The 55749-nt window shown below is 72.9% G+C and carries 53 protein-coding genes and 1 pseudogene (2 of these 54 only partly in view); 19 read left to right on the plus strand and 35 right to left on the minus strand.

The window, feature by feature from the left end:
• The 5 genes from gcvP to AC54T2_RS18830 all read left to right on the plus strand — a co-directional run.
• Positions 1-1550: the 3' portion of an aminomethyl-transferring glycine dehydrogenase gene (gene gcvP, locus AC54T2_RS18810; protein ID WP_496666964.1), read on the plus strand. 1216 nt of this gene lie to the left of the window's left edge; the window shows 1550 of its 2766 coding nt (coding positions 1217-2766); its start codon lies off the left edge, out of view; its stop codon occupies positions 1548-1550.
• Between the two features lie 80 nt (positions 1551-1630).
• Positions 1631-2923, plus strand: coding sequence for a serine hydrolase domain-containing protein (locus tag AC54T2_RS18815; RefSeq protein ID WP_496666937.1), 1293 nt, complete (start codon positions 1631-1633; stop codon positions 2921-2923).
• Between the two features lie 136 nt (positions 2924-3059).
• The gene (locus AC54T2_RS18820; RefSeq protein WP_186342226.1) at positions 3060-4241 is read left to right on the plus strand and encodes an SPFH domain-containing protein; all 1182 of its coding nucleotides are present in this window, start codon (positions 3060-3062) and stop codon (positions 4239-4241) included.
• A gap of 13 nt (positions 4242-4254) precedes the next feature.
• A complete protein-coding gene (locus tag AC54T2_RS18825) occupies positions 4255-5520 on the plus strand; it encodes a TFIIB-type zinc ribbon-containing protein (protein WP_496666938.1) in 1266 nt (421 codons plus the stop codon).
• Positions 5517-5795 (plus strand): hypothetical protein, encoded by a 279-nt coding sequence (locus AC54T2_RS18830; protein ID WP_206054356.1) that lies wholly within the window; start codon positions 5517-5519, stop codon positions 5793-5795. The genes AC54T2_RS18825 and AC54T2_RS18830 overlap by 4 nt, the downstream gene beginning before the upstream one ends.
• Before the next feature lie 6 nt (positions 5796-5801).
• Here AC54T2_RS18830 and AC54T2_RS18835 read toward each other — a convergent pair whose 3' ends face one another.
• The 8 genes and pseudogenes from AC54T2_RS18835 to AC54T2_RS18870 form a co-directional block, all read right to left on the minus strand.
• Positions 5802-7214: a metallopeptidase TldD-related protein gene (locus AC54T2_RS18835; RefSeq protein ID WP_496666939.1), complete on the minus strand. Its 1413-nt coding sequence runs from the start codon at positions 7212-7214 to the stop codon at positions 5802-5804.
• Positions 7214-7357 carry a hypothetical protein gene (locus AC54T2_RS18840; protein ID WP_489976892.1) on the minus strand — a complete coding sequence of 48 codons (144 nt, stop codon included), beginning with the start codon at positions 7355-7357 and terminating at the stop codon, positions 7214-7216. The genes AC54T2_RS18835 and AC54T2_RS18840 overlap by 1 nt, the downstream gene beginning before the upstream one ends.
• A gap of 273 nt (positions 7358-7630) precedes the next feature.
• Positions 7631-8326, minus strand: a complete 696-nt coding sequence (locus tag AC54T2_RS18845) for a GAF and ANTAR domain-containing protein (RefSeq protein ID WP_186342223.1) — start codon at positions 8324-8326, stop codon at positions 7631-7633.
• A gap of 221 nt (positions 8327-8547) precedes the next feature.
• Entirely contained in the window at positions 8548-10068 is a 1521-nt protein-coding gene (locus AC54T2_RS18850) for a TldD/PmbA family protein (RefSeq protein WP_496666940.1), read from the minus strand.
• Between the two features lie 22 nt (positions 10069-10090).
• The gene (locus tag AC54T2_RS18855) at positions 10091-11578 is read right to left on the minus strand and encodes an SbcC/MukB-like Walker B domain-containing protein (RefSeq protein ID WP_496666965.1); all 1488 of its coding nucleotides are present in this window, start codon (positions 11576-11578) and stop codon (positions 10091-10093) included.
• Positions 11579-12547: 969 nt separating this feature from the next.
• A pseudogene (locus tag AC54T2_RS18860) lies at positions 12548-13156 on the minus strand (AAA family ATPase); the annotation flags it as partial.
• Positions 13078-14271 (minus strand): exonuclease SbcCD subunit D, encoded by a 1194-nt coding sequence (locus AC54T2_RS18865; protein ID WP_496666941.1) that lies wholly within the window; start codon positions 14269-14271, stop codon positions 13078-13080. The gene AC54T2_RS18865 and the pseudogene AC54T2_RS18860, both read right to left, overlap by 79 nt.
• Positions 14272-14340: 69 nt before the next feature.
• Positions 14341-15165, minus strand: coding sequence for a formate dehydrogenase accessory sulfurtransferase FdhD (locus AC54T2_RS18870; protein ID WP_489976894.1), 825 nt, complete (start codon positions 15163-15165; stop codon positions 14341-14343).
• Positions 15166-15339: 174 nt separating this feature from the next.
• Here AC54T2_RS18870 and AC54T2_RS18875 point away from each other — a divergent pair, with 174 nt between their 5' ends.
• Both AC54T2_RS18875 and AC54T2_RS18880 read left to right on the plus strand, forming a co-directional pair.
• Positions 15340-15483, plus strand: a complete 144-nt coding sequence (locus AC54T2_RS18875; RefSeq protein WP_186342219.1) for a hypothetical protein — start codon at positions 15340-15342, stop codon at positions 15481-15483.
• A gap of 82 nt (positions 15484-15565) precedes the next feature.
• Positions 15566-16000, plus strand: coding sequence for an OsmC family protein (locus tag AC54T2_RS18880; protein WP_489976895.1), 435 nt, complete (start codon positions 15566-15568; stop codon positions 15998-16000).
• On the opposite strand, the gene AC54T2_RS18885 is transcribed toward AC54T2_RS18880, so the two are convergent.
• The 9 genes from AC54T2_RS18885 to AC54T2_RS18925 all read right to left on the minus strand — a co-directional run bounded on the left by AC54T2_RS18885 (position 15987) and on the right by AC54T2_RS18925 (position 24837).
• On the minus strand, positions 15987-16715 hold the full coding sequence (locus AC54T2_RS18885) for a peptidylprolyl isomerase (protein ID WP_186342217.1): 729 nt from the start codon (positions 16713-16715) through the stop codon (positions 15987-15989). The genes AC54T2_RS18880 and AC54T2_RS18885 overlap by 14 nt on opposite strands.
• 25 nt (positions 16716-16740) lie before the next feature.
• On the minus strand, positions 16741-17580 hold the full coding sequence (locus AC54T2_RS18890; RefSeq protein ID WP_496666942.1) for an aldo/keto reductase: 840 nt from the start codon (positions 17578-17580) through the stop codon (positions 16741-16743).
• 77 nt (positions 17581-17657) lie between these two features.
• Positions 17658-18023, minus strand: a complete 366-nt coding sequence (gene mnhG, locus AC54T2_RS18895) for a monovalent cation/H(+) antiporter subunit G (RefSeq protein ID WP_186342215.1) — start codon at positions 18021-18023, stop codon at positions 17658-17660.
• On the minus strand, positions 18020-18325 hold the full coding sequence (locus tag AC54T2_RS18900) for an MrpF/PhaF family protein (protein WP_186342214.1): 306 nt from the start codon (positions 18323-18325) through the stop codon (positions 18020-18022). The genes mnhG and AC54T2_RS18900 overlap by 4 nt, the downstream gene beginning before the upstream one ends.
• Positions 18322-18897: a Na+/H+ antiporter subunit E gene (locus tag AC54T2_RS18905; protein WP_186342213.1), complete on the minus strand. Its 576-nt coding sequence runs from the start codon at positions 18895-18897 to the stop codon at positions 18322-18324. The genes AC54T2_RS18900 and AC54T2_RS18905 overlap by 4 nt, the downstream gene beginning before the upstream one ends.
• The gene (locus tag AC54T2_RS18910; RefSeq protein ID WP_186342212.1) at positions 18894-20588 is read right to left on the minus strand and encodes a Na+/H+ antiporter subunit D; all 1695 of its coding nucleotides are present in this window, start codon (positions 20586-20588) and stop codon (positions 18894-18896) included. The genes AC54T2_RS18905 and AC54T2_RS18910 overlap by 4 nt, the downstream gene beginning before the upstream one ends.
• On the minus strand, positions 20585-21076 hold the full coding sequence (locus AC54T2_RS18915; RefSeq protein ID WP_186342211.1) for a Na(+)/H(+) antiporter subunit C: 492 nt from the start codon (positions 21074-21076) through the stop codon (positions 20585-20587). Before AC54T2_RS18915 ends, AC54T2_RS18910 begins: the two co-directional genes overlap by 4 nt.
• On the minus strand, positions 21073-23943 hold the full coding sequence (locus AC54T2_RS18920; RefSeq protein ID WP_496666966.1) for a Na+/H+ antiporter subunit A: 2871 nt from the start codon (positions 23941-23943) through the stop codon (positions 21073-21075). Before AC54T2_RS18920 ends, AC54T2_RS18915 begins: the two co-directional genes overlap by 4 nt.
• Before the next feature lie 297 nt (positions 23944-24240).
• Complete coding sequence (locus tag AC54T2_RS18925) at positions 24241-24837, minus strand: hypothetical protein (protein ID WP_206054355.1); 597 nt, start codon at positions 24835-24837, stop codon at positions 24241-24243.
• A 94-nt stretch (positions 24838-24931) separates the two neighbouring features.
• Here AC54T2_RS18925 and AC54T2_RS18930 point away from each other — a divergent pair, with 94 nt between their 5' ends.
• Complete coding sequence (locus AC54T2_RS18930) at positions 24932-25270, plus strand: winged helix-turn-helix transcriptional regulator (protein ID WP_206054354.1); 339 nt, start codon at positions 24932-24934, stop codon at positions 25268-25270.
• Positions 25271-25325: 55 nt separating this feature from the next.
• Here the strand turns inward: AC54T2_RS18930 and AC54T2_RS18935 are convergent, their stop codons facing one another.
• Positions 25326-26165 carry an alpha/beta hydrolase gene (locus AC54T2_RS18935; RefSeq protein WP_496666943.1) on the minus strand — a complete coding sequence of 280 codons (840 nt, stop codon included), beginning with the start codon at positions 26163-26165 and terminating at the stop codon, positions 25326-25328.
• 47 nt (positions 26166-26212) lie between these two features.
• Here AC54T2_RS18935 and AC54T2_RS18940 point away from each other — a divergent pair, with 47 nt between their 5' ends.
• Positions 26213-26686, plus strand: a complete 474-nt coding sequence (locus AC54T2_RS18940; RefSeq protein WP_496666944.1) for a MarR family winged helix-turn-helix transcriptional regulator — start codon at positions 26213-26215, stop codon at positions 26684-26686.
• Positions 26687-27026: 340 nt separating this feature from the next.
• Here the strand turns inward: AC54T2_RS18940 and AC54T2_RS18945 are convergent, their stop codons facing one another.
• The gene (locus AC54T2_RS18945; RefSeq protein WP_186342207.1) at positions 27027-27416 is read right to left on the minus strand and encodes a MerR family transcriptional regulator; all 390 of its coding nucleotides are present in this window, start codon (positions 27414-27416) and stop codon (positions 27027-27029) included.
• A 51-nt stretch (positions 27417-27467) separates the two neighbouring features.
• Here AC54T2_RS18945 and AC54T2_RS18950 point away from each other — a divergent pair, with 51 nt between their 5' ends.
• Positions 27468-28667, plus strand: a complete 1200-nt coding sequence (locus AC54T2_RS18950) for an MFS transporter (RefSeq protein ID WP_496666945.1) — start codon at positions 27468-27470, stop codon at positions 28665-28667.
• 201 nt (positions 28668-28868) lie between these two features.
• Here the strand turns inward: AC54T2_RS18950 and AC54T2_RS18955 are convergent, their stop codons facing one another.
• On the minus strand, positions 28869-30167 hold the full coding sequence (locus tag AC54T2_RS18955; RefSeq protein ID WP_496666946.1) for a FlgD immunoglobulin-like domain containing protein: 1299 nt from the start codon (positions 30165-30167) through the stop codon (positions 28869-28871).
• A gap of 110 nt (positions 30168-30277) precedes the next feature.
• Between AC54T2_RS18955 and AC54T2_RS18960 the strand changes: the two genes are divergently transcribed.
• Together AC54T2_RS18960 and AC54T2_RS18965 are read left to right on the plus strand one after the other, a co-directional pair.
• The gene (locus AC54T2_RS18960; protein WP_496666947.1) at positions 30278-30724 is read left to right on the plus strand and encodes a MarR family winged helix-turn-helix transcriptional regulator; all 447 of its coding nucleotides are present in this window, start codon (positions 30278-30280) and stop codon (positions 30722-30724) included.
• Entirely contained in the window at positions 30721-31374 is a 654-nt protein-coding gene (locus AC54T2_RS18965; RefSeq protein WP_186342202.1) for a maleylpyruvate isomerase family mycothiol-dependent enzyme, read from the plus strand. The genes AC54T2_RS18960 and AC54T2_RS18965 overlap by 4 nt, the downstream gene beginning before the upstream one ends.
• 8 nt (positions 31375-31382) lie before the next feature.
• Here the strand turns inward: AC54T2_RS18965 and AC54T2_RS18970 are convergent, their stop codons facing one another.
• From AC54T2_RS18970 to AC54T2_RS19015, 10 genes are all read right to left on the minus strand, one after another.
• Complete coding sequence (locus tag AC54T2_RS18970; RefSeq protein ID WP_489976905.1) at positions 31383-32105, minus strand: DUF1275 family protein; 723 nt, start codon at positions 32103-32105, stop codon at positions 31383-31385.
• Positions 32102-32755: a GntR family transcriptional regulator gene (locus AC54T2_RS18975; protein WP_186342200.1), complete on the minus strand. Its 654-nt coding sequence runs from the start codon at positions 32753-32755 to the stop codon at positions 32102-32104. The genes AC54T2_RS18970 and AC54T2_RS18975 overlap by 4 nt, the downstream gene beginning before the upstream one ends.
• Positions 32756-32762: 7 nt before the next feature.
• Entirely contained in the window at positions 32763-34457 is a 1695-nt protein-coding gene (locus AC54T2_RS18980; protein ID WP_496666948.1) for a dipeptide ABC transporter ATP-binding protein, read from the minus strand.
• Positions 34441-36261, minus strand: coding sequence for a gamma-glutamyltransferase family protein (locus AC54T2_RS18985; RefSeq protein ID WP_496666949.1), 1821 nt, complete (start codon positions 36259-36261; stop codon positions 34441-34443). The genes AC54T2_RS18980 and AC54T2_RS18985 overlap by 17 nt, the downstream gene beginning before the upstream one ends.
• Positions 36261-37148: an ABC transporter permease gene (locus tag AC54T2_RS18990; protein ID WP_496666950.1), complete on the minus strand. Its 888-nt coding sequence runs from the start codon at positions 37146-37148 to the stop codon at positions 36261-36263. The genes AC54T2_RS18985 and AC54T2_RS18990 overlap by 1 nt, the downstream gene beginning before the upstream one ends.
• Positions 37145-38101 (minus strand): ABC transporter permease, encoded by a 957-nt coding sequence (locus AC54T2_RS18995; protein ID WP_496666951.1) that lies wholly within the window; start codon positions 38099-38101, stop codon positions 37145-37147. Before AC54T2_RS18995 ends, AC54T2_RS18990 begins: the two co-directional genes overlap by 4 nt.
• On the minus strand, positions 38101-39789 hold the full coding sequence (locus tag AC54T2_RS19000; RefSeq protein WP_496666952.1) for an ABC transporter substrate-binding protein: 1689 nt from the start codon (positions 39787-39789) through the stop codon (positions 38101-38103). Before AC54T2_RS19000 ends, AC54T2_RS18995 begins: the two co-directional genes overlap by 1 nt.
• 139 nt (positions 39790-39928) lie before the next feature.
• Positions 39929-40138 (minus strand): sigma factor-like helix-turn-helix DNA-binding protein, encoded by a 210-nt coding sequence (locus tag AC54T2_RS19005; RefSeq protein WP_186342194.1) that lies wholly within the window; start codon positions 40136-40138, stop codon positions 39929-39931.
• Positions 40139-40169: 31 nt separating this feature from the next.
• Positions 40170-40526, minus strand: a complete 357-nt coding sequence (locus AC54T2_RS19010; protein ID WP_206054573.1) for a DNA polymerase ligase N-terminal domain-containing protein — start codon at positions 40524-40526, stop codon at positions 40170-40172.
• A gap of 4 nt (positions 40527-40530) precedes the next feature.
• The gene (locus AC54T2_RS19015) at positions 40531-40971 is read right to left on the minus strand and encodes a YiiD C-terminal domain-containing protein (protein WP_489976912.1); all 441 of its coding nucleotides are present in this window, start codon (positions 40969-40971) and stop codon (positions 40531-40533) included.
• 67 nt (positions 40972-41038) lie between these two features.
• Between AC54T2_RS19015 and helR the strand changes: the two genes are divergently transcribed.
• Both helR and AC54T2_RS19025 read left to right on the plus strand, forming a co-directional pair.
• Positions 41039-43240: an RNA polymerase recycling motor ATPase HelR gene (gene helR / locus AC54T2_RS19020; RefSeq protein WP_496666967.1), complete on the plus strand. Its 2202-nt coding sequence runs from the start codon at positions 41039-41041 to the stop codon at positions 43238-43240.
• A 59-nt stretch (positions 43241-43299) separates the two neighbouring features.
• A complete protein-coding gene (locus tag AC54T2_RS19025; protein WP_186342192.1) occupies positions 43300-43929 on the plus strand; it encodes a sensor domain-containing protein in 630 nt (209 codons plus the stop codon).
• Between the two features lie 13 nt (positions 43930-43942).
• On the opposite strand, the gene AC54T2_RS19030 is transcribed toward AC54T2_RS19025, so the two are convergent.
• A complete protein-coding gene (locus tag AC54T2_RS19030) occupies positions 43943-46306 on the minus strand; it encodes an ATP-binding cassette domain-containing protein (protein ID WP_496666953.1) in 2364 nt (787 codons plus the stop codon).
• A gap of 163 nt (positions 46307-46469) precedes the next feature.
• Between AC54T2_RS19030 and AC54T2_RS19035 the strand changes: the two genes are divergently transcribed.
• From AC54T2_RS19035 to AC54T2_RS19045, 3 genes are all read left to right on the plus strand, one after another.
• Positions 46470-46952, plus strand: a complete 483-nt coding sequence (locus tag AC54T2_RS19035; protein WP_496666954.1) for a pyridoxamine 5'-phosphate oxidase family protein — start codon at positions 46470-46472, stop codon at positions 46950-46952.
• 10 nt (positions 46953-46962) lie between these two features.
• Positions 46963-47763, plus strand: coding sequence for an SRPBCC family protein (locus tag AC54T2_RS19040; protein ID WP_496666955.1), 801 nt, complete (start codon positions 46963-46965; stop codon positions 47761-47763).
• Between the two features lie 240 nt (positions 47764-48003).
• Complete coding sequence (locus tag AC54T2_RS19045; protein ID WP_489976916.1) at positions 48004-49680, plus strand: alpha/beta-hydrolase family protein; 1677 nt, start codon at positions 48004-48006, stop codon at positions 49678-49680.
• Between the two features lie 28 nt (positions 49681-49708).
• Here AC54T2_RS19045 and AC54T2_RS19050 read toward each other — a convergent pair whose 3' ends face one another.
• On the minus strand, positions 49709-50824 hold the full coding sequence (locus AC54T2_RS19050) for a DNA glycosylase AlkZ-like family protein (RefSeq protein WP_496666956.1): 1116 nt from the start codon (positions 50822-50824) through the stop codon (positions 49709-49711).
• Between the two features lie 135 nt (positions 50825-50959).
• Between AC54T2_RS19050 and AC54T2_RS19055 the strand changes: the two genes are divergently transcribed.
• On the plus strand, positions 50960-51106 hold the full coding sequence (locus AC54T2_RS19055; protein ID WP_489976918.1) for a hypothetical protein: 147 nt from the start codon (positions 50960-50962) through the stop codon (positions 51104-51106).
• A 7-nt stretch (positions 51107-51113) separates the two neighbouring features.
• On the opposite strand, the gene AC54T2_RS19060 is transcribed toward AC54T2_RS19055, so the two are convergent.
• Positions 51114-52910, minus strand: coding sequence for an alkaline phosphatase D family protein (locus tag AC54T2_RS19060; protein WP_496666957.1), 1797 nt, complete (start codon positions 52908-52910; stop codon positions 51114-51116).
• Positions 52907-53923 (minus strand): zinc-dependent alcohol dehydrogenase family protein, encoded by a 1017-nt coding sequence (locus tag AC54T2_RS19065; protein WP_496666958.1) that lies wholly within the window; start codon positions 53921-53923, stop codon positions 52907-52909. The genes AC54T2_RS19060 and AC54T2_RS19065 overlap by 4 nt, the downstream gene beginning before the upstream one ends.
• A 103-nt stretch (positions 53924-54026) precedes the next feature.
• Between AC54T2_RS19065 and AC54T2_RS19070 the strand changes: the two genes are divergently transcribed.
• Positions 54027-55550, plus strand: a complete 1524-nt coding sequence (locus AC54T2_RS19070) for a helix-turn-helix domain-containing protein (protein WP_186342183.1) — start codon at positions 54027-54029, stop codon at positions 55548-55550.
• A 24-nt stretch (positions 55551-55574) separates the two neighbouring features.
• On the opposite strand, the gene AC54T2_RS19075 is transcribed toward AC54T2_RS19070, so the two are convergent.
• Positions 55575-55749, minus strand: the 3' portion of a protein-coding gene (locus AC54T2_RS19075; protein ID WP_186342182.1) for a TFIIB-type zinc ribbon-containing protein. The gene runs 86 nt beyond the window's last position; 175 of the gene's 261 nt are visible here — the last part of the coding sequence; its start codon lies beyond the right edge, outside the window; the stop codon is at positions 55575-55577.

Genomic DNA, 55749 nt, shown 5'->3' on the forward strand with positions numbered 1-55749 from the left:
CCGCCGTGCTGCGCGCGTTCGGCGTCGCGCCCGCCGACGACGACGCGTCCGGGCTGCCCGAGGACCTGGCGCGCACCACCGACCTCCTCACCCACGAGGTCTTCAACTCCCACCACAGCGAGACGCAGATGCTGCGCTACCTGCACAGGCTCTCCTCGCGTGACTACGCCCTCGACCGAGGCATGATCCCCCTCGGCTCGTGCACGATGAAGCTCAACGCCACCACCGAGATGGAGCCGGTGAGCCTGCCGGGCTTCGCCGACCTGCACCCCTTCGCCCCCGCCGAGGACGCCGCCGGCTACCGCGAGCTCGTCGACGACCTGGAGCGCTGGCTCGCCGAGGTCACCGGCTACGACAAGGTCTCCGTCCAGCCCAACGCCGGCTCGCAGGGCGAGCTCGCCGGGCTGCTGGCGATCCGTGGCTACCACCTCGCCAACGGCGACGCCGGGCGCAACGTGTGCCTGATCCCGTCGTCGGCGCACGGCACCAACGCAGCGTCGGCGGTGATGGCCGGGATGAAGGTCGTGGTCGTCAAGGCCTCCGACGACGGGTCGGTGGACCTCGACGACCTCCTCGCCAAGTGCGCCCAGCACGCCGAGACCCTCGCCGCGATCATGGTGACCTACCCCTCCACCCACGGGGCCTACGAGGACACCATCACCGACCTGTGCAAGATCGTGCACGACCACGGTGGGCAGGTCTACGTCGACGGAGCCAACCTCAACGCGCTGCTCGGCTGGGCGCGACCGGGGGAGTTCGGCGGCGACGTCTCCCACCTCAACCTGCACAAGACCTTCTGCATCCCGCACGGCGGCGGAGGCCCCGGGGTCGGTCCGGTCGCCGTCCGCGCCCACCTCGCGCCCTACCTCCCCTCCCACGGCTCGCACCCCGAGCCGGAGAAGCGGCAGGGCATCGGGCCGATCAGCGCCGCGCCCTACGGCTCCGCCGGGATCCTGCCGATCACGTGGGCCTACATCCGGATGATGGGAGCGCTGGGGCTCACCCGGGCGACCGCGGTCGCCGTGCTGTCGGCCAACTACATCGCCCACCGCCTGGAGGAGCACTTCCCGGTCCTCTACCGCGGCCACGGCGACCTGGTCGCCCACGAGTGCATCCTCGACCTCCGCGGCATCACCAAGGCGAGCGGCGTGAGCGTCGACGACGTCGCGAAGCGGCTGGTCGACCACGGCTTCCACGCCCCGACGATGTCGTTCCCGGTGGCCGGCACGCTGATGGTCGAGCCCACCGAGTCCGAGGACCTCGCCGAGATCGACCGGTTCTGCGACGCCATGATCGCGATCCGCGCCGAGATCGCCCAGGTGGAGGCGGGGGAGTGGAGCCCCGAGGACTCGCCGCTGCGCCACGCGCCCCACACGGCCCGCGCGCTCGTCGGCGACTGGGACCGCCCCTACTCGCGCGAGGTCGGGGTGTTCCCGGGAGGGATCGACTCCGACAAGTACTGGCCGCCGGTCGCGCGCATCGACCAGGCCTACGGCGACCGCAACCTGGTCTGCGCGTGCCCCCCTCCGGAGGCGTTCGCCCAGGACTGACCGCTGGGACTGACGGCCGGGACCGACGCCTGGGCGCGGGTTCCCCGACCGCCGGCGGCCACCTGGCCTAGGGTCGTGTCGTGAGCGACCAGCGTCAGCGACTGCTCGACGTCGCGCAGGCCGAGGGCCGGCTGACGTCCGTGGTCGGCGCGGTCTTCGACCGCTACGGCGCGGTGTGGGCGGGCGGCGCCGGCCAGGCCCCCGGCCTCGACGGGCAGTACCGGATCGGGTCGATCACCAAGACGATGACCGCCGTGCTCGTCGTCCAGGCCCGCGACGCCGGCCTGCTCGACCTCGACGACCCGCTCGCCGACCACCTCGGCGACGTCGGCTACGGCGAGGTGACCCTGCGCGAGGCGCTGGCCCACAGCTCGGGGATGCAGAGCGAGCCGCGCGGACCGTGGTGGGAGCGCACCCGCGGCGGCGACTTCGCGGCGCTCGTGGCCGCCAACGACGGCAGCGGCCGGGTGGCGCCCGCCGGCGCCTGGTTCCACTACTCCAACCTCGGCTTCGCCCTGCTGGGCGAGGTCGTGGCCCGCCGCTTCGGCGCGACCTGGCGCGAGCTCGTCACGGATCGCCTGCTGCGGCCGCTGGGCCTGCGTGCCACGTCCTACCTGCCCCGCCCCGGCGCCCAGCCGGGCTGGAGCGTCGACCACTTCACCGGCATCCGGGTGCACGAGCCGCTGACCGACACCGGCGCGATGGCCCCCGCCGGGCAGCTGTGGTCGACGCTGGCCGACCTCGTCACGTGGGGACAGGTGCTGGGCGGTGCGCGGCCCGACCTGCTGTCGGCGTCGTCGCTGGCCGAGATGCAGCGGCCGGTGACCCCCGACTACGGACTGGGCCTGATGCTGGGCGTCCATCCCGGCGGACGCCTGGTCGGTCACAACGGCTCGATGCCGGGCTTCCTGGCGGCGCTGCACGTCGACCCGGGCAGCGGCATCGGTGCCGCGGTCCTGGCCAACGCGACCACGGGCATCGACCCGCGCGAGCTCGCCGTCGCGCTCATCGAGGGCGACCCGGACGCCGACGACACCCGCCCGGCGCCGTGGCGTCCCACCGTGGTGGTGCCCGACGACGTGTCAGGTGTGCCCGGACTGTGGTTCTGGGGCAACACGGCCTACGACGTGCGGTGGCACAACGACGGGCTCGAGCTGCGGGCGATGGCCCGCGGCAACGTCGTCACCGACCGGTTCGAGCTCGTCCACGGCGTGCTCATCGGCGTGCTCGGCTACCACCGCGGCGAGCAGCTGGCGCTCGTGCGCCGACCCGACGGGACGATCCACCACCTGGAGTGCGCGACGTTCGTCTACACGCGCACGCCCTACGACCCCGACGTGGAGATCCCGGGCGGCCACCCGCGACGACCCTGACCGGCCTGACCCGGCCCGGCCCCGACGTCCCGCGCAAGGACGCGCCGCACGGCTGATCGCCTGCCTCCGGGGCGCCGGGCCGATACTGTGTCCGCCGGGCGGATCCGCCCGCACTGCAGGCATCGGAGGCATGGGCATGGGACTCTTCCAGGCGGTGAGCGGCGCCATCGGCGGCACGCTCGCGGACCAGTGGCTCGACTTCTTCGGCGTCCCCGAGGGGATCTCCGCGACCGCGGCGGTGTTCCCGGCGGTCCGCAAGGACCAGAACGCCGGACGCGGCGCCAACCCCGGTGCGTCCGACGGCATCATCACCGACGGGTCGAAGATCGTCGTCCCGGAGGGCTACGGCCTGGTGCTGATGGAGGACGGCGCGTTCACCGGGTTCGCCGCCCAGCCGGGCGGCTACATCTGGGACTCCGGGGAGCCCTCGTCGCAGTCGGTCTTCTCCGGCGGCGGGCTCGTCGAGTCGATCGTCAAGCAGAGCTGGGAGCGCTTCAAGTTCGGCGGTCGTCCCGGCGCGCAGCAGACGGCGCTGTTCGTCGCGCTCAAGGAGCTTCCCAACAACAAGTTCGGCACCCAGTCCGAGATCTACTGGGACGACGCCTTCCTCAACACCCAGGTCGGTGCCGTCACCCGCGGCACCTACACGCTCAAGATCACCGACCCGCTGACCTTCATCCGCAACTTCGTCCCGGCGGGGGTGATCGAGGGTCGCGCCGTCTTCGACTTCACCGACCTCGACAACCCCGCGGGCGAGCAGCTCTTCAACGAGGTCGTCGGCTCGCTCGCCCCCGCCTTCTCGATGTACACCAACGATCCGGCGAAGGGCAACCGGATCGCCCGGCTCCAGCAGGACTCCGTCGGCTTCGCGCAGTCGCTGTCGGCCGCCGTCGAGGACAACTACCGCTGGCGCACCGACCGCGGGCTCGAGATCGTCAAGACGGCGATCATCTCCATCGAGTACGACGCCACCACCCGCGAGCTGCTCGCCAACGTCCAGCGGGCCGACGCCCTCTCCGGTGCGCGCGGCAACGCCAACCTCCAGGCGTCCGTCGCTGCGGGCATCGAGGCCGCCGGTGAGAACGCCGGTCCCGGGGGCGTCATCGGGATGGGCATGGCAGCCGGGGGGATGGGCCTGGGCGGCCTGCAGCAGCCCACCGAGCAGGCGCCCGCCGCACCCACTCCCGCCGACGCTCCAGCGGCTCCCGCCGCCGAGGACCCGGTCGCGATGCTCACGAGGGCCAAGCAGATGCTCGACGCCGGCCTGATCACCCAGGAGGACTACGACGCGGCGAAGGCCAAGGCGCTCGGACTCTGAGACGGGACGTGAGATGACGCAGGACGCCCCACCGCCGCGGGACCCCGACGCCCCGGTGTTCGACGGACCGCCGCTGCCGCTCGAGGAGGAGCTGGCCGCGGCACGTGCCGACCCGGAGCCGGGACCGGACATCCAGACCGTCAACGACTCGCTCGCCGACGGGATCAACCGCTGCCCCAAGTGCGGCTCGACCGACGTGCAGCTGCGGGCGTCGACCGGCATGCTCGTGTGCCTGTTCTGCCGCCACCAGTGGGAGGAGTCGCGGGTCGAGGAGGCGCTCGGCCTCGGCGCGGGCATCGACGAGCTCGAGGGCACCGTCATCGCCGGCGGCGCCGGGCACATCGCCGCCGACGCCGCGGCGCAGGTGACGTTGAAGTGCGGCGGCTGCGGCGCCGAGGTCGTCGTCGACACCGCGCACACGATGAACGCCCGCTGCCACTGGTGCCGGCACACGCTCAACGTCAACCAGCAGACCCCCAACGGGGCCGTGCCCGACGCGGTGCTGCCGTTCCGGCTGACGCACGCCGAGGCCGTCGAGAAGATCCGCGAGTTCGCCGGCAAGCGGCGCCTGTTCGCGCACCCGCGGTTCAAGGCCGAGTTCGTGCCCGAGAACGTCCTCGGTGTCTACCTGCCCTACCTGGTCATCGACGCACGCGCCGACACGGCCTACGTCGGAGAGGGCGAGGTGCAGACACGGCGGTGGACCGAGAAGAGCGGCGACAACGACGTCACCTACTACGCCGCCGACGTCTACCGCGTGCGGCGGTCGGTGTCGTTCACCGTCGACGACCTCACCGTCGAGGGCGCTGCCGCGCGGGCGAGCTCGGACTCCTCCACGACCAACAACATCATCAACACGATCCTGCCGTTCGACACCAAGAACGCCGTGAGGTGGAACGCCAGCTATCTCGTCGGCTACACCAGCGAGAAGCGCGACCTCGACGTGGACGACCTCCGCCCGGTCCTGGAGGACCAGCTGCTCTCCATCGGCCGCGCCCAGGTGCACGACTCGCTGTCGAAGTTCGACCGCGGGGTGCGGTGGGAGCAGGAGAAGGTGGACGTCGGCGGGTCACGGTGGATCTCGATGTACCTGCCGGTCTGGCTCTACTCCTACTACCAGGAGAACACCAAGGTGCTCCACTACATCGCGGTCAACGGGCGCACCGGCGAGACCATGGGCAGCGTGCCGGTGTCGCAGTGGCGACTGATCGCCGCGGCGCTCACCGTCGGCACGGTCCTCGAGGGCGCCGCCGGCGCGCTGCTGGTGGCGATGTCATGAGCACGTGGCTGCTCGACGTCGTCATGTCCGGCGACTCGTCGCCGCTGTGGATCCTCGCCGCGGGGCCGGCGGGGGCGGTCGCGACCTACTGGGCGCTCTACCGCTACTACCGCAACACCGACAAGTCGCACGCCTACGAGCGCGACACCCTCATCACGGCGCAGCCGGTGCAGGGCGACGAGGAGAAGATCGACCACATCTCGCGCACCCGCGACTCCGACATCGACGGTGACAACAGCTCGCAGCACCGCCAGCGGGTGCAGCGGATGCGCTGAGGCGGCTCAGACGCCCTGCGACACGCTCGACATGTTGAAGTCGGGGATCCGCAGGGCCGGGGTGGCGGTGCGCGAGAAGTAGTCGTCGCCCCACTCGCGGCTGAAGCTCGGCACGGTGGCGGTGGCCGCGGTGAACCGGTTGAGCAGGTCGACGGGGCTCTCGTTCCAGCGGAAGTTGTTGGCCGCACCCACGATCTCGCCGTCCTCGACGACGTAGACGCCGTCGCGGGTCAGGCCGGTGAGCAGCATCGTCTGCGGGTCGACCTCGCGGATGTACCACAGGCAGGTCAGCAGCAGGCCGCGCTGCACGCCGGAGACCATGTCCTCGATCGTCCCCGCGCCGTCGCCGACCGCCAGCACCAGGTTGTCGATCATCGGCGTGACCGGCTGCCCGGTCATGCCGGCGGAGTGCCGGGTCTGCAGCAGCCCGGTGAGCAGCCCGTCGCGGATCCAGTCGGTGCGCTCGAGGGGGAGGCCGTTGTCGAACACCGAGTCGGTGTTGTCGGACGCCCCGGCGATCACGAAGGGCGCGCACTCGAGCCCGGGGTGGGCGGGGTCGGAGAACAGGCTCACGCCGGGGGCGGCGACCTTGTCGCCGATGCGGGTGCCACCGCCGCGGCGGCTGTAGACGGACTCGCCCTCGTGGGCCACCCGCGCGCCGGCGCCCCAGTAGGCGTCGATCATCAGGTCGGCGACCGACGACGGCGGCAGGATCGTGTCGTAGCGCCCGGCGGGCAGGTCGATGCGGCGCTCGGCCCACGCGAGCCGCTGGGCGACGGTGGCGGCCATGGCGGCCGCGTCGACGTCGCGGAAGTCGCGGGTGGCGCCCCCGGTCCAGGCACTGCGGGTGAGCGAGGTGTCCTTGCCGGTGCAGGCGTAGTGCCCGGTGGGCTGCACGTGGCGCAGTCGCAGGCCGCGGGTCGAGCCGAGGTAGGTGGTGGCGACGTCGTGGTTGACGAAGCCGTAGAGCAGCCGCTGCTCGGCGCCCGCCTGGGCGAACGCCTCGCCCAGCGACGGCGCGAACTGGCGGTAGACGCCGATGTCGGTGGTCTCCGGCTCGGTGTCCCAGTCGGGGGACGTGGCGTCGGCGACGAGCTCGGCCACGTCCTCGGCGGGGGAGCCGGCGCGGGCGGCCGCGTCGGCGGCCTGCACGAGCGCCGTGACCTGCTCGGGCGTCGAGGCACTGCCCGAGACCGACCCGGTCGCCACGCCCCCGCTGACGGCGGCGAAGCTGACGACCGTCACCGACACCTCGGTCATCACACCGTTGGTGGTGAGCGTGTTGTTGGCCCAGCGCAGGTTGGCGCTGGTCACGTCGCGGACGATCGCGACGCAGTCGTCGGCGGTGGAGGTGGCGAGCGCGTGCTCGACCAGCTGCTGCGGGGTGTGCAGGGAGGGGTGCAGAGCAGGGGACGTCATCAGTGGCCCGCCTCGTCGAGGGTGTTGAGGATGGTGACGCCGCGGAACAGTGCGGTGGGGCAGCCGTGGCTGACCGCCGCGACCTGCCCGGGCTGGGCCTTGCCGCAGCCGAAGGCCCCGCCGAGCACCCAGGTGTCACGCACGAGAGGCCCCACGGGGTCCGTCGTCCTCGTGGCGGGGGATCGTCTCGCCCGGCGTGGCATCGGTTCGACGGGTCCGGCGCCCAACATCGCTAGCTGCATGACTCGTTCCAGGGGTCGTGGTCGAGGAGTCTTCGCAGCATAGGGGCACCGCTTCGTCGTTCGAGTGGTGGGTGACGTCCCGTCGACCGGTGTCGTGCCACGGTCGGTGAGACCTGCGATGGAACTCACGGAATGGACCAGGTCTGCTGGAGGGATGGGGGACTTCCAGATCGGCTAGGACGAGGGTGACGGAAGACGGCGGGTGTTGATCAGCTCGATGGCGACCTGGCGCAGCTTGACGTTGTGCGTCGAGGAGAGCCGGGTCAGCAGGGCCATCGCGCGATCCGCATCGACGTCGTAGCGCTCCATCACCACACCGCACGCCTGACCGATCAGGGTGCGGGAGTCCAGAGCCGCCTCGTACTGGTCCAGCCTTTGCGCGGCCAGTACGGCGAGGGCGATGTGCGCCGCGAGAGCCATGCCCTCGGACTTGTCCTCAGCGCTGAACGCGTCGGCCTCGGTCGAGTACATGCTCAGAGCGCCGACGATGTCCTTGATCGTGAACAAGCGGAAGGTCAAGACGCTGCGCGCTCCCGTCGCCTCGTGAAGCGCCGCTCCCCACCTGCGCCAACGACCGTCGGCAGCAAGGTCGGGAACGTAGACCGTGTCCACGTGCCACAGCGTGTCGAGGGCAGGTCCTTCGCCGAGCTCGGCTTGCAGCCGGTCGCCCACCGCTGCTACCTCGTCACTGGCAGCCGGAGTCTCCACCCGCTGCTTGCCGTACACGAGCGAGATGCTCGCGGAGTGACATCCCTCCACATTCCGCACCAGCAGTTCGACGGCGCTCTTCACAGTGGCCGCGGGGTCACCTTGGTCCTGCATCTCTCGGGCAGCGGCCGCCATGCGGTCCGAGATCGATTCCTCACCCACGCCCCCAGCCTCTCACTCCAAGGTCTTGTTGGTCCACGCGAACCACGGTATCGGTCCACGGGGCCGTCTTCTCGACCCCGTGGACCTGGCAGAGCCCCAACGCGCGCTGGACGTGTTCCGCCTGGTACGGCTGTACCCACGTGACGTGGAACTACACTCGAGCGCTCAGCCTCGTGTGGGTGCGTCTCGGTCGTCCGCGCCTGCCGACAGAGAACACATGGTCATTGGCCCGCCTCGTCCATGGTGTTGAGGATGTTGACCCCGCGGAAGAGAGCGCTCGGACAGCCGTGGCTGACCGCCGCGACCTGGCCGGGCTGGGCCTTGCCGCAGTTGAAGGCGCCGCCGAGGACCCAGGTGTCGGGACCGCCGACGGCCTCCATCGAGCCCCAGAAGTCGGTGGTCGTCGCCTGGTAGGCGACGTCGCGGAGCATGCCGTCGAGCCGGCCGTCGGTGATCTTGTAGAACCGCTGGCCGGTGAACTGGAAGTTGAAGCGCTGCATGTCGATCGACCACGACTTGTCGCCGACCACGTAGATGCCCCGCTCCACGCGGGAGACGAGGTCGTCGGTGCCGAGATCGTCGGTGCCCGGCATCAGGGACACGTTGGCCATCCGCTGGATCGGGATGTGGCCGGGGGAGTCGGCGTAGGCGCAGCCGTTGGAGCGGCCGCCGTTGAGCTCGGGCTTGAGGTGGCCCATCGAGCGGTCCAGCTGGTAGCCCACCAGGACGCCGTCGCGGACGATGTCCCAGGCCTGGGTCTCCACGCCCTCGTCGTCGTAGCCGACGGTGGCCAGGCCGTGCTCCTGGGTGCGGTCGCCGCGCACGTTCATGACGGGCGAGCCGTAGCGCAGGGTGCCGAGCTTGTCGTAGGTCGCGAACGAGGTGCCGGCGTAGTTGGCCTCGTAGCCGAGCGCGCGGTCGAGCTCGGTGGCGTGACCGATCGACTCGTGGATCGTGAGCCACAGGTTGGACGGGTCGACGACCAGGTCGTAGGTGCCGGCCTCGACGGTGGGTGCCGTGAGCTTCTCCGCGAGCAGCTCGGGCACCTCGGCGAGCTCGGCGTCCCAGTCCCAGTGGCCGCCGGTGAGGTATTCCCAGCCGCGGCCGACCGGTGGGGCGATGGAGGCCATCGAGTCGAAGATCCCGGTCTGCGCGTCCTCGCCGGTCGCCTCGAAGCCCGGCTGGAGGCGCACCCGCTGCTGGGTGGTGCGGGTGCCGGACAGGTCGGCGTAGTACTTGTTCTCCTGGACCTGCTGCAGGAAGGCGGTCGCGTGCGCGACGGCCGCCCCGGCGCGCAGCCGCTCGGTCCAGTCGACCAGCAGCGCTCCCTTGTCCCGCGTGGGCACCTCGAGCGGGTTGAGGTCGTAGCCGGAGACCCAGGTGACGTCGTCGTGCACCGGCTCGGGGGCGAGCTCGACCGGGGTCGTGGTCATCGCGGCGGCGACCTTGGCCACCGTCACGGCGGTCTCCGCGACGCGGCGCGCCTCGTCGTCGGTCAGCACCACCCCGGACGCGAAGCCCCAGGCCCCGTCGTGGACGACGCGGACCGCGAAGCCGACGTCCTCGGCGTCGCTGGCCGTCTGGAGCACGCCGTCGCGGGCCCCGAGGTACTGGTAGCGGTTGCGCTCGAACCGGAAGTCGGCGTGGCTGGCGCCGAGCTCGGCGGCCCGGGCCAGGGCCACGTCGCCGAGGCGGCGGTGGGGCAGCTCGCTGAAGGTCGGGTCGAGCCCGGGCGCACTCATGGCACGAACCTAGCCGAGTCGGTCAGGCGAGGGAGAGCGAGGTGTGGCTGCCGTTGCGGCCGCGGTGGACCCGCAGCTGGGTGGGGATGCGGGTCTGGAGCTCGGGGACGTGGCTGACCACGCCGACGACCCGCCCGCCGTCGCGCAGGGTGTCGAGGGTGTCCATCACGTCCTCGAGCGTCTCGGCGTCGAGCGAGCCGAAGCCCTCGTCGACGAAGAGCGTGTCGAGGTCGGTGCCGCCCGCCTCCTGGGTGATCACGTCGGCGAGGCCCAACGCCAGCGCCAGCGACACGACGAACGTCTCGCCGCCGGAGAGCGTCGCGGGATCGCGGCTGTCGCCGGTCCAGTCGTCGCGCACCAGCAGGCTGAGCCCGCCGCGCCGCTCCCCGGCACCGCGCTGGCCGGAGTGGACGAGGGAGTAGCGCTGGTCGCTCATCGTGGAGAGCCGGAGGTTGGCGGCCTCGACCACCTGTCCGAGCCGGTGCGCGAGGACGTAGGCGGAGAGCCGCATCTGGTGGCGGTTGTCGGCGTGCTTGCCCTCGACGAGGGCCGCGAGGTCGGTGACGAGGTCGAGGTCGTCACGGACCGGCGCCCACGAGGCGAGGGCTCCCTCGATCTCGGCTCCGAGGTCGCGCAGGCGTCGTCCCTGCTCGTGCAGCCGAGCGGCCTCGTGGCGGGCCTGCCCGACCGCTTCCGTGGCCCGCTGATGGGCGAGGTCGAGGGCATCGAGGTCGGGAGCATCGGCCTCGCTCGCCTGCTGGAGCGTCTCGTCGGCGAGGAGGTCGCGCACCCGGGTCACCTCGCGCTCGTGGCGCTGCACCTCGTGCTCGAGCCGGGCGAGGTCGGACTCGGGCAGCCAGGCGGCGGCCCCGTCGTCGGACGACGCGAACCCGGCCCGCGCGGCCGCCCGGTCGGCCGCGTCCTGGGCACTGGCGGCCGTGGCGCGGGCCCGCGCGCACTCGGCTGCGAGGTCGGTGCAGCGTTGGGCGAGCTGCTCGACCCGCTGGTGGTGGGTGAGCAGGTCGTCGAGGTCGGACCCCTCGGGGACGACGGCCCCCACCTGCTCGCGGAGCGACTCCACGCGGGCCGCGAGCACCGCCGCCTCGGTGTCGAGGCGCGCCGCGGTCTCGGTCAGCGTCTCGCGCCGGCGGGCGAGGGACTCCTGCTCCTCGCGCAGGGCGGCGAGCTGATCGGTGAGCAGCTGGAGCGTCGCGGCGTCGGCGCGGGCGGTGTCGCGGCGTGCCCGCACGTCGCGCTCGTCGGCGAGCAGGCGCTCGGGCGTGCCTCCCGCCTCGGCGAGCGCCGCGGCGAGCTGGGACTCCAACCCGCGGACCTGCTGGGCGTGCGCCTCGACGACGACCTCGAGGTCGTCGACCTCCCGGCGCGCCTCGCGCTCGCTCGCCTCGTCGGGCGCCCCCGGCGCGGCGGCCGCGGGGGAGGGGTGGTCGGCGGAGCCGCACACGGGGCAGCAGGCGCCGACGGCGAGCTTGCGGGCGATCTCCGCCGCCATCCCGTCGAGACGCTGCTCGCGGATCTCGACGAGTGCCTCGCGGGCCAGCAGCCGGGCACCGGTGGCATCGGCGAGCGCCTGCTCGGCCTCGGCGAGGCCCGTCGCCAGCGTCTCGGCCGACCTCGCGGCGCGCAGTCGCGTGCCGATCACCGCGAGCTCCCGGTCGAGCGTGTCGGCGACCGCCACGGACTCACGGGCGGCGACGACGCGAGGCTCGATCTCGGCGACCGCGGCGGGCACGAGCGCCGCGCGCGCGTCGAGGCGGGTGAGGTCGGCGGCGACGTCGTCACGGCGTCGCCGGGCGCGGGCGAGCTCGTCAGCCAGGTCGGTCGCCTCGAGTTGGAGCGGCCGGACGCGGGCGAGGTCGGCGAGCGCGCGGGTGGCGGCCCGATGGTGCTCGGCCACCCGGAGGTCGTCGAGGTCGGTCGTGGCGAGCACCTCGGCGAGCGAGTCGAGGGCGCGTGCTCGTCGCTGGTCGAGGTCGTCGACGTGCGCGTGCGAGGACACCGCGAGGTCGTGGAGCGAGCGGACCGAGGCGGCACGCCGGGCCCGCTCGACCCGGCTGCGCCGGAGGTCGTGGTCGGGCGTGGCGTCCTCGAGGTCGGCCCAGTCCCGGCGCGCGGCGGCGTGGGTGGCGCGGAGGCGATGGAGCTCGGTGCCGGTGGCCCGCGCCTCGGCGGCGGCGCTCTCCGCGGCGACCGCGGCCTCGACGCGGGCCGACTGCGCGTCCGCGCTCGCGGTGGTGGCCTCGGTCAGTGCGGCGATCCACGCGCCGAGGCCCGCCGGGTCGGACGTCCAGTCGTCGGGGGCCGCGTCGCCGCCCACCTCGCTGACGCGGCTCACCAGGTCGGCGACCGTGGTCCGGTGGGCCTCGGAGGTGCGGCGCAGCTCGACCCGGCGATCGCGCAGCCACCGCTCGGAACGGTCGAAGCGTCCGGTCTGGAAGACCTGCTGCAGCAGGGCGTGGCGCTCCTCCGAGCGGGCGCGCAGGAAGGCCTGGAAGCGGCCCTGCGGCAGCAGCGCCACCTGGCAGAACTGCGGAAGCGTCATGCCGACCAAGCGCGTGACGAGGTGACCGGTCTCGTCGAGGCGGGTGCTGAGGGGGTGCCAGAGGTGCTCCCCGCGGCCGTCCGGCGCCGCGCGCCGCTCGGAGATCACCACGCGCGCCTGCTCGGTGGTCGTGCCGGAGCCGCGCTTCTTGGGCCGGGTCCAGGCAGGGGACCGGTCGATGCGGAACCGTCGTCCGGACAGGGTGGCCTCGAGCACCACCCGCGGGACCACGTCGTCGCTCGCGTGGTCGGAGCGCAGTCGCTTGGCCGTGGCCCGGTCGCCCGGGACGTCGCCGTAGAGCGCGAAGCAGACCGCGTCGAGGATGCTGGACTTGCCAGCGCCGGTGGGCCCGCTGAGCAGGAACAGGCCGGCGTCGGAGAGGGCGTCGAAGTCGATCGACACCGGGGCGGCGAACGGGCCGAACCCGACGACGTGCAGGTGGTGCAGCCTCACCCGGCACCACCCGGGGCCGGCGTCGGACCGGCCGCCGCGCCGACGAGGACGTCCTGGTCGGGATCGTGGCAGCACGCGTCGATCGCCTCGCGCAGCAGCGCGGACTCGGCGTCGGTGGCCCGGGACCCGCGCACGTGCTGGACGAAGTCGAGGGCGATGGCGTGGTCGCTGGTGCCGTCGGCCGGCCGGGCGGGCGCGCCGACCTGCGCGGCGGGGGTGGGGAACTGCAGCACGAGGGTGTGGGGGAAGCGTCGCCGCAGCTGCTCCATCGCGCGGGCGGGGCGGCGGTCGTCGGTGAGGACGGCCTGCACCCAGGCGTCCTCGTGGACGGCGAGGGTCGGGTCGGCGAGGAGGTCGGTCAGGGTGCCGGTGATCCGGGCCAGCCGCCGGGGCACCGGCGCGTCGATCCAGGTCGCGGAGCGCAGGCCGCGCGCGCCGAGCTCGACCAGCCACGACCCCTTGGCCTGGTCGGCCTCGGAGAAGGAGTAGGCCAGCGGCGAGCCGGAGTAGCGGAGGCCGTCGGCCAGGACGTGGGGGCCGTGGAGGTGTCCGAGCGCGGTGTAGTCGATGCCGTCGAAGACGCTGGTGGCGACCCGGGAGACGCCCCCGACGCTGATGTCGCGCTCGGACTCCGACGGCGTGGCGCCGGCGACGAAGGCGTGGGCGAGCACCACGCTGCGCGTCGTGGCGGGGCGGGCGTCGAGGTCGGCGCGCACCCGCCTCATCGCCTCGGTGAGTGCGGTCTCGTGGCTGCGGCGCCCGAGCGCCCAGGGCTCGAGCAGCGCGGACGGGTCGAGGTAGGGGATCGCGTGGAACGCCACGTCGCCGTGCTCGTCGGCGAGCACGACCGGCGTGCCGACCGAGGAGGCGTCGGTGCGGACGAACACGCCGGCGGCGTCCATCAGCCGCGAGCCGAAGCCGAGGCGGCGGGCGCTGTCGTGGTTGCCGCTGCTCACCACGACGCGGGCGCGGGAGGCCGCGAGCCGGGCGAACGCCTCGTCGGCGAGCGCGACCGCGTCGACGTGGGGGAGGGCGCGGTCGTAGACGTCGCCGGAGACCACGACGACGTCGACCCGCTCCGCCGCGACCACCTCGAGGAGGTGGTCGACGAACGCACCCTGGTGGCCCAGGAGTCCTTCGCGGTGGAAGGACCTCCCGAGATGCCAGTCGGAGGTGTGGAGGATGCGCACGGCACGACCGTAGATCGCGGCACCGACACGGCCGCGGCCCCACGCCGCCGGCGCGACGTGAGACGCCGCTCAGTAGCGCACGGTGCGGCCCGCCGAGGTGAACCCCCACAGGTCGATGCCGGCCTCGTCGGCGAGGCGGGCGGCGAGGCTCGTGGGGGCGCCCACCGCTGCGATCGAGCCGATGCCGACGGCCGCAGCCTTCTGCACCAGCTCGAAGCCCACCCGTCCGCTCAGGACCAGGCACGCGGCGGCGGGGGCCTCGCCGGCGAGCACGCGGGCGCCGATGACCTTGTCGACGGCGTTGTGGCGACCGACGTCCTCGCGCACCACCCGCAGCGCGCCGTCGGCGTCGGTGAGGCCTGCGGCGTGAACGCCGCCGGTGCGCGCGAAGAGCGTCTGTCGCTCGCGCAGCGCGTCCGGGAGGCGGCGGACGACGGAGGCGTCGGGGCGGGCGCCGGCCCAGGCAGCGCTCGTCCGGGTGGCGAGGGCGTCGGCGATGCTGTCCTTGCCGCACACACCGCACGCCGACGAGCCCGAGGAGGCGGCGTCGTGGCGGTGCGGCACCACGGGCTCACCCGACACGGTCACGGTGACGACGTTGTACTCCTGCTCGGGCGCGAGGTCGGCGTCCGTGCAGTAGGCGACCTGGGCGATCGACCCGGGGCGGGCCAGGCCCTCGGCGACCAGCCACCCCGCGGCGAGCTCGAAGTCGTGGCCGGGGGTGCGCATGGTCACCCACGCCCGCCTGGGCGCCAGCGCGCCCGACCGGACCCGGATCTCGAGCGGCTCCTCGGTGATCAGGCGGTCCTCACGGGCCGTCTCGGAGCCCGAGGCGTGCTCCACGACGCGGGTGCGGACCGAGGGTCCGGGGCGTCGCGATCGCTCGATGGTCACGCCTTCGAACCTACCTCCCGCGCGGGCGGGCGAGTGGGCGAGATCACGCCGGCGCCGATGGGGGCGCGTCGTGTCCGGCTCCGTATGCTGTAAGGGTCGCAACGGAGCGACAACTTCTTACATCCACTGTTCGAACGTGAGGGTCGGATGCCCTCGGACAAGGAACGAAACTCCATGAACCCGCAGCTGCACCTCGCGCTCAGCCTCGTCGACTCGCGTGCGCGCGCCGCCGAGGACCGCGCCCTCCTGCGCAACGTGGAGATCGCCCGTCGCGAAGAGCGCCGCGCCCGTCGCGCCGCGCGCCGCGGCACCCGCTGAGTCCCCGCGGGCACACGGCCCGCCGTCCACACCGTCGTGGACCCGCACCCTGCCCGAGCGCCGCTCTGGCAGGGTGGTCGTCATGACGGACGACACGGTGCGCAGCGTCGAGATCACCCGGATCGGGCCCGCCAGGTTCAAGGCCACCAACGCGCGTGGCGGTGAGACCTACTTCGGCACCGGGGGAGCGGACCCCGACTTCACCCCGGTCGAGCTGCTGCTCGCCGCCATCGCCGGGTGCAGCGCGCTCGACGTCGAGGCGATCACCCACAAGCAGACGAGCAGCACGACGTTCGACGTCCACGCCGAGGGCCGCAAGGTGCGCGACGCCGACGGCAACCACCTGACCGGGATCCGCGTGTCGTTCGACATCGCCTTCCCCGAGGGCCCCGACGGCGACGCCGCGAGCCACCGGGTGCAGTCGGCGATCGAGATGTCCCGCGACCGGCTCTGCACCGTCTCGCGGACCGTGCAGCTCGGCGAGGACGTGGTCTACGAGCCCGTCAGCCGACCGTGACGGTCTCGATGGTGACGTCCTTGTTGGGCGCGCCGCCGCCAGCCGGGTGGGCGCCGTCGTTGCCCTCGGCGGCGATCTTGTCGATGACCTCGAGTCCGGCCTCGTCGATCGTGCCGAACACCGTGTAGCTCGGCGGGAACTGCGAGTCGCGGAAGACCAGGAAGAACTGCGAGCCGTTGGTGTCCGGCCCGGCGTTGGCCATCGCGAGGGTGCCCGCCGGGTAGGTCTCGTCACCGCTCAGCTCGTCGGCGAAGGAGTAGCCGGCGCCGCCGGAGCCGGTGCCCGTCGGGTCGCCGCACTGCAGGATGCCGAAGCCGTCCTGGTCGCCGATGCGCGGGCAGGGCGTGTCGTTGTAGAAGCCCTGCTCGGCCAGCGACACGAACGAGTTCACGGTGCAGGGGGCCGAGCCCGCGTCGAGGGTCAGCCCGATGTCGCCGAAGTTGGTGATGATCGTCGCGGGCACGGTGCCGTCGGCCAGCGCCTCCGCCTCGGGGGGCTCGACGTCGCGGGCCGGCTCCTGGCCGTCCTCGGGGTACTCGCAGGTGGTCGTCTTGCCCGACGCCGACTCGCTGGGGGACTCGCTGGGGGACTCACTCGTCGACTCGCTGGTGGAGTCGGCGGCCGGGTCGTCCGCGCTCTGGTCGGCCTCGTTGCCGCAGCCGGCGAGGGCGAGGACGGACAGGCAGGCGGCCACAGTGGCGAGTCGCTTCAGCATGCCCACGATCGTAACGAGCCCCTCGTCACATCTCCTCATAGGTGTCCGGGTCGCCGCCGAACAGGCGCCCGTCGGACTCCCCGAGACGCGAGATGGCGGCCATCTCGTCGTCCGTGAGCTCGAAGCCGAACACGTCGAGGTTCTGCGCCTGGCGGGCCGGGTCGACGGACTTGGGGACGGGCAGTGAGCCGAGCTGGACGTGCCAGCGCAGGATGACCTGGCCCGGCGAGACGTCGTGCGCCTCGGCGGCCCCCCGGACGGCGTCCTCCGTCAGCGGCGCGCGACGCTTGCCCATCGGGCTCCACGCCTCGGTGCGGATGCCGAGCCGCTCGTGGACCTCGCGCATGTGCTCCTGCGGGAAGCGCGGGTGCAGCTCGATCTGGTTGACCGCCGGCGTGACGCCGGTGTCGTCGATGATGCGGGCGAGGTGCTCCTCGGTGAAGTTGGAGACACCGATCGAGCGGACCAGCCCGTCCTGCTGCAGCTGCACCAGGGCGCGCCACGCCTCGACGTACCGGCCCTGGCTCGGGTTGGGCCAGTGGATCAGGTGGAGGTCGGTGCGCTCGAGGCCGAGGCGGTCGAGCGACTCGCGCACGGACGCGATGGCGTCGTCGTAGTCGTGGTGCCGGCCCGGGATCTTGGTCGTCACGACGAGCTCGTCGCGGGGGACGCCCGAGCGACGGATGGCCTCGCCGACCTCGGTCTCGTTGTCGTAGTTGACCGCCGTGTCGATCAGGCGGTAGCCCGTCTCGATGGCGGAGAGGACCGCCGCGGTGCCGTCGTCGCCGACCAGCGGATAGGTGCCGAAGCCGATCGCGGGGATCGTCGTGCCGTCGTTGAGGGTGTAGGTCGGGGTGTCAGCCATGCGTCCCACCGTAGGCCGCAGGCGGGCGGGGGCGCAGGGGGGTGCGCCCGAGGACGCGGCGCCGGTCAGGGCGCCGGTCAGGGCGCGCCGCGGGGCTCCTCGTGGGCCGGACCGTCGGTGAGCTCGTCGACGACGAGCAGGTCGTGGCGCACCTGCCCGGCGCGGAACGACGCGCGCCCGACCATGTGGCTGGTCACCACGCTCGTCGCCATCTGCAGCAGCACGATCAGCGCGAGGACGCCCACCACACTGGGCTCGCGGAGCCGGAGGGCGACGCCGGTCATCACCAGCATGGTGCCGAGCACCTGGGGCTTGGTGGCCGCGTGCATCCGGCTGAGGAGGTCGGGCAGCCGCAGGACGCCGATCGCGGCGACGAGGGCGAGCAGCGCGCCCAGCAGGATGCACACGGCGGCCGCCACGTCGGCGACGTCGGTCCAGCTCATCGGGCACCCCCCGTGCTGCTCTCGTCGCGGTCGCCGGCCTCGATGTCGTCGCTGCGGCTGGCGTAGCGCGCGACGCTGACGGCGCCGACCATGCCGCAGCCCGCGAGGACCACCAGCATCGGGAGGGCGTACGTGGTGCCGCTGTGGGCGACGTAGAGGCCCGTCGCGGAGACGGTCACCGCGACGATCACGTCGAGCGCGACGCTGCGGTCGAGGATCGTCGGTCCGATGGTGAGCCGGACGAGCAGCAGCCCGGCGGCGGCCGCGAGCAGCCCCGCCGCGAGCACGAGCACGAGGGTCATGGCTGCTCCTGCGGGGTCGGTGCGGGGGTGGGCGTCCGGAGCGGCAGCGCGTGCAGGAGCCGTTGCTCCAGGTCGAGCGCGGTGCGGCGGAACGTCTCGGCCGCCTCCGCGTCGGGCACGTCGAGCACGTGCAGGTAGAGCGTGTGGGTCGAGCGTCGGGCCTCGACGACCACCGAGCCGGGGATGAGGGAGAGCATCGACGCGACCAGGGTCAACAGGAAGTCGGACTCGGTCTCCAGGTCGACCGCCACGACGGCGTTGCGCACCGGCCGGCGGCGCAGGACCACCCCGGCCACCTCGATGCTGGCCCGCACGATCTCGGCCAGGAAGTGGGCGATCACGCCGAGCAGCGGGATCGGGCGTACGCGCGAGCCCAGGTCGATCGGGGGCAGCGGGAAGGCGAGGCAGACCAGGACCGCCACGATCACCCCGCCCACGACGAGGAGCGGCGTCACGTCGCCCCACATCGCCAGCCACACGACGAGCAGCCAGGCGACCGCACGCGGCTGGACGGCCCGGTGCCGCGCGGGCCGGGTGCTGCCGTCGGGGCGGGTGCGCACCACCGGGCTCATGGCTGGTCCTCGGTGAGGACGGAGGAGAGGTAGGGCGTGCGCTCGTGCAGGTCGACGGCCGCACGGTCGCCGAGCGCGTAGAGCGGTCCGGCGATCACCGTCAGCAGCACGCTGGCCACGACCAGGCCGCTGGCCGGCAGCAGCATGCCCAGCGGCGAGGTGCGGCTGTCCTCGCCTGCCTGGATCAGGGTGTAGAAGTCGCGGTCGGGCTCGTTGTCGTCGCCGAGGCGTCGCGCCTCCTCGATGTCGCGCCTCGACACGCTGCCCGACGCGGTGTGCACGTGCCCGCGGTGCTGGAGGGCGGGCTGGCTGTCGTAGCCGGGGATCGGGTCGCCGCCGGTGTCACCGATGGCCTCGAGCGCCTCGTGGGCCTCGCGCGGCGTGCGCCAGAACGCGACGGTCCACGTCTTGGCGACCGCGTAGAGCGTGAGCAGGCTGGTCGCGGCGCCGGCGGCGACGAGCGTCCAGGCGAGCGGGCTGCCGTCGAGCTGGGCCGCCTGGAACAGCCCGACCTTGCCGATGAACCCGGAGAACGGCGGGATGCCGGCGAGGTTCATCGCCGGCACGAAGAACAGCACCGCCAGCACCGGGGCGAGGCGCGCGAGCCCGCCGATGCGCATCAGGGCCGTGCTGCCGGCTCGCCGCTCGACGAGGCCGAGCACCAGGAAGAGCGCCGTCTGGATGGTGATGTGGTGGACGACGTAGAACGTCGTGCCCGCGGTGCCCGCCCGGCTGTCGAGCGCGATGCCGAGGATGAGGTAGCCGATGTGGCTGACGAGAGTGAACGACAGCATGCGCTTGATGTCGGACTGGGCGATGGCGCCGAGGATGCCGATGATCATCGTGAGCAGCGCCGCCCACAGCAGCAGGCCGGTCAGCGGGCTGTCGGGGAAGAGGAGGGTCTGCATGCGCAGGATCGCGTAGACGCCGACCTTGGTCAGCAACCCGGCGAACACCGCGGTGACCGGCGCGGGGGCGGTCGGATAGCTGTCGGGCAGCCACAGCGACAGCGGGAACACGGCCGCCTTGATCGCGAACGTCGTCAGCAGCAGCAGCTGGATCATCAACGACACGTGGTCGGGCAGCTCCGCGAGCCGCTCGGCCAGGTGGGCGAGGGTGAGCGTCCCGGTGGCGGCGTAGGTGACCGCCAGGCTGATCAGGAACAGGGTCGAGGAGAGCAGGTTGACCAGCACGTAGATCGTGCCGGCCCGCACCCGCGCCGCGGTGCCGCCGAGGGTCAGCAGGACGTAGCTGGCGAACAGCAGCATCTCGAAGCTGACGAACAGGTTGAACAGGTCGCCGGCGAGGAACGCGTTGGCCACGCCCGCGACGAGCACCAGGAAGGTCGGGTGGTAGATCGAGATCGGCGCACCCTCCTCGTCCTCGGTCATGCCCTGCCCGACCGAGTAGGCGAGGACCGCGAGTGTCACGACGGCGCTGACGAGGAGCATGAGCGCGGCGAGCCGGTCGGCGACCAGGACGATGCCGATGGTCTCCGGCCAGGCGCCGATCCACACCGTCTGCGGACCGTGCTGGTCGGCCTGGTAGAGCAGCACCGCGGCGACCACGACGACGACGCTGAGCACGCCGAGGGCGAGCCAACGCTGGATGCGCGGGTGGTGCAGCAGCGCGAGCGACGCGCCGGCGCCGAGGATCGGCAGCAGCACCGGGAGCGGGACGAGGGCGTTCACTGTGACCTCATCTCGGCGGCGTCGGCGGCCAGCGGGTCGTCGTCGGGACCCTGGCCGAGGTCGCCGCTGGAGTCGTCGCCGGGGAAGTCGGAGGTGGTGGCGTCGTAGGCCTCGGACGTGACGTCGCGATGCGCGAGCCTGCGGATGGTGTCGTCCTCGATGTCGTCCTGCACGTCGTCGTGCCCGTTGAGCTGCCAGCTGCGGTAGGCCATGGCCAGCACGAACGCGGTGGTGGCGAGGGTGATGACGATGGCCGTGAGCACCATCGCCTGGGGCAGGGGGTCGGTGAGGCCCGTGGTGTCGCCGCCCTTGGTCACGATGGGCGCCCGGCCGGCGGGACCGCCGGCCACCATGAAGGACAGGCTGACGCCGTTGCCGATCATGACGAGGCCGATGAGCACCCGAGACAGGCTGCGCTCGAGGACGAGGTAGACGCCGCAGCCGAGCAGCGACGCCGCGATGAGGACGAGGGTGAGGTTGACGGTCATGCGTTCTCCGTCTCCGTGCGGCGCAGCTCGCGCTGGATGTCGCGGTCGATGTGGGACCCGAGCGCGCGCAGCAGGTCGAGGACGAGCCCGACGACCACGAGGTAGACGCCGACGTCGAAGAGGGCGGACGAGACCAGGTGCAGGTCGCCGAGGAGCGGCACGTGCAGGTCGATGACCGCGGACTGCAGCACGACGCCGCCGAACGCCAGGGGCAGCAGCGCGGCCAGCGCGGCGACGGCGAGTCCGCCGCCGATCAGGCGCCCGGCGTCCACCGGCGCGGCCTCGTCGAGCTCGTAGCGGCCGCCGGCCAGGTAGCGGATCACGAGGGCCAGACCGGTGGTCATGCCGGCCGCGAAGCCGCCGCCCGGGGCGTTGTGCCCCGCAAGCAGGAGGTAGACCGAGATCACGATCAGCGTGTGGAAGAGCAGCCGGACGATGACCTCGAAGACGATCGAGCGCTTCTCGGGCGCCAAGGTGCGCGAGCCCGGGAGCCAGGCTCGTCGACCGGGGGACGTCGCGACCTTCTTGACGCCCACGGGGAACGGGATGTCGTGGACGCGGCGGATGTCGGCTCCGCGGGCGTTGACGTAGACCAGGCTGGCCACACCGGTGGCCGCCGCCACCAGCACCGAGAGCTCGCCGAGCGTGTCCCACGCGCGGGTGTCGACGAGGATGACGTTGACGATGTTGCCTCCGCCGCCGAACTCGAGCGCCTGCTCGGGCAGCGTCAGCGAGACCGGGTCGCTGACGCGCGCCGCGCCCGCCATGAGGAGGAACCCGGCGACGACGACCGCCACTGCGAGCCCCAGTGCCATGCGGACCCAGCGCTGGGCGGTGAGCGGGCGGTCGGTGAAGTACTCGGGCAGCCGGCGCAGGGCCAGCACGAACACCACCACGGTCAGCGTCTCGACGAGCGCCTGCGTGAGGGCGAGGTCGGGGGCTCCCTGGAGGACGAACAGCAGTGCCGTGCCGTAGCCCGTCACGCTGACGAGCAGCACGGCCCGGATGCGGCGGCGCGACCGGGCGGTCAGCACGGCGGCGGCGACGATGATGACGCCGATGACGGCTTGGGCGGGGTTGTCCCACGCCTGCACGTCGACGTCGCCGAGGCCGCCGAGGAGCGTCGAGCCGGGAAGCACCACGAGGACGACGAGGATGATGCCGAGGTAGGCCGCCGCGGAGCCGCGCTGGACCACACCGGTGACCTCGACCGCGGTGCGGTCGAGCAGCCGCATCCCGCCGCGGTAGGCGCGTTCGAGGCTCCAGTCATGGGCAAGGGCGGCCTGGAGGCGGGCGACGGGCTCGCGGGCGACGAACAGGACGGCGCCGGCGGCGAGCGTGATCGCCGTCAGCAGCAGTGGCAGCCCCGTGCCGTGCCACAGGGTGAGCTCGGGCTCGTGGGCCCCGGGCGGGAACGCGTCGGCCTGCCCCGCGAGGAGCGAGGTGAGCGGCCCGCCGGAGGCGCCGAGCAGGAGCGACAGGGCGGCCAGCACGACGGGCGCGGCGACGAAGGCGGCGGAGGGGGAGTGGACCGACGGAGGGGACGCGACGTCGCGGTTGGCGAACGCGCCCCACAGGAACCGCGCGGAGTAGGCCGCGGTGAGGATGGAGCCGACGACCACGCCGGCGACCAGCAGCCATCCGTTGGCCGTGGTGATCCCCGTGCCGTCACCGTCGCGGGCGACGTCGACGAGGGCGACCAGGACGCTCTCCTTGGCGACGTAGCCCAGGAGCGGCGGGACGCCGGCCATCGAGGCGGCGGCGAGGGCCGCGGCACCGGCGAGGACGGGCATCCGGCGGGCCAGGCCGGTCAGCTCGCGCAGGTCACGGGTGCCGGTGCTGTGGTCGATGATCCCGACGACGAGGAAGAGCGTCGCCTTGAACAGCGCGTGGGCGAGCAGGAGCGCCAGGCCGGCCATCATCGCGCTGCGGGTGCCGGTGCCCAGCACGAGCACCAGGAAGCCGAGCTGGCTCACGGTGCCGTAGGCGAGCAGCAGCTTGAGGTCGTGCTGGCGCAGGGCGCGGACCCCGCCGAGCACCATGGTCGCGAGGCCGAGGACGACCAGCATGGTGCGCCAGCCCGTCACGGCGGCGAAGGCGGGCGCGAGCAGCGCGACGAGGTAGACGCCGGCCTTCACCATGGACGCCGCGTGCAGGTAGGCGCTCACGGGGGTGGGCGCCGCCATCGCGGACGGCAGCCAGAAGTGGAAGGGGAGGAGGGCCGACTTGCTGATCGCCCCAACAAGGAGGAGCTGCACGCCGAGAGTCACCGCCACGCCCGTGGGCGGGTCGGCGAGGATCTCGGAGATGCGGTAGGTCCCGGCGGAGTGGCCGACCAGGATCGCGCCGACGAGGAGCACCAGGCCGCCCAGCGTCGTCACCACGAGCGCCTGGATGGCGGCGCGCCTACTGGCCCGCCGGGCCGAGTCGTGACCGATCAGCAGGAAGGAGAAGACCGTGGTCAGCTCCCAGAACACGTAGAGCAGCAGCAGGTCGTCGGCCAGGACGAGGCCCAGCATCGAGGCCACGAACGCCACCAGCACGCCCGCGAAGCGAGGCACGCCGTCGTCGTCGTCGTCGAAGTACCAGGCGCAGTAGCCGAGGACGAGCGCACCGATGCCGAGCACGATGAGGGCCATCAGCCACTGCAGGGTGCCCATGGCGAAGGCGAGATCCATGCCGATGCTGCCGACCCACGGATGCACCTCGACGAGCATCTCGCCGTCGTGCACGGCGGGCGTCTGCGCGGCGACCCAGATCGCACCGGCGAGAGGTACCGCCGCCAGGGCCAGGAACACGCGCCGTCCGGCACGCAGCACGAGCCACGGCGATGCCACTGCCGCCGCCAGCAGCACGGCGATCAGCATCAGCACAAGCGGGGGTCCTCGTCGTCGGTGGCGGGTATCCCCAACCGTACAGGCGCTCTCGACCCGATCACGCCCGTGCGGGCGCCGGCGGACAAAGATGGGGGACGGACCCCATCTTCGGTGATCGCGCCCCGTCGGACGGGGGCTTCGGAGATGGAGGACCCCGGCCGCTACGGGGGAGGAGCGGTCGGGGTCTGAGACCAGAATAGCGACCCGCGACCCCCCGTTGGGGTGATCGTGAGGCGGCTCACCCCGTCAGGGGTGTGGTCCCGGCCACGCACGCTGGAGTCGGCCCGGCTACCGGATCCGCCGGTCGACGGCGATCCAGTTGGTCTCCCAGGTCACGCCGCCGTCGTCGGAGAACGCCTGCTCGAACCGCGCGGTGTCGCGGCCCATGCGGAAGACGAGGAACCGCACCTCGATCGATCGTCCGTCGAGCTGGTCCTGGCCGTAGAACTCGCCGACCCCGTCGTCGCGGAAGCCGCCGTAGACCGATGGCGTGAGGAGGCCGTCACGCATGTTGACGAATGTCGAGCTCCAGCGATCGGCCTGCGGTTCGTACAGACGCAGGTTGAGGCCCTCGATGCGGCCCGCCTCGCCGGAGACGTCGAGCTCGACGACGTTGGCCCGACCGCCCATCAACGCTCGCACGACGCTCCGCCCCCGGAACCGCAGCCACTCCTCCGACCCGGAGAGCGGATCGGCCAGCACGCGTACGTCGGTGCGCCACACCCCGAGCTCCCAGTCGAAGTCATGGCGCCCGTCTGACGTGGCGGCGGCAGGGACGGGCGCCGCGGGCTGCCCGGTGGCGGCCGTCGCGGTCAACAGGACCGCCGCGAGGGCGGTGACCAGCATCCGCCGAGGTGCCAGGATCCTTCTGAGGGAGAGGTTCATAGACCGAGCATCCGAGCGGAGCGAGACCATGGACAAGAACGCACCTTCAGGTAACGCCCACTCGTCGCGGCCCAACCCACTGCCCGGGTGTCCGATGGCCGCGGCGTTCGCGGCGGTCGGCGGCAAGTGGAAGCTGACCTTGATCTACTGGCTGGCGCACGGTGAGTCGCACTTCGCCGGACTGCGCCGCCACGCTGAGCCGATCACACCGAAGGTGCTTGCCGAGCAGCTCCGCGAGCTGCAGGCCGACGGACTGGTCGAGCGGACCGAGACCGGGCCGGTGCCCGCACCCGTCGTCTACCGCCTGACGCCCTACGGCGCCACGGTGCTGCCGGTCGTGGAGAGCGTCCGGCTGTGGGGGGAGTCCCACCTCGAGCGCACCGGCGGGCCGACCCGCGACGATGCGATGGCGTGCGGTCGGGTGGTCGCCTGATCCGCTCCACACCGGACCCGTGCCGGCGGGTGCGCCCTTGCCGGCCCGGGCCTGCTCAGCGACGCCCGACCTGCCGGGTGAGGAACGCCGCTGCCGAGTCGACCGCCCGCGCGGCGGTGGGGTCGGTGAGGTGGTCGTGATGGAAGACGTGGGTGGCGCCCGCGTACACCTCGAGCGCGACGTCGACGTCCGCGGTCGCGGCGAGGGTGGCGAGGCGGGTGCTGTCGTCGAGCAGGACCTCCCGCGAGCCGACCTGGAGCAGGAGCGGGGGCAGTCCCCGCAGGTCGGCGAGCAGGGGGCTCGCGCGCCGGTCGTTGCCGTCGCCTCCGGCGAGGTAGGTCTCCGCGTACGCCATGATGTCGGCGGCGTCGAAGACCGGATCGGCCTCCTCCTTGCCCGTCAGGCTCGCCCCGGAGAGCGTGAGGTCGAACCATCCGGACAACGCGACCACGCCGGCCGGGAGGTCCAGCCCGGCGTCGCGCGCGGCGACCACGGTCGCCAGCGCGAGTCCGCCACCCGCCGAGTCGCCCGCGAGCACCAGGCGCGCCGGGTCGACGTCGAGGAGCAGCTGACGGTAGGACGCGAGCACGTCGTCGGTCGCGGCGGGGAAGGGGGCCTCCGGAGCGAGTCGGTAGTCGAGGGAGACGGCGCGCAGCCCGGCCCGCGCGGCGAGCGCGGCGGCGAGCGGGACGCCCGTGTGCGCCGAGCCCACCGCGTATCCGCCACCGTGCAGGTAGAGCAGCGTCCCGGCCGGCGGTTCGGACCCCGGCACCGTGATGGCGACGGCCGGCACGCCGCCGATGGTGGTCTCGGTGGTGCGGGTGCCCTCGGGCAGCGGCCGGTGGCCGAAGGAGGCGTAGAAGGAGCGGATCCCGGCGAGCGACTTCTGGTCCATCGGTTCTCCTGGGGTGGGGTCGGGGTAGGCATGGGAAGATGCATTCCATGGAAGATAAAGCGGATTCCCGGGAATCTATTCCGGGGGAGGTGGACGGGGCGCGGCTGCTCGACGACCTCGTCCGTGTCGAGGTGCGGCTCTACGCGGTCGTCGACGCTCGTCTCCGGTCCGCGGGCGGGCACGGCCTCGGCAGGCTCGAGGTGCTGCGCGCGGTCGCGCGGGTGCCCGGCTGCCGGGTCGCCGACGTGGCCGGCCAGCTCGGCATCACTGTCGGTGCGGCGAGCAAGGCGGTCGATCGCCAGGTCAGGGACGGACTCGTGGAGCGCCTGCCCCACCCCGAGGACGGGCGCTCGTCGATCCTCGAGCTGACCACGTCGGGCCGAGCGGCCCTCGACGACCTCGAGCCGTTGCTCGACCGCATCACTGCTGAGGTCTTCGCGGCCTCAGGCGTCGAACCGGCCGAGCTGCAGCGCCTGGGACGCACGCTCCGGGATCTGCGCTCCTCCTTGGCGGCCCTCTGACGAGGGCGACCTACGCCGGGGGACTGCGCGGGGCGGGCGCCGCGCCGGGTCGCCCGCGGTGGCGCTGGGTCGTGCGCCCCAGCCGCGGCACGGCGCTGGGGGAGGAGGGGTCGGCGGCGGTGGGCCGCTCGGACATGCGGTGCCTTTCGTCGATCGTCGAGGCACCGATCGTCGCCCGGCTCGGCTGAAGCGTCGTCCGCCGAGGGGCGGTGGGGCTCACGCACATCGGCGTAGCCGGTCACGCTCTGAGGCGCAGCCGTGAACGCCCTCGGGCGATTGGCCTGCTGTCCCGGCCATCGCAGTGCCACTCGCCCTGACGGGGCGGAGGCAAGTGGGTGGGTCAGCCCGAAGAGGGAGGTGAACCAGCCGGGGTGCGCAGCAGCGTTCTGCCGTTGGCCCGCCGCAGGTAGTCGCGCACGGCGTCCCGGCTGAGCGTGAGGCAGGCGATGCGGCGTTCGAGCCGCTCGGCCTCCTCGCCGAGGAGTGCCCGCACCTCGGTGTCGGCCCCGACGTCGACCGACCGGGACCTCTCGAGCAGCACGCCGATGAGACGAGTAGGAAGGCCAGAACGGATGAGGCTGCTGACAAGCGTTGCGCGCTCGACGTCGTCCTCTGTGTAGGAGCGGTAACCGTTGCGCTCTCGACCTGGCGCGAGCAAGCCCTGCTGCTCGTAGTAGCGCAGCATCCGCACCGACACCTGGGTGCGCTGGGAGAGCTCTCCGATTCGCATGCGCATCCTCCTTGACCCTGACACCGGTGTCAGACTTTAGCGTCTGGTGGCGTGACATCCTCAGACAACGGCCGGGGCTCGACGCGGGACTTCCAGCTCCCGCTGCGTCCCTTGATCTTCCTCTCCGCGACCGCCTTCGCCACGGTGACGGCGGAGCTCATGCCGGCGAGCCTGCTGCTCGAGCTGTCTCGCGATCTGGAGGTGTCGAGGGCTCAATCAGGACTCGTGGTCGCTGCCTGGGCGCTGACCGTGGCGGCGACGAGCCTCCCGATGGTGCGAGTGACGCGCCGCATCATGCAGCAGGTGCTGGTGCCATCGATCTTGCTCGTGCTGTCGCTGGCGACGTTGGTGACAGCGTCGGCGCCGACGTTCGAGGTCGCTGTCGCAGGGCGAGTGGCGGCGGCGGTGGCGCACGGCCTGTTCTGGTCCTTGCTGGTGCCGATCGCGGCGGCGCTCGTGCCACCCGAGAAGGCCGGTCGGGCCATCTCGGTCGTCCTGGCCGGACCGTCGGTGGCAGGCATCGTCGGCATTCCGCTCGGTGCGGCGGTTGGATCGGCCCTCGGTTGGCGCGTGTCCTTCGGCGCCCTGGCGCTGCTTCTCCTGGCTGCGGCGGGTGTGGCCGCACTGCTTCGCCTTCCTGACGCCACTCGCCCCGGCCAGGACCGAGCTCCGCAGGCGTCCGGGTACAGGAGTGTCGTGCTGCTCTCGTCGGCAGGAGGGCTGATCCTCACGGGGCACTTCGCGCTGTACACGTTCGTCTCGCCTCTGTTGGAGGACCTCGGGCACTTCGGCTCACGTTCGAGGGCAGCACTTCTGCTCGTGTTCGGGGCGGCCGGGGTCGTGGGCACGCTGCTCGCCGGGTCGATCTCCGATCGCCACCCCACGCACGCCTTCACCTGGGTCGCGGTCGCGTTCGCGCTGAGCGCCTTCTCCCTCCGGCTCGTCGCCCAGAGCACCCCGGCCGCCGTCGCGGCCATCACGGCGTGGGGCCTCCTGATGGGTCTGCTCCCTCCGGTGTTCCAGACCCGATTGCTTCGCTCGGCGCCACCGGGCCGGGAAACGACGGTCAGTGCGCTCGGCATCACCGTGCTGAACCTGGGCATCGCCGCCGGTGCGGGCATGGGCGGCGTCACCGTCGCGGTCGCCGGACCGGGCGCCTTGCCGTACGCCGCGGCGGCCGTCATCGGGGCAACGGCGGCCGGCCTGATCGTCTCGGCGGCGCCCATGCGCGAGGCCCCGGCCCGCCGTTGAGCCCGGTGGCGGCCCATCAACTTGTTGTCACGTCGACCTCAGCGGTCAGCGGTCTGGTGACTGTCGGCGGGGTAGGGGATCAACCGGAGACGACCTGGTCCCATCTGGTGCTCCGAAACACGGAGAGTGACATAATGTCAGTTATCGGCGAACAAGGTACGGGCGCAAGAACAGACGCGAGTACTCCCGTAGAGACCGTCGTCAGCCGGCGAGTCCGAGGTAGCGCAGGTCGACCGTGTACGACGCCACGTCGAAGGAGTCGCTCCCGGACGTGCTGAACGACCACAGCGCCGACGGCGGCATCCGCGGCGTGCCGTACACCGGGTCGGCCGACGCACCGTTTCCACCCCACGGCTCGCGGACCCAGCCGGTGGAGCCGCCCGTCGCCGACGTCACGGTGACGCGAGAGGACGTGGCGTAGCTGAACGCCGAGAGGGTGCCGGGGTCCGCCTCGCCGGCGTGCGTCGGCGCACCGGTGAAGGCGATGCGCAGCGCCGCGACCCCCCGGACCGCCTGGGGCACGCCGAACCAGCTGTCCGTCTCGGCGCCGGGGCTCCCGTAGAACGGCGTGCTGCACGCGGCGACACCCTGGTGGCTGAGGCCGCCGGGGAACAGCGCACTGGGCACGACCGGCCCGCAGGGCTCATAGTCACCGCACCCGTTCGAGGCGGACCACGTGCCGCAGGTCGAGCCGTGGGTCACGTCCTGCGGGACCACCTGACGCGTCTGCTCGATCCAGACCAGTCGCTCCCCAGAGAGCCGCACCGTGACCCGCGGCGCGGAGCCCTGATTGCCCACGCGGTCCGTTCCCCGTACGTCGACGCGGTAGGCGCCCGGTGGGAGCGGACGCCCGGTCCTGCCGTCGCGGCCATCCCAGCGGACCCTCGGGAAGCCGGCGGTGCGAGGCAGCGTCGCGCGCAGAACCACCTCACCGCTCGGTGCCGTCACGACGAGCCGACCACGCCGCAGCCGAGGCTCGACCCGCGGATGGAAGACGAGCGCGTCGCGGACCGCCGTACTGCGGGGGTAGAGCACGGCCTGCGCCGCCGGGCCCTCGTCCAGACCGCCGAGGGACACCTTCGTGGGGCCCGCGCTGTACACCCGGTCGATCTCCACGGGCTCCGGCTCGCTGGCCCCGCCCGGGCCACGGACCACGACCCAGTACATCCCGCCGGGCAGACGACGCCCGCCCGTGCCGCGTCCGTCCCAGGTCCACACGTGTGACCCCTTCCCGACGGTGCCGAGGCGGCGGCGCAGGAGAGCGCGCTCTCGATCGTCCTGGACCAGGATGGTCACCGGCCCGGCTGTCGCGACGTCGTACCGAACGCGGGCCACGTCGCTGTCGCCGTCTCCGTTCGGGGAGAACGGAGCGATGGCCTTCACGTCGGGGGCGGACACCCGCGTTCCCGTGCCCTGGGCGGGCACGGCGAGAGCGGCGGCCAGCACGGCGCCGAGAGCAGTGAGAGCGGCAAGGACCGTCCAGGGAACCGGACGCTTCATGACTCGGATGCTACCCAGAGCCAGACGATCCCAACCGTTCCTGACCGGCGTGCGCTGGTGGTCCTTCCAGCGGCCGGAGACCCGTGCCCTCATATGACATCATTGTTGTCATGACCCGATCCGAGCTCGTGTACGACGTGCTCCGTCACGTGCGACCGCTGGTCCTCAGCTCCGGGCGGGTCGTGGAGAGGCGGGTGCGGAGGGAGGGCTGGACGCTGGGCATGCGTGCCGTGGTGGAGGTGCTCGCCGAGCGGGGCGATGCCACTGTGCCCACCATCGGGCGGCTCCTGGACCTGCCGCGGCAGGCCGTGCAGCGACATGTGAACGATCTCGTCGAGCGTGGGCATGTGGAGACGCACCCCAACCCGACCCATCGACGGTCCGTGCTGGTGAGGCTCACCGGCGACGGAGCCGGCGCGTTCGAGCGGGTGCGCGCCGCCGAGATGCTCGAGCTCGCCGGTCTTGCGGACGAGTGCAGCAGCTCGGAGCTGCTGATCGCCTCTCGGGTGCTGGCGGCCCTCCTCCGTGACGTCCGGGCGAAGGCCGCCGCGGCATGACACGCGATGACGCCTGGATCTTCGCGGCGACCAGTGAGAATCGCGTGCGCCTCGCCGATCTGCTCGACGCCCTCCCCCGCTCCCGGTGGTCGGCCGACACGTTGTGCGACGGGTGGTCGGTGCACGTGGTGGGAGCGCACCTGCTCCAGCACGCCTACGTGACGTTCCCCCGGTTCGTGCTCGCCGCGCTTCGCCGGCGCGGGGACACCGATGCGACGGTCGACCACTTCGCCAGGCAGCTGGGGCGACGGCTCGGACCGTCCGAGATCGTGGGCCTGCTGCGTCAGCATGCCTCCGACCGGGTGGCGCCGCCGCGCGTCGGCCCGTGGGGCCAGCTCGCGGAGACCTGCGTCCACCTGCGCGACATCGCCCGACCGCTGGGCCTGGACGCCGACGTCCCGGGCGACCACTGGGCGGCCCTGCTCGACTACTACACCTCCCCCGCGGTGGCTCCGGCCCTCGTGCCACCGGGCCTGCTCGACGGACTGAGCCTCGTGCCGACCGATCTCGGGGGATCGTTCGGCGACGGTCTCCCGGTCCATGGCCGCGCCGAGGCACTGACGATGGCGGCGTCGGGTCGAGCGGTGGCGCTGGACGACCTCTCCGGGGACGGCCTCGAGGTGCTCCGGCGCCGACTCGCGCCTGGCTGAGCCGCCGATCAGCCGGTGGCCGCGTCGAGGCTGTCTCGGCGCCGGTCCCGCACCACGCGTACGACCATCGTCGACGCGACGACGAGCAGGAGCCCCGACGAGATCGCCACCGGGAGAGCCACCCCGGCCCGCAACGTGAAGGCGCCGACCACGGCGCCACCGAACATCGTGCCCACCGCCCCGGCCCTGCGCAGGGTCGTGGCGCGTCCCGCGGTGCCGCCGGTCCACGCCGCCTCGGCGAACAACCCCGCGAGCGTCGACGTCACCACCACGGTCGACACGTCGCCCACCGCGACGCGACGGGCCGCGACGGCCTGGGCGCCCATCGCGGCCCCGAGGGCGCCGGCGAGCAGGTCGAAGACGGTCGCGCCGGGGTCGACCAGATGGAGCACGAGTGCGGAGCCACCGACCGTGAGCGCGCAGGCCATCAGCAGGCTCGCGGCCACCACGTCGGCGTTGGGGCGGGCGTGGTGCCCGCGCTGCACGGTTCCGGCCAGGATGGCGCCCATCGCGAAGCCCACGAGCGCGACGGCGGCGCGGAGCAGCGGCACGTCCTCGGCGTCGGCGAGCCCGAGGCCGACGAAGATCACGTTGCCGGTCATGTTGGCGGTGAAGACCTGGTCGAGCCCGAGGTAGGTGGCGGCGTCCAGCACGCCGGTGCCGAACGAGAGCACCAGCATCGCCGCCGTGGAGAGGCCGTCCGGGCCGGACGGACCGGCTGCCCCACTCATCGCGTGTGCCGTCGCAGGTAGCCGTCGAGGGAGTTGTGCACGTGCTGCCGCATCAGCCCGGCCGCCTTGCGCGGGTGCCCGGCGAGGACGGCCTCCGCGATCTCGTCGTGCTCCTGCCACGAGTGCTCGCCACGCGCGGCGACGTCCATCCCGTAGAGCCACTCGACCTTGCCGCCGATCTGGCGCAGCAGCCCGAGCAGCGAGGCGTTGCCGGCGAACTCGGCGATCGCCAGGTGGAACCGGGTGTTGAGCGGCGGCAGGTCGGTGCGGCCGGGCGCCTCCAGGCCGCTGCGGCCGGCGGCCACCAGCTCGCGCAGCAGGTCGGCGAACCGGCGCACCTCGTCGTCGTCACGGTGGGTACGACAGCGCTCCGCGGCCCGTCGCGCCGTCAGCTCCTCGATGGTGCTGCGCACGGCGAAGATGTCGGCCGCCTCGTCGCTGTCGAGGTGCGCCACCCGCACGCCGGCGTAGGCGACGCTGGTGACGAAGCCCTCCGCCTCGAGGTGGCGCAGCGCCTCGCGCACCGGCACCCGCGAGACGTCGTACGCCTCGCACAGCTCCGACTCGGTCAGTCGGGTCCCCGCCGGGTGGGTGCCCGCGACGATGTCGGCGCGCAGCGCGCGGAGCACCTGGTCGGCGCGCCTGCTCACCCGTGCCTCACGAGAACACCCCGGCTCCCGGGATCGCGGCCAGCAGCTCGCGGGTGTAGTCGGAGGAGGGCCGCTCGAAGACGTCGTCGACGGCGCCCGTCTCGACGAGCCGGCCCTGCTGCATCACCACCACGTCCTGCGCGACCAGCCGCACCACGGCGAGGTCGTGGGTGATGAAGAGGTAGGAGAGCCCGAGGTCGCGCTGCAGGTCGGCGAGGAGCGTGAGGATCTGGTCCTGCACCAGCACGTCGAGCGCCGACACCGCCTCGTCGCACACCACCAGCCGGGGGTTGAGCGCGAGCGCGCGGGCGATCGCCACGCGCTGCCGCTGGCCGCCGGAGAGCTCGTTGGGGTGGCGCTGGGCCACCGAGTGCGGCAGCGCGACGTGGTCGAGCAGGTCGGCCACCCGGGCCCGCCGCGTACGCCGGTCGCCCACCCCGAAGACCCGCAGCGGCTCGTCGACGATGTGCTCGACGGTGAACATCGGGTCGAGGGAGGCGTACGGGTCCTGGAAGACCGGCTGCATCGCGCGCCGGATCGCCCGCCGCTTCGCTCCCCTGGCCGCGGCCACGTGGCCGCCGTCGACCCGCACCTCGCCCGCGGTCGGCGTGACCAGCCCGAGCACCATCCGGGCCACGGTGGTCTTGCCCGACCCCGACTCCCCCACGACCGCCGTCGTGGTGCCTGCGGGCACCTCGAACGACACGTCGTCGACGGCGGTGAGCCGGCCGCGCCCGCCGCGCAGGTGGTACTCCTTCGTCAGGTGCTCGACGGCGAGGATCGGCCCGGTCCCCTGCTCGGACGACCCGTCCCGAGGTTCGGTCCGGACGCCGACGGGCGCCCCGGCCGCGACGCGGGCGCTGGCGACCGACGGCGCCGCGGCCACGAGGCGCTGCGTGTACTCGTGCTGCGGGTGGCGCAGCAGCTCGCGTGCCGGTCCCTGCTCGACGATGCGGCCCTCCGACATCACCACGACCCGGTCGGCGCGGTCGGCGGCCAGCCCGAGGTCGTGGGTGACGAGCAGCATGGACGCGCCGCGCTCGGCCCGCAGCGTCTCCAGGTGGTCGAGGATCGTGCGCTGCACCGTCACGTCGAGGGCCGACGTGGGCTCGTCGGCGATCAGCAGGTCGGGCTCGCACGCCAGCGCGATGGCGATGAGCACCCGCTGCCGCATCCCGCCGGAGAACTCGTGCGGGTACTGGCGGCTGCGCCGCTCGGCGTCCGGGATGCCCGCCTCGCCGAGCAGCTCCACCGCGCGACGGCGGGCCTCTCGTCGCGAGGCGAGCCGGTGGGCGACCAGCGTCTCGGCGACCTGCTGGCCCACCCGGGTGGCCGGGTTGAGGTTGGACATCGGGTCCTGCGGCACCAGCCCGACCTGTCGTCCGCGGAGGCGGCGCAGCCGTCGTTCGTCGGCGTGGGTGACGTCCTCGCCGCGGAACTCGATGCGGCCGCGGGTCACGGTGCCGCCGCCGGGGAGCAGGCCGATCACGGCCGCCGCCGTCGTGGACTTGCCCGACCCCGACTCCCCGACCAGGGCCACCCGCTCCCCCTCGGCGACGGTGAGGTCGACGCCGTGCAGCGCTGGGGTGCCGTAGTAGCTCACCTCGAGGTCGGTGATCCGCAGCAGCGGCGCCGCCTCGGGCACGGCCTCCTGCGCTGTCCCTTGCGTGGTGACGGGCGTGGTCTCAGCGTCCGACGGCATAGCCCTGCTCCCCTCTCGGGTTGGCGGCGGCCTCCAGGAGGCCGGTGGCCGGGTCGCGCGCGACGGCGGAGAGCCGGCCGAGCGACCAGTCGCCGGCGCGGGTGACCACGTGTCCGCGCCGCTCGAGGTCGGCGATGACCTCTTCGCCGAGGCGGTCCTCCACGACCGCGCCGCCCGGGGTCCAGGTGCGCGGCCAGAACGAGCCGGACATCGAGGTGGTGTGGAGCGCGGGGGCGTCGATCGCCTGCTGCGGCGAGTAGCCACCGCGCAGCACCCGCAGCAGGTAGAGCAGCTGCCACTGGTCCTGCTGGTCGCCGCCGGGGGTGCCGAGCGCGCACCACGGCCGGCCGTCGCGCAGCACGAGCGTGGGGCTCAGGGTCGTGCGCGGGAGCCGGCCCGGGCGCAGCGCCGACGGTGCCCGCTCGTCGAGCCAGGTCATCTGCAGCCGGGTGCCGAGGCAGAACCCCAGCTCCGGGATCGTGGGCGAGGACTGCAGCCAGCCGCCGGAGGGCGTCGCGGAGACGAGGTTGCCCCACCGGTCGACGACGTCGAGGTGGCAGGTGTCACCGCGTCGTACGTCCCCGACCGCGCCGACGGTCGGCTCCCCCACGGCGGCGTCGGCGGAGTCGTCGGGCGCCTCGGTGAGCAGGGGCGGCAGGTAGACCGGCGTGGAGCCCACGTCGCCCGGCCGGTAGTCGTGGGAGGCCGCCTCGCCGATGAGCGCGCGGCGCTCGGCCGCGTAGGCGGGCGAGAGCAGCACGTCGAGGGGCACGCCGGGGCCGTCCGCGGGGTCGCCGTAGTGGGCGTCGCGGTCGGCCAGCGCGAGCTTGAGCGCCTCCAGCACCCGGTGGGCGCCGGCGCCGGTGGACGGGTCGACCTCGTCGTCGGCGAAGCCGGCCAGGATCGCGAGCGCCTGCAGCAGGACCGGGCCCTGGCCCCAGGCGCCGGTCTTGCAGACCGTGACGCCGTGGACGTCGAGGGTCGCCGGCTCCTCGTAGCCGGCGCGCCAGCCGGCCATGTCGGCGCGGGTGAGCACACCTTCGTGGTCGGCGCCGTCGCTGTGGCGGTGCGGGGTCGCGACGAACCCCTCGACCGCCTCGGCCACGAACCCGCTCCCCCATGCATCACGGGCCGCCTCGATGCGGCCCGCGCGGTCGCGCGCGCCCGCGCCCGCACCGACCAGGCGGCGCAGGGTGGCGGCGTACGTGGTCAGCCGGACGACGTCGCCGGCCCCGGGCGGTCGTCCCTCCGGCAGCCAGAGGTCGGCCGAGGTGGGCCAGTGCTCGCGGAACAGCCCGGCGGTGGCGGCCACCGTCTGCGCCGCGCGAGCCGAGATCTGGTGCCCCTCCTCGGCGTACTCGATCGCCGGCGCGAGGACGTCGGCGAGCTCCCAGGTGCCGTGGTCGCGCAGGAGCAGCAGCCACGCGTCGACGGCGCCCGGCACCGCCGCGGCCAACGCACCCGTGCCGGGCACGAGGTCGAGGCCCTCGGCCCGGTAGTGCTCGATGCTCGCGCCGGCCGGGGCCGGACCCTGGCCCACCAGCACCCGCGGCCTGGGGTCGTCAGCGGTGGCGAACAGGCCGGTCATGTCGCCGCCGGGGCCGTTGAGGTGCGGCTCGACCACGTGGAGCACGAAGCCGCCCGCCACCGCCGCGTCGAAGGCGTTGCCGCCGCGCTCGAGCACGGACTGCGCGACCGCGCTCGCGACCCAGTGGGTGGAGGCACACATGCCGAACCTGCCCCGCAGCGTGGGCCTCGTGGTGTGCTCGGGGGGCGCCACGAAGGCGCCGGGGTCGGCCGTCATCAGCGCCTCCGGGTGGTGGGGTCGAGGGCGTCGCGCAGGGCGTCGCCGAACAGGTTGAAGCCCAGGCAGATCACGGCGATCGTGAGGCCCGGGAAGATCGCCGCGGCCGGCGCGCGGAAGATGTACTGCTGCGCGTCGGAGAGCATGATGCCCAGGCTCGGGGTGGGCGGCTGGATGCCGAGGCCCAGGAACGACAGCAACGCCTCGCCGATCACGGCGACCGGCATGATGACGGTGGCCTGCACGATCAACGCCGACGCCGCGTTGGGCAGCACGTGCTGCCACAGGATCCGGGCACCGGAGGCGTCGAGGGCGCGGGCCGCGAGCACGAACTCGCGCTCCTTCACGCGCAGCGTCTCCGCCCGCACCACCCGCACCATGGTGGGCACCTGGGCGATGCCCAGCGCGATCGCGGCGTTGTAGACGCTGGGTCCGTTGATGGCGGCGAGCCCGACGGCGACGATGAGGAACGGGAAGGCCAGCGTGAGGTCGGTGAACCGCGAGACCACCACGTCGGCCCAGCGCACGTAGCCGGCCAGCAGCCCGAGCGGGGTGCCGACCACCACCGCGAGGAGCACGCTGAGCGCGCCCACCAGCAGGGAGACCCGGGTGCCGTAGACGATGCGCGAGAGGATGTCGCGGCCGAGGTCGTCGGTGCCGAACAGGAAGCCGTCGGTGAAGGCGCGCTGGAACGGGAGGTCGAAGTGCACCTCCTCCGGCGGGTAGGGCGCGATCAGGGGCGCCAGCACCGCGGTCAGCACGACCAGAAGGAGCAGCGCCCCGCCCACCACGCCGAGCGGGTTGCGCGCCAGCTGGCGCAGCACCTGGCCGCGCTGCTGACCGAGGTCGATGTCGTCGACGGTGACGACGGGTGTGGCCTCGCTCATCGGGCCCCTCCTGCCACGCGGATGCGGGGATCGATGACCGAGTAGAGGACGTCGATGGCCAGGTTGATGACGATGTAGGCGAACGTGGTGACCAGGACGACCGCCTGGATCACCGGGTAGTCGCGGGTGAAGACGCTGTCGAGGGTGAGCTTGCCGAAGCCCGGCAGACCGAAGATCCGCTCGGTCACCACGGCTCCGGACACCAACCCGCCGAGCTGCAGGCCGATGATGGTGACGACCACGATGAGCGAGTTGCGCAGGGCGAACCGGGTCAGCACGCTGCGCCCGGGCATCCCCTTGGCGCGTGCGGTGCGTACGTAGTCGGCGGAGAGCGTGTCGAGCATCGACGAGCGGGTCTGGCGCATGATGACGGCGGCCAGCGCGGTGCCGAGCACGAGCGCCGGCAGCGTCAGGTAGTAGAGACCCCGCAGCGGCTCCTCGCTCACCGGCACGTAGCCGGACGCCGGGAACCAGCGCAGCCCCACCGCCAGGTAGAGGATCGCCAGGATGCCCAGCCAGAAGCTCGGCACCGACAGGCCGACCAGCGTGAAGCTGTTGGCGAGCCACTCCGGCCAGCGGCCCCGGTGCACCGCGGCCGCGACCCCGGCACCGACCCCCACCACCACGGCGACCACCACGGCGTAGAGGCTGAGCCACAGCGTGACCGGCAGCGTCGTGCCGAGGAGGTCGGTGACCGGGATGCCCGTGGCGATCGAGGTGCCGAGGTCGCCCTGCAGCAGGTTCTTCACGAACGTGCCGTACTGCACGAGCAGCGAGTCGTCGAGGCCGAGCTCGGCGCGCACCGCCGCCAGCGTGGCCGGGTCGGCCTCCTCCCCCGCGGCGGCCAGGGCGGGATCCCCCGGCAGCGCCCGTACGCCCCAGAACACCACGAGGGAGGCGAGGAACATGGTGACTACCGCCTGTGCCAGGCGCCCGAGCAGGTAGCGCACCATCACGAGCCCCCGTCCGTCACGAAGCCCGCCCGGCTCAGCCGTACGACCCCGTCGCCGTACGTGCTGACGCCGGCGACGTCCTCGGAGTAGCCGGTGAGGTTGCGCTGGCGGTAGAGGTAGACGATCGGGTCGACCTCGTGCACGAGGGTGACCACCTGCCCGTAGAGGTCGGCGCGCCGGTCGGTGTCGACCTCCCCGGCCGCCCGCTCGAGGAGCGCATCGACGCGCTCGTCGCTGAATCCGGAGTAGTTGTTGGCCTGGCCGGTGGAGAGGAAGGAGAACATGTTGCCGTGCGGGTCGATGCGACCCGACCAGCCGAGCTGCAGGATCTCGAAGTCGCCGCCGGTCTGGTCGTCGAGCAGCGTCGTGTACTCGACCGGCTCGAGCTCGATGTCGAACCCGCCGGCCGAGACGCTGCCCTGGATCGCCTGCGCCAGTCGGAGCGTGTCGGGGGTGTTGGAGACCTTCATGGTGAGCTCGACCGGGGTGTCGACGCCGGCCTCGTCGAGCAGGTCGCGGGCCCGCTCGGGGTCGAAGGGCGGGCACTCGTTGCTGGCCTCGGTGGCATAGACCGTGTCTGGCGAGATCGGCGAGCAGGCCGGCTCGAACCAGTTGTCGAACACCGAGTTGACCAGGGCCTCCCGGTCGAGCGAGAGCTCGAACGCCGCGCGCACCCGGGGATCGCTGGCGACCGGGGTGTCGATCGTGCCCGGGGGCGTGCCGACGCCGTCGGTGTTGCCGAGGTTGAACGTGATGCCCTGGTAGCCCAGCGAGCCGGTCTGCAGCAGCCCGATGCCCGGCTCGCGCTCGAGGGTCTCGATCGTGGTCGGCGAGACGGTGTCGATCACGTGCACGTCGCCGGACTGCAGGTTGGCGGCGCGGATGTTGGCGTCGGTCATGATGCGGTAGGTGATCGTGTCGAGGTGCACCTCGTCGGCTGCGTAGTACTCCGGGTCGCGCTCCACCACGATCGACGTCGCCGGCACCCGCTCGACGAACCGGAACGGACCCACGCACACCGGCGAGGTGCCGAAGTCGTCACCGAGGTCGTCGAGGGCGCGCGGGCTCAAGATCATGCCCGCTCGGTCGGCGAGCGACGCGGTGACGGGCGCGAACGGCGTCGCGTACCTCAGCTCGACGGTGCTGTCGTCGACGGCGACGACGCTCTCGACCGGTCCCATCTCGGCCGCGCGCGCCGAGTCCTCCTTCTCGAGGTGGCGCTCGAGGGTGCGCTGCACCGCCTCGGCGTCGAACGGCGTCCCGTCGGCGAAGGTGACGCCCTGCCGCAGCGGGATCCGCACGGTGCGGCCGCCGTCGTCGAGCTCGGGGAGGTCGGTGGCGAGCTGGGGCACGATGCGGCCGTCGGCGTCGATGTCGTAGAGCTTCTCGCAGATCGAGCTCATCACGTAGCGCGTGTAGAGCGACGAGGACGTGGTCGGGTCGAGCACGTCGGGATCGGCCGAGAGGCCCATCACCAGGTCGCCGCCGTCGGCCAGCGACACGCCCTCGGCCGGGACGCTCGACACGTCCTTGCGCTCGGGCGTCTCGCCGCGCGGCTGCACCGCGTAGCACGCGGACAGCAGCACCGCGACGACGACGGCCAGGACGAGCGCGGCCCAGGGCCGGCGCAGGAGCGGTCCGGGGCGGGTGGCCCGTCGCGGAGAGGGGGGTGGACGGTGGTGCGGCATCCGAGTCTGCCTGGACGTCACGGTGAGTCTCCCGAGAGGGTGTGGTCACGCGGACTGGCGTATACGGTTTTGTATACGATCCTTGTTCTAACACCGGCCCCGGGGGCTGGTCAACGGATGCCGGGCTCGCGTGCGGGCGTCAGGCGGACCTGCCGTACTTCTTGTGCATCGCCTGCTTGCTCACGCCCAGCAGCGTGCCGATCTCGGCCCAGGTGAACCCCTGGACGCGAGCGCGCCGCACCGCGACGGCCTCGGCGGCGGCCAGCTCGTGCTTGGCGCGGGCGATGCGCACCAGCTCGTCGAGCGGACCGCGCTCCCCCGGCTCTTCGGCGTCGATGGCCGTCCTCATCCGTCAACTGTTGTTGACCTGCGCCGAGATGTCAACCCCCGTTGACGGATTCCGGCTGGGCCCGCGTCAGGTGCAGGAGCCACTGCGTGCCGCCGGTGTGGATGAGCGCATAGCGGCGGACGCCCTCGCGCCCGTGCAGGGAGAACACGATCCGGCGGCCGTCGCGGTCGTGCTCCTCCCACGTGCCGGTGTCGGCGACGGACTTGTGCTCGTCCTCGTAGGCGAGGTGGTCCAGGTCGTGGTCGTCCACCGCGATGGCGAGCCGGTCGCGCCGACTGTCGTCCGGGAGCCCCTTGGGCACCGCCCAGCTGCGCAGCACGCCCTCCTCCTCGAGTCGCAGGTCGAAGTGCGGGCTCGGGCGCCGGTGGTCGTGCAGCACGAACCTCACCGGCTCACCCCAGGCGCCGGACCTGGTAGGTCCCGACGGTCGTCGCCACGACCTCCCCGACGGCGTCGGTGAGCGTTGCCTCCAGCACGAACTCGCCCCGGCCGGACGCCAGCGCGTCGGCCCGCACCCGCGCCGCCTCCTCCTGCGACAGCGACGCCGTGGCACGCACGACGCCCATCGCCGGGCGACGGAAGCGGATCGTCGACTCCTTGACGAGCGGCACGAAGCCGGCGAGCTCGCCCTCGAGGTCGAAGGTCGCCAGGCTGAGCAGACCGCCCAGCATCTCGGCGACGCTGAACAGCGACCCGGCGTAGGTCACGCCGAAGTGGTTGACGTTGGGCTCGGGCGGCAGCTCGGCCACCGCGTGCCCCGCGCGGACCTCGACGACACGGATCCCCATGGCGTCCAGGATCGGGACCGAGCCGATGCGCTGGACTGCCTCCACTCTCAACGTATAGGCCATCGGGGGCCTTGCCGCAAGACCCCGGTCGGCCCCCACACTGCACGGCGTGATGCCGCCCGGACGCCCCCACGCCACCGCCCACGCCGCCGCCCACGACACGTTCCCCTTCGCCCTCCCCGAGGCCCTCGTCGCCAAGGCCGACCCCGCGCTCATCGACCACGACCGCACGCACCTCGCCCGCATCGCCGACGCGCTCGAGCAGGCGATCGCCGACCTCGAGGGCAGGCTCGCCGAGGCCCGGTCGGCCCCGGCGCGCGGCGGCACCGCCGCCCTCGAGCGCGACCAGGAGGTGCACCGCCTGTCGTCGCGCCTGCGTGCGCTGCGCCGCTACGACCTCGACCTCTGCCTGGGCCGCATCGTGCACGAGGGTCGCGACGAGCCGACGTACGTCGGGCGCCTCGGGCTCGCGGACGCCGACGGGCAGCGGCTGCTCGTCGACTGGCGCTCCCCGGCGGCCGAGCCCTTCTTCGCCGCCACCCACGCACACCCGCGGGGCCTGGAGAGCCGGCGCCGCTACCGCTGGTCGGGCGGGTGGATCGTCGACTACTGGGACGAGGCCTTCACCGAGGACGCCCTACGCCACGGCGCCGCGCTAGACGACCAGTCGGCCTTCGTCGCGACGCTGGGCGGCAGTCGTACGCCCCGCATGCGCGACGTCCTCGCCACGATCCAGGCCGACCAGGACGCCATCATCCGGGCCGGCTCACGTGGCGCGCTGGTCGTCGACGGCGGTCCTGGCACGGGCAAGACCGTCGTCGCGCTGCACCGCACGGCCTACCTCCTCCACGCCGACCCGCGGCTGGGCCACCGGCGCGGGGGCGTGCTCTTCGTCGGCCCGCACCAGCCCTACCTCGTCTACGTCGGCGACGTGCTGCCGAGCCTGGGTGAGGAGGGCGTGCAGACGTGCACGATCGGTGACCTCGTGCCCGAGGCGACGTCTGGCCCGGAGCCCGACCCCCGTGTCGCCGCCCTCAAGGGCGACCGGCGCATGGTCGAGGCGATCCAGCCCGCGGTCGCGCTGTACGAGGAGCCGCCGGCGGAGTCCTACCTGGTCGAGACCCCGTGGGGGGACGTCCGGATCACCGCCGCCGAGTGGGCGGAGGCGTTCGCCTCCTCCGATCCCGGCACGCCCCACAACCTGGCCCGCGACGAGGTGTGGGACGAGCTGCTGACGGTCCTGGTGGACAAGGCGGCCGACGATCTCGACGACCTCTCCCCCGACGACCTGCGCCGCGTCCTCGACCGCCATGCCGGGCTGCGCGACACGTTCGACCGGGCCTGGCCGCTCATCGAGCACACCGACCTCGTCGGCGACCTGTGGACGGTGCCGGCCTACCTGCGCCACTGCGCGCCGTGGCTGGCTCCCGACGAGGTGCGGGCGCTGCGACGCGACGACCCCGAGGCCTGGACCGACGCCGACCTCCCGCTGCTCGATGCGGCCCGGCTGCGGCTCGGCGACCCCGAGGCCTCGGGGCGACGACGTCGTACCGCAGCAGTCGAGGCGCGCGAGCGGGCGCGGATGGACGGGGTGATCGACGACCTCCGCACGACCGCCCGCGAGTCCGGTGCCGACGACTACGGCGAGGGGCTGGTGTCGATGCTCGTGCACGACGACCTCCAGAGCGCGCTGGTCGACGACGCGGCCCTGCCCGACGCCGACGTGGACCGCCTGGCCGGTCCGTTCGCCCACATCGTGGTCGACGAGGCGCAGGAGCTCAGCGACGCCGAGTGGGCGATGCTGCTGCGGCGCTGCCCCTCGCGCAGCCTCACGATCGTCGGCGACCGTGCGCAGGCGCGCCACGGCTTCGGCGAGTCGTGGGCCGAGCGCCTGGCGCGGGTCGGTCTGCCCGAGGTCACCGTGGCTCCGCTGACGGTCAACTACCGCACTCCCGCCGAGGTGATGGCCGAGGCGGAGCCGGTCATCCGGGCCGCGCTCCCGGAGGCCAACGTGCCCACGTCGATCCGCGAGAGCGGGATCCCGGTCCTCCACGCGCCCGTCGAGGAGCGCGACGCCATCATCGGCGCGTGGCTCGCCGAGCACGCCGAGGGCACCGCCGTCGTGGTCGGTGATCCGACCTACGCCGACTCGGCGCGCGTCCGCTCGCTGTCGCCGCAGCTGGTCAAGGGCCTCGAGTTCGACCTGGTCGTGCTGGTCGACCCCGACCGCCTCGGCGACGGTGTCAGCGGCGCGGTGGACCGCTACGTCGCGATGACCCGTGCGACGCAGCGGCTGGTGGTGCTCACGCGGTGAGAACGCCGGGGCCCAGCCGGCCGTTGCTGGTGGGAGGGGTCGGGGCGCATGCTGGTCGGATGCGCAGCGTGCTGGTCGCCCTGGCCGTCCTCGTGACGCTGCTGGTCCCTGCGCCGGTCGTCGCTGCGGAGGAGCCACCTCGGCCGCTGCAGCGCCGGCACCTCCTGACGTTGGATGAGTACCAAGCCATCTACGGCTACCTGCTCTCCAGCCGCGTGAAGGTGCGGCGCTCCCCCGTCCTCGCACCCCACAGGTGCGTCGACCGAGCAGCAGAGGTCAGCGGCGCCAGCCGGATCCAGGGCAGCGTCTACGCCGACGAGCGGCCTCCGTCGGTGCGTGATGTCGAGCAGACCGTCGTCCGCTTCCACTCCACCCGCGAGGCGCGCGCCCTCGTGGATCGCTATCGGACCTTCAGCAGGCGCTGCGTGGGCGAGTCCGACGTCATCATCGACGGGGATCAGTGGCACATCGAGAAGCGCGCCTGGTTCCCCCGCACGCTCGGGGACGAGTCCGCCGGGATGCTCATCGTCTCCACCGGACCGTGGGAGGGCGAGTCCTACTTCGATCGCGTGCTCGCCGTGCGAGTCGGGCGCACCGTGTCGGTGCTTGACGTCCGCTACTGGTTCGCCGTCCCACCCAGGATGGAGCTGGTCGTCCTCGGTCGGCGCGCCGTCGAGCACCTGCGCTGACCCGGCCGCCGCCTCAGGCGCCCACGTAGGCGGCCAGGTGCTTGCCGGTGAGGGTGGGCTCCTCGGCCGCCACCATCTCGGCGGGTGGTCCCTCGAAGACGATCGTGCCGCCGTCGTGGCCCGCGCCGGGGCCGAGGTCGATGATCCAGTCGGCGTGGGCCATCACCGCCTGGTGGTGCTCGATGACGATGACCGACTTGCCGGAGTCGACGAGGCGGTCGAGAAGGCCGAGGAGGTTGGCCACGTCAGCGAGGTGCAGGCCGGTGGTGGGCTCGTCGAGGATGTAGACGTCGCCCTTCTCGCCCATCTGCGTGGCCAGCTTGAGGCGCTGGCGCTCCCCGCCCGACAGCGTGGTGAGCGGCTGGCCCAGCGAGAGGTAGCCCAGCCCGACGTCGACCAGCCGCTCGAGGATCTTCACGGCGGCCGGGATCCGGGCCTCCCCCTCGCTGAAGTGCGCGAGGGCATCGACCACCGACATCTCGTGCACCTCGGCGATGTCCTTGCCGCCGAGGGTGTGCTCGAGGACCTCGGCCTTGAAGCGGCGCCCCTCGCACTCCTCGCACGGCGACTCGACCGTCGCCATCGGGCCGAGCTCGGTGAAGATCACGCCCGCGCCGTTGCAGGTCGGGCACGCCCCCTCGGAGTTGGAGCTGAAGAGGGCGGGCTTGACGCCGTTCGCCTTGGCGAAGGCCTTGCGGATCGGCTCCAGCAGGCCGGTGTAGGTCGCCGGGTTGCTGCGCCGCGAGCCCTTGATCGCGCCCTGGTCGATCACGATCACCTCGTCGCGGCCGGCGAGCGAGCCGTGGACGAGCGAGCTCTTGCCCGACCCGGCGACACCGGTGACCACGGTCAGCACGCCGAGCGGGATGTCGACGTCGACGTCGCGCAGGTTGTGGGTCGAGGCGCCCCGCACCTCCATCGCGCCGGTGGCCTCGCGCACCGACTCCTTGAGCCGCGCCCGGTCGTCGAGGTGCCGGCCGGTGATCGTGTCGCTGGCGCGGAGGCCGTCGACGTCGCCCTCGAAGCAGATGGTGCCGCCCGCGGCGCCCGCGTCGGGCCCGATGTCGACGACGTGGTCGGCGATCGCGATCGTCTCCGGCTTGTGCTCGACGACCAGCACCGTGTTGCCCTTGTCGCGCAGCTGCAGCAGCAGGTTGTTCATCCGCTCGATGTCGTGGGGGTGCAGCCCGATGGTGGGCTCGTCGAAGACATAGGTGACGTCGGTCAGCGACGACCCGAGGTGCCGGATCATCTTGGTGCGCTGGGCCTCGCCGCCCGACAGCGTGCCGGCCGGGCGGTCGAGGGAGAGGTAGCCCAGCCCGATCTCGGAGAACGAGTCGAGCAGGTGCTGCAGGCCCTTGAGCAGCGGTGCCACCGACGGCTCGTCGAGCTCGCGCACCCACTCGGCGAGGTCGCTGATCTGCATCTCGCACAGGTCGGCGATCGACCTGCCCCTGATCGTGGACTTCCGGGCCTCGGGAGTGAGCCGCGTGCCCCCGCACTCCGGGCAGGTCTGGAAGGTGACCGCGCGGTCGACGAACCGCCGGATGTGCGGCTGCATCGCCTCGGGGTCCTTGGAGAGCATCGACTTCTGGATCTGCGGGATCATCCCGGTGAAGGTGAGGTTGACGCCCTCGACCTTGATCTTGGTCGGCTCCGACCACAGCATCGTCTCGAGCTGCTTCTTGGTGAACGACTTGATGGGCTTGTCCATCGGCAGCCCCATCCCCTCGAAGAGCCGGCCGTACCACCCGTCCATCGAGTAGCCGGGCACGGTGAGGGCGCCGTCGTCGAGCGACTTCTCCGCGTCGTAGAGCGCCGTCAGGTCGATGTCGTTGACCTTGCCCATGCCCTCGCAGCGCGGGCACATGCCGCCGAGGTAGACCTCCTGCTTGACGACCTGGCGCTCGGTGCGCCCGCCCTTCTCGGTGGTCATCATCCCGCTCGCCTTCCGCGTGGGGACGTTGAAGGAGTACGCGGTCGGCGGGCCGACGTAGGGGTCGCCGAGGCGGCTGTAGAGGATCCGCAGCATCGCGTTGGCGTCGGTGGCGGTGCCGACGGTCGAGCGGGGGTTGGCGCCCATCCGCTCCTGGTCGACGATGATCGCGGTGGTGAGTCCCTCGAGGTGGTCGACGTCGGGCCGGGCGAGGCTCGGCATGAAGCCCTGCACGAACGCGCTGTAGGTCTCGTTGATCATCCGCTGCGACTCCGCCGCGATGGTCGCGAAGACGAGCGAGCTCTTGCCGGAGCCGGAGACCCCGGTGAAGACGGTCAGCCGCCGCTTGGGCAGCTCGACACCGACGTTCTTGAGGTTGTTCTCCCGGGCCCCTTCGACCCTGATCAGCGCGTGGTCGTCGGCCGGGTGCGTGGTCGTCATGCTCTGCGTCTCCCCTGTCTGGTCGCGGACCCGGCGGAACGGGCCTCGTGCCCCTGCAGTGCCGGGGCAATCCTGCCAGTACGACGGCCCGCGCGCCGCCGCTGTGACCGCACCAGCCTCCTGGGTGGGGTGCCGGATTGGCGACGCGTGTCACTGTCGGGAGATGAGCACCCACGACGACCAGACCGCCACCGTGGCCGAGATCATGGACAAGACCGACATCGCCGTGCTGACCTACGTGTCGCTCGACGGCCGGTTGGTGTCCATGCCCATGGGCACCCAGGACTTCGAGGAGCCAGGCACCACCTGGTTCATCACCGAGCGCAGCAGCGACAAGGTGCGCGCGATCGAGGCCGACCCGCGGGTCAACGTCTCCTACTCCAGCAAGGCCGGCTGGGTCTCGCTGTCCGGCACCGCTCACCTCAGCGACGACCGCGCCAAGCTGCGCGAGCTGTGGGACGCGTCCGCCGGCGCCTTCATGTCGGGCGGGCCCGACGATCCCGAGAGCGTGCTGCTGCGCATCGACGGCGACACGGCCGAGTACTGGGAGTCGCCTGGGAAGGTCTCCCTCGTGGTCCAGGTGGCCAAGGGGCTCGTCACCGACGCCCAGCCCGACCTGGGCGACAACGACACCGTCCAGCTCTGAGGGCGGCGCCATGCTCGTCGACGCGCACGGTCCCGCCGCCGCCGACGAGGCGTGGCGCCGTTTCATCACCCCCGCGACATGGTCGTCGTGGGCACCGCTGATCCGCGACGTCGAGTCGTCCGACGACGTCCTGGCGCCCGGCACCACCGGCCGGGTGCACGGCCCGGCCGGGGTGGCCGTCGACTTCGAGGTCGTCCGCGTCGACCCCGGGCTGCGGTCGTGGAGCTGGCGCGCCGGGCGCGGTGCCGTCACCACGACGATGGACCACCACGTCCTGCCCGCACCGGGCGGTGCCAGCCGGGCCCTGCTCCGGGTGCCCGGTCCCTCGGCCGCGGTGCTCCAGCCCTACCGGGTGCCGGCGGCCGCCGCCCTGCGCGGCCTCGTGCGCGAGCCCGGCGGCCAGGGCTCCCCCGAGGCGGTCGAGGCGTTCGACTTCGCCTTCGCGCCGTCCTACGTCACCGCGGCGCGCGCCTTCGGCGTCACCCCGGCCAGCACCGCGGTGGAGGTGGGCCCCCAGTGGCTCTACGTCCGCTTCGGCCCCTGGCGCCTGGTCACCCCGCGCGCCAACCTGGCCGGCGCGCAGATCTCCGGCGGCTTCTCGTGGCTCAAGACCGCCGGCCCCGCCCACCTGTCGGCCGCCGACCGCGGCGTCTCCTTCACGACCAACGGCGAGCGTGCGCTCTGCCTCACGTTCCACGACGCGGTCCCCGCCATCGACCCGACCGGCACGATCACCCACCCCGGCGTCACGCTCTCGGTGGCCGACCCCCACGCGCTGGCCGCGGCGCTCGGGCTCCCGCTGGACGAGTAGGCCCGTCTCCGCGCCGCCGCCGCCGCCGACGGTTCATCAAGGTATGTCGCTGGACCGGCACTTCCCTCGTTGAGCTCACGCTGGGAAGTGCGGGTTGGCGTGCATACCTTGATGGACCGTCAGGCCGACCCGTCGGTCGGACGTCGCGTCCGTGACCCGCGCGGACGGGGTGTGGGATAGTCCGTCTGGGTGCGAGGAGCCCGTCGCGGGCACCTCACCGTGACGGGCGGGAGGTGCCCGATGGCAGGCGACGCCACCGGCGCGGCCCTCGCACGACTGGACACGCTCGCGCGGACGTCCGCGCGTCGGCTCGCGCTGGTGCCCCCGGGAGTCGCCGGGGCGCTGCTGCTCGCCGCCGTCTCGCTGACGCCGTCCCTGCTCCCCCGCCCGCCGCTGTTCCAGGGCATCGTCACGGGTGTCGCCGCGGCCGCGGGCTACGGCCTCGGCGTGCTCTGCTCGTGGTGCTGGAGCGCGGTGCGGGACCGGCCGCGGCGCGCCTGGCCGCGCTGGGCGACGACCGCGCTGGCCGTGGTCGGCGCGGTGGGCGGGATCGTGATGCTGCTCCTCGGCGCCCGGTGGCAGCAGGAGGCCCACCGCCTCGCCGGCAGCGAGCCCACGCCCGTCGCGTCCGTGCTGCTCGTGCCGGTGATCGCGGTGCTCGTCGCCGGGCTCGTGCTCGTCGCGGCGCGAGGGCTGCGGGCGCTGACCCGGCGCCTCGTCCGGCTGCTCCAGCGCCGGATCGGGCCGAAGGCGGCCCAGGCCCTGGGGGTGCTCGTCGTGGTCGGCCTCGGGGTCACGCTGGTGAGCGGGGTGCTCGCCGACGCCGGCCTGCGCGCCCTCGACGCGTCGTTCGCCGTCGGCGACCTGACGACGCCCTCCTCGGCGCGACGGCCCGAATCCGCGCTGCGCTCGGGCAGCGCCGAGTCGCTCGTCGACTGGGACGACCTGGGCCGTGAGGGCCGCGTCTTCGTGGCCGGCGGACCGACCGCGGAGCAGATCGAGGACGTCGTGGGGACGGCCGCGATGGACCCGATCCGCGCCTTCGCCGGGCTCGGCAACGCCGACGACGCCGAGGAGCGCGCGGAGCTCGCCGTCGACGACCTCGAGCGCGCGGGCGGGTTCGACCGCGAGCACCTGCTCGTGGTCACCACGACCGGCACCGGCTGGGTCGAGCCGAGCGCGGCCGCCGGGTTCGAGTACGTCACCGGCGGCGACTCCGCGATCGTCGCGATGCAGTACTCCCACCTCCCGTCCTGGCTGTCGTTCGTCGTCGACGCCCAGCGGGCCCGCGAGGCCGGGCGCGGGCTGTTCGATGCGGTCTACCAGCGGTGGACGGCGCTCCCGCCCGACGACCGGCCGCGGCTCTACGTCTTCGGTGAGAGCCTGGGCTCCTTCGGCGCCGAGGAGGCGTTCAGCGGCGAGTTCGACCTGGCCAACCGCACGACCGGCGCCCTCTTCGTGGGCCCGCCGAGCTTCAACCGGCTGTGGGGCGAGCTGTCCGCCGACCGCGATCCCGGCTCGCCCCAGATCGAGCCGGTGTACCGCGACGGGCGCGTCGTCCGGTTCGCCACGCGGGCCGAGAGCCCGCCGCCTGCCGACCGTCCGTGGGAGGGCAGCCGCGTGCTCTATCTCCAGCACGCCTCCGACCCGGTCACGTGGTGGAGTCCCGACCTGCTCCTCCGACGACCCGACTGGCTGGAGGACGAACGCGGCGCCGACGTCCCGGGCGGCATGCGCTGGGTGCCGCTCGTGACGTTCTTCCAGGTCTCGGCCGATCTCGCGATGGCCTTCGACACCGAGCCGGGCCACGGCCACAACTTCTCCGGCGAGCACGCGGCGGCGTGGGTGCAGCTCGTGCGGCCCGACGGGTGGACCGAGGACACGACGGAGGAGCTGCGCCGGCTCCTCCGGCGTTGACCGCCTCGGGTCGGTCCGCGCAGCGAGCTCAGGGGCGGACGACCTCGAGCCCCAGCCACTCCCCCAGCGCGGCGATCTCCGCCTCGACCCGCCGCCGGCGGGCCGCCGACCAGCTGCCGTCCTCGTGCACGGCGTCCACCACGAGCACGCCGGCGTCGCGCTCGGCGGTGGCGTCGACCTTGCCGACCAGATCCTCGCCGTCGAGCACCGGCATCGCCCAGTAGCCCCACTGCCGTTTCGCCGCGGGCTTGTACATCTCCAACTGGTAGTCGAAGGCGAACAGGTCCTCCATCCGCTTGCGGTCGAAGACCACCCGGTCGAGCGGCGAGAGGATCGCGGTGCGTCCGGCGAAGTCGTCGAGGTCGACCAGCAGGTCCGGGTCGACGCGCCACTGGCCGCGAACGCCCTCGACGCGCGCCGGGTCACCCGTGTCGCGGACGTCGTAGCGCTCGTCCCACGCCTCGAGGGCGCGTGGGCGCGCGATGCCGAGCGCGCGGAGCCGCCGGCGGGCGAGCGCGCGGTGGGCCTCCTCCGCCGGCACCGCCGGGTCGCCGGGGTGGACCCGCTCGGCGAGGTCCCACCGCCGCTCCCTGCCCTCGCGCGAGGCGACCGCGACCTCCCCGCGGCCCTCCATGCACTCGAGGAGCTTCATCACGTTCTTGTCGTTGGTCCAGCCGGTGGAGCGCCACGGCACCTCGCAGGTGTCGGGCAGGTCGCGCGCGGGCGTCGGTCCCTCCGAGCGCAGCAGCGCGAGGATGTCGCGGCGGCAGCCGTCGTTGGCGGCCACCCAGTCCGCGAGGTCCTCCTGCCACTCCTTCAACGGCGGGTCCCCCGGCCACGCGTCCATGTCGGCGCGCAGCAGAGCCAGGTCCTCGCTGGGCAGCAGCATGCCCCTGACCTCGACGAGCGCGCCCTCGCCGACGAGGTCCTCGAGGTCCTCGGGCTCGTACGAGCCACCCAGCCGGGTCCACAGGGCGAGGTCGGCGTGAGGTGCCACGACGCGGGTCAGGTCGACCTGCAGGAACCCGAGGTGCCGCACCACGTCGAGCACGTCGTCGGGCCGCGGCTCCGCGAGCAGCTGGGCGCGCACGGCGATGCGCCGGGCCTGCTGCGGCGTGAGGTCGTGACCGGTCCGCGCGCCCATGCGGCGATCCTAGGACGCCGGCGCGGGACGGACGGGCCACACGCCCATGGCCCGAACGGGCCATTCCGTGCCCCAGATCGGGCATTCCGCAGCATTCGGGTCCGCGAGCCCGCGCGCGGTGCCACCCTCGAGAGCATGTGGGACACCGTGGAGACCAGCTCGGTCCACCTCTCGCACGACCTCCCGTGCACCGGCTGCGGCCACGGCCGGCACACCTACCTGCCGTGCTCGGACACCTGCGACTGCGTCCACGGGCGCGACCGCAGGCTCAGCAACGCCTGACCCGCCCTCACCGCTCACGGACCAGGTCGCCGTTCGCGCGCCGCGCGATCCGGCGGCGCACCCTCGACGCCACGCCCTCCAGCGGTGGCGGGTTGCCGTCCTCGTCGAGCGCGTAGGACTCCACCTTGGCCAGCCGCGGACGCTCGTGGTCGCCGACGACCTCACCGGTGACCCACCACATGCGCAGGCTCGGCCCGGCCAGGTCGAGGAACGCCAGGTTGTTGTCGAACCACGGCCCCTCGGCGTAGGTCCACGTGAAGGGGGTGTCGGGGACCCGCGCCGACCTCGCTGCCAGCCGACCTGCCGGCCCGGCCACGCCGTAGGACAGCACGGCCGTCGCGAGCCTCAGGCCGCGCGCGAGCGGGTTGCGCATCGGCGAGCAGACGGCCTGCAGGATCGTCGACCCCAGCTCCGGCCCGCCGTGGACCGGACGTGCCTGGCTGACATAGCTGTGGTGCACGTCGCCGGAGAGGAACGTCACCGTGGACGGCGCCCTGCCCCGCTTGCCGGCCGCGACCTCCATCACCTGCCGGGCGACCTCCTGGAAGCTCGTCTGGAACGCTCCCCAGTGCTCGAGGTCGACCAGCTGACGCGCCTTCTCCCCGAGCCGGCCGGCCCGCTCGCCCCATGCCCCGCGGGCGAGCGCCTCGCTGAACGCCTCGAGGTGGTGGAGCCCGCGGGCCAGCAGGAAGGGCAGCGACGTGCCGATGAGCAGGTGGTCGACGTCTCCGCGCAGCTGCTCGTCGAGCCAGGCAGCCTCGGAGGGGTCGAGCATCGCGCGGTGGTCCGGGTCGAGCCGGCGGGCGGCCCGCGAGTCGACGACGACGAGGCGGGCCTGGGTGTCGTACTCGCGGGCGAAGCTCCAGCGGTAGGTCTCGGGCTGCTGGTCGACCCGGGCCGCGAAGGCGTCGAGGAGCGGGCCGAGGTCCTGCTCGTCCTGGCCGCGGTGCGCCCGCACGAGGCCGTACACCTCGTCGACCTCGCGGTCGGCGGGCGCGAGGTTGCCGAGGTGCTGGTGGACCCAGTAGGACCCGAGGCCGGCCACGATCCGGCCGTGCCACCACGACGTGGCCTCCATCTCGCGGCGCCACTCCAGCGAGGTGTTCCAGTCGTCGCGGATGTCGTGGTCGTCGAAGATCATCGCGCTCGGCACGGTCGACAACAGCCAGCGGTTGGCCGGGTCGGACCACGCGAGCCGGTAGAGGTGGGCGTACTCCTCGTAGTCCTGCAGCTCGGTCCACGGCGGCTCGTCGATGTCGCGGCGCGACTCGATGAACTCCCGCATCGCGTCGGTGGTGTCGTCGGCGTAGACCTGGTCGCCCAGGAACAGCACCAGGTCGGGCAGCCGGTCCGGGGTGAGGTCGGGGTCGTCGGGGTCGGCCGGCTCGACCTGGCCCCCCACGCGCAGCGCCCAGGCGCGCAGCGCGTCCACGCCGTGCGAGCGGTTGCCCTTCGCGTCGTGCGCCACCGACGTGCGGCACGAGCCGAACGCGAGGTGGAGGGGGCGGCCCGCCTCGAGGGTGGCGATCACCGGGTCGGGGAACGGCGACCCGGCCGGGGGCCACGCCTGCTCGCCGTCGACGGCCACGGTGTAGGCCTCGGTCGTGCCCGGCTCGAGCCCGTCGAGCTCGACCAGGGCGTAGTGGTGGCCGTGGACCAGGAACGTCGGCGCGCTCGCGGTGGCGGCGCCGCGGACGACGCTGACCGTGCCGGGGGCGTCGGTCTCGACCCAGACCGAGGCCGAGGTCTCGTCTACGTAGCGCAGCAGCGGCCCTAGCACCAGCCGGCCGTCCGACCGGCTCATGGGCGCAGCAGCACCTTGATCGCGCGGCGCTCGTCCATGGCGCGGTAGCCGTCGGCGACCTCGGCCATGGGCAGCGTCAGGTCGAACACCCGCCCGGGGTCGATCGCGCCCGAGAGCACCCGCTCGAGCAGGTCGGGCAGGTAGCGACGCACGGGCGCCATCCCGCCGGCGAGGCCGACGTTCTTCTGGAACATCCGGCGCACCGGCAGCTCCACGCCGTGCGGCACGCCCACGAAGCCCACGGTGGAGCCCGGCCGGGCGACCGTGAACGCGGTCTTCATCGCGGCGTCGGTGCCCACGCACTCCAGGACCGCGTCGGCGCCGATGCCGTCGGTGAGGTCGGCGATGCGGGCCTCGCCCTCCTTGCCGCGCTCGGCGACGACGTGGGTGGCGCCGAAGGCCCGGGCGATCTCCTGGCGCGGCGCGTGGCGCGACATCGCGACGACCCGCTCGGCACCCATCTGCGCGGCGGCCAGCACCCCGCTGAGCCCCACCGCGCCGTCACCGACGACCACCACCGTGTGGCCGGGCTGCACGCCGGCCGCGACCGCCGCGTGCCAGCCGGTGGCCATCACGTCGGTGAGCGCGAGCAGGGACGGGATCAGGTCGTCGTCGGGCATCCCGTCGGTGGCCACCAGGCTGCCGTCGGCCTGGGTCACCCGGGCGTACTCCCCCTGCCCGCTCGAGGTGCCCCCGAGGTTGACGCACGCCGACTGCACGCCCGCGCGGCAGTGGGCGCAGGTGTTGTCGCAGTGGCAGAACGGCACGATGACGAAGTCGCCGACCTTGGTCCTCGACACCTTCGAGCCGACCTCCTCGACGATGCCGAGGCACTCGTGACCGATCGTCGAGCCGGCCTGGATCTTGTTCTCGCCGCGGTAGGGCCAGAGGTCCGAGCCGCAGATGCAGCCCGCGACCACCTTCACCACCGCGTCAGTGGGCTCCTCGATGCGCGGATCGGGCACCTCCTCGAAGCGGATGTCACCGGGCGCATGGATCGTCGTGGCACGCATGGCGCCGATCCTGCCACGCGGCCGAAGCGCCTTCCCCGCCCTTGGGAGGGGGGCCGGCGCGCGCCGAGTGGCGCTATCTCATATCTGAGATACCGTGTTGGACATGGCTGACTACAAGGGCCGGATCGGCAACCTCATCCGCGACGCGCGCAAGCACCGTGGGCTCACCCAGCACCAGCTGGCCGAGCTGCTCGGCACGAGCCAGAGCGCGATCAACCGCATCGAGAAGGGCCACCAGAACCTGTCCCTCGAGATGCTCGCCCGCATCGGTGCGGCCCTCGACTCCGAGATCGTCGCCCTCGGCGCCGGGCCGACCCACCTGCGCGTCGAGGGCCCGACCACGCTCTCCGGATCCATCGACGTCAAGACCTCCAAGAACGCCGGCGTCGCGCTGCTGTGCGCCTCACTGCTCAACCGCGGCCGTACGACGCTGCGCAAGGTCGCCCGGATCGAGGAGGTCAACCGTCTCCTCGAGGTGCTCAACTCGCTCGGCGTCGCCACGCGGTGGCTCAACACCGACAACGACCTCGAGATCATCCCGCCGGCCGAGCTCAACCTCGCCGCGATCGACGAGGGAGCCGCCCGCCGGACCCGCTCGGTGATCATGTTCCTCGGCCCGCTGCTCCACCGCACCGACGAGTTCGAGCTGCCCTACGCCGGCGGGTGCAACCTGGGCGAGCGCACGGTCGAGCCGCACATGGCCGCCCTGCGGCCGTTCGGCCTCGACGTCAAGGCGACCGACGGCGCCTACCACGCCAGCGTCAACCGTGCGATCGAGCCGGAGCGACCGATCGTGCTCACCGAGCGCGGCGACTCCGTCACCGAGAACGCGCTGATGGCCGCCGCGCTCCACCCCGGCACGACCGTGATCCGCAACGCCTCGTCCAACTACATGGTCCAGGACCTCTGCTTCTACCTGCGCAAGCTCGGCGTCGAGGTCGAGGGCGTCGGCACCACCACCCTGCGCATCACCGGCCGCGCGTCGATCGACGTGGACGTCGACTACGCGCCGTCGGAGGACCCCATCGAGGCGATGTCGCTGCTCGCCGCCGCGATCGTCACCAAGTCCGAGATCACCATCCGCCGGGCGCCGATCGAGTTCCTCGAGCTCGAGCTGGCGATCCTGGAGGAGATGGGCTTCCGCTACGACCGCTCGGCGGAGTACGTGGCGCTCAACGGCGAGACCCGCCTGGTCGACATCACCACGCACCCGTCCGAGCTGCGGGCGCCGCTCGACAAGATCCACCCGATGCCGTTCCCCGGGCTCAACATCGACAACCTGCCCTTCTTCGCGGTCATCGCCGCGGTCGCCGAGGGGCAGACGCTGCTGCACGACTGGGTCTACGAGAACCGGGCGATCTACCTCACCGAGCTCAACAAGCTCGGCGCGCAGGTCAAGCTGCTCGACCCGCACCGCGTGCTCGTCGACGGCCCGACGCACTTCTCCGGAGCGGAGATCGTCTGCCCGCCCGCCCTGCGCCCCGCCGTCGTGCTGCTCATCGCGATGCTCGCCTCCAAGGGCCGCAGCGTGCTGCGCTCGACCTACGTCATCCACCGTGGTTACGAGGACCTCGCCGAGCGGCTCAACGAGCTGGGCGCCAACATCGAGACCTTCCGCGACATCTGAGCCGCGGAGGTCCGCCCCTCGGCGTCAGCCGAACAGGGTCTCCACCCAGGCCCGCGACACCCGGCCGGTGGTGGGCGGGGCGGTCATGTCGGCGGTGATGCGCGGGAGCGGCGCGGTGTGCTGGCCGGTGTTGCGGTGCCAGTCGTTCTCCGCCTCGACCAGCAGGCCGAGGTCGGCCCGGGCGAGGAACACCCCGTGC

It is taken from the genome of Nocardioides sp. Z35_8, from assembly GCF_059621125.1.

Coding starts and splice junctions, on each gene's coding strand:
- AC54T2_RS18820 (WP_186342226.1), top strand. CDS start 3,060: ATGGGACTCTTCCAGGCGGTGAGCGGCGCCATCGGCGGCACGCTCGCG.
- AC54T2_RS18825 (WP_496666938.1), top strand. CDS start 4,255: ATGACGCAGGACGCCCCACCGCCGCGGGACCCCGACGCCCCGGTGTTC.
- AC54T2_RS18830 (WP_206054356.1), top strand. CDS start 5,517: ATGAGCACGTGGCTGCTCGACGTCGTCATGTCCGGCGACTCGTCGCCG.
- AC54T2_RS18835 (WP_496666939.1), bottom strand. CDS start 7,214: ATGACGTCCCCTGCTCTGCACCCCTCCCTGCACACCCCGCAGCAGCTG.
- AC54T2_RS18850 (WP_496666940.1), bottom strand. CDS start 10,068: ATGAGTGCGCCCGGGCTCGACCCGACCTTCAGCGAGCTGCCCCACCGC.
- AC54T2_RS18855 (WP_496666965.1), bottom strand. CDS start 11,578: ATGGCGGCGGAGATCGCCCGCAAGCTCGCCGTCGGCGCCTGCTGCCCC.
- AC54T2_RS18875 (WP_186342219.1), top strand. CDS start 15,340: ATGAACCCGCAGCTGCACCTCGCGCTCAGCCTCGTCGACTCGCGTGCG.
- AC54T2_RS18880 (WP_489976895.1), top strand. CDS start 15,566: ATGACGGACGACACGGTGCGCAGCGTCGAGATCACCCGGATCGGGCCC.
- AC54T2_RS18885 (WP_186342217.1), bottom strand. CDS start 16,715: ATGCTGAAGCGACTCGCCACTGTGGCCGCCTGCCTGTCCGTCCTCGCC.
- AC54T2_RS18890 (WP_496666942.1), bottom strand. CDS start 17,580: ATGGCTGACACCCCGACCTACACCCTCAACGACGGCACGACGATCCCC.
- mnhG (WP_186342215.1), bottom strand. CDS start 18,023: ATGAGCTGGACCGACGTCGCCGACGTGGCGGCCGCCGTGTGCATCCTG.
- AC54T2_RS18900 (WP_186342214.1), bottom strand. CDS start 18,325: ATGACCCTCGTGCTCGTGCTCGCGGCGGGGCTGCTCGCGGCCGCCGCC.
- AC54T2_RS18905 (WP_186342213.1), bottom strand. CDS start 18,897: ATGAGCCCGGTGGTGCGCACCCGCCCCGACGGCAGCACCCGGCCCGCG.
- AC54T2_RS18915 (WP_186342211.1), bottom strand. CDS start 21,076: ATGACCGTCAACCTCACCCTCGTCCTCATCGCGGCGTCGCTGCTCGGC.
- AC54T2_RS18920 (WP_496666966.1), bottom strand. CDS start 23,943: ATGCTGATCGCCGTGCTGCTGGCGGCGGCAGTGGCATCGCCGTGGCTC.
- AC54T2_RS18925 (WP_206054355.1), bottom strand. CDS start 24,837: ATGAACCTCTCCCTCAGAAGGATCCTGGCACCTCGGCGGATGCTGGTC.
- AC54T2_RS18930 (WP_206054354.1), top strand. CDS start 24,932: ATGGCCGCGGCGTTCGCGGCGGTCGGCGGCAAGTGGAAGCTGACCTTG.
- AC54T2_RS18935 (WP_496666943.1), bottom strand. CDS start 26,165: ATGGACCAGAAGTCGCTCGCCGGGATCCGCTCCTTCTACGCCTCCTTC.
- AC54T2_RS18940 (WP_496666944.1), top strand. CDS start 26,213: ATGGAAGATAAAGCGGATTCCCGGGAATCTATTCCGGGGGAGGTGGAC.
- AC54T2_RS18945 (WP_186342207.1), bottom strand. CDS start 27,416: ATGCGAATCGGAGAGCTCTCCCAGCGCACCCAGGTGTCGGTGCGGATG.
- AC54T2_RS18955 (WP_496666946.1), bottom strand. CDS start 30,167: ATGAAGCGTCCGGTTCCCTGGACGGTCCTTGCCGCTCTCACTGCTCTC.
- AC54T2_RS18960 (WP_496666947.1), top strand. CDS start 30,278: ATGACCCGATCCGAGCTCGTGTACGACGTGCTCCGTCACGTGCGACCG.
- AC54T2_RS18965 (WP_186342202.1), top strand. CDS start 30,721: ATGACACGCGATGACGCCTGGATCTTCGCGGCGACCAGTGAGAATCGC.
- AC54T2_RS18970 (WP_489976905.1), bottom strand. CDS start 32,105: ATGAGTGGGGCAGCCGGTCCGTCCGGCCCGGACGGCCTCTCCACGGCG.
- AC54T2_RS18980 (WP_496666948.1), bottom strand. CDS start 34,457: ATGCCGTCGGACGCTGAGACCACGCCCGTCACCACGCAAGGGACAGCG.
- AC54T2_RS18985 (WP_496666949.1), bottom strand. CDS start 36,261: ATGACGGCCGACCCCGGCGCCTTCGTGGCGCCCCCCGAGCACACCACG.
- AC54T2_RS18990 (WP_496666950.1), bottom strand. CDS start 37,148: ATGAGCGAGGCCACACCCGTCGTCACCGTCGACGACATCGACCTCGGT.
- AC54T2_RS18995 (WP_496666951.1), bottom strand. CDS start 38,101: ATGGTGCGCTACCTGCTCGGGCGCCTGGCACAGGCGGTAGTCACCATG.
- AC54T2_RS19000 (WP_496666952.1), bottom strand. CDS start 39,789: ATGCCGCACCACCGTCCACCCCCCTCTCCGCGACGGGCCACCCGCCCC.
- AC54T2_RS19005 (WP_186342194.1), bottom strand. CDS start 40,138: ATGAGGACGGCCATCGACGCCGAAGAGCCGGGGGAGCGCGGTCCGCTC.
- helR (WP_496666967.1), top strand. CDS start 41,039: ATGCCGCCCGGACGCCCCCACGCCACCGCCCACGCCGCCGCCCACGAC.
- AC54T2_RS19025 (WP_186342192.1), top strand. CDS start 43,300: ATGCGCAGCGTGCTGGTCGCCCTGGCCGTCCTCGTGACGCTGCTGGTC.
- AC54T2_RS19030 (WP_496666953.1), bottom strand. CDS start 46,306: ATGACGACCACGCACCCGGCCGACGACCACGCGCTGATCAGGGTCGAA.
- AC54T2_RS19035 (WP_496666954.1), top strand. CDS start 46,470: ATGAGCACCCACGACGACCAGACCGCCACCGTGGCCGAGATCATGGAC.
- AC54T2_RS19040 (WP_496666955.1), top strand. CDS start 46,963: ATGCTCGTCGACGCGCACGGTCCCGCCGCCGCCGACGAGGCGTGGCGC.
- AC54T2_RS19045 (WP_489976916.1), top strand. CDS start 48,004: ATGGCAGGCGACGCCACCGGCGCGGCCCTCGCACGACTGGACACGCTC.
- AC54T2_RS19050 (WP_496666956.1), bottom strand. CDS start 50,824: ATGGGCGCGCGGACCGGTCACGACCTCACGCCGCAGCAGGCCCGGCGC.
- AC54T2_RS19055 (WP_489976918.1), top strand. CDS start 50,960: ATGTGGGACACCGTGGAGACCAGCTCGGTCCACCTCTCGCACGACCTC.
- AC54T2_RS19060 (WP_496666957.1), bottom strand. CDS start 52,910: ATGAGCCGGTCGGACGGCCGGCTGGTGCTAGGGCCGCTGCTGCGCTAC.
- AC54T2_RS19065 (WP_496666958.1), bottom strand. CDS start 53,923: ATGCGTGCCACGACGATCCATGCGCCCGGTGACATCCGCTTCGAGGAG.
- AC54T2_RS19070 (WP_186342183.1), top strand. CDS start 54,027: ATGGCTGACTACAAGGGCCGGATCGGCAACCTCATCCGCGACGCGCGC.